Below are 57,671 nucleotides of genomic sequence, written 5' to 3' on the forward strand. Positions count from 1 at the left end.
AAGTGAAGGGCGAGCAAAGTGAGATCGATAAAGCACTGCAATTTCTCGTCGATCAGTCCTGTGGTGTGGAGGTGGTAAACCGTGATTAGTTCACTTACTGAATTGTTGCCAGATATGCTTAAGGCGTTCTATGAGACGTTATATATGGTTGGCTTATCCCTGCTTGCCGCCATCATTATCGGTATTCCAGCGGGTATATTACTGTTTGTGAGCGACCGCGGTTTATTTTATGAAAATCGTGTGCTGAACATGGTGCTCGGCGTCATTGCGAACATTATTCGCTCGATTCCGTTTCTCATTTTACTCGTGCTGCTCCTTCCATTCACGCAGGCTATTCTAGGAACAACGATTGGACCGACTGCTGCAGCAGTTCCTTTGTCGGTGGCGGCCATTCCGTTCTACGCTAGACTCGTAGAGTCATCCCTGCGGGAAGTCAACAAAGGCATGATTGAAGCAGCGGTGGCAACAGGCGCCAAACCGTGGCTCATCATTCGTGAGGTGCTTCTTCCTGAAGCAAAATCCGGTATTATATCTGGTCTTACCATTACAGCGATCAGCTTGCTAGGCTTCTCTGCTATGGCAGGTACAGTTGGCGGCGGCGGTATCGGCGACCTCGCTATTCGCTTCGGTTACTACCGCTATGACAATAAAGTGTTGTTTACAACGGTTATTTTGCTTGTCGTGCTCGTTCAGATCATTCAATTCTTGGGTGACTGGGCTGCTCGTAAAGTCGATAAACGTTGAGCAAATATACATATATTAAGGGGAGAGAAAACGATGAAGAAAAAAGGACTTGCCGCTCTACTGCTTACTTTGATTCTCGTGTTAGTAACCGCATGCGGCGCAAAAGGAACAACCGATTCAGCTGATAAAGGCAGCGCTCAGAATGATCAGAAAAAATCACTCAAAATCGGCGCAACTGCAGGACCATACAGCGACATGGTAACGAAAGCAATCAAACCGCTTATGGAGAAAAAAGGTTACTCTATTGAAGTTGTAGAATTCAACGACTATGTACAGCCGAACAAAGCGCTCGCCAATGGCTCGATCGATGCTAACCTGTTCCAGCACTCCGTTTATTTAGAGAAATTTGCAGCTGACAACAATCTGGATCTAAGCCCAGTGATCAGCGTTCCAAGTATCCCAATGGGCCTCTATTCACATAAGTTTAAATCCGTCTCTGAAATTGCGGACGGCAGTACATTAACCATTGCCAACGATCCAACCAACTTGGCACGTTCGCTTAAGCTCTTGGTAGATATGGGTCTTATCACTATTAAAGAAGGTGCCAACCCAGCAACGATGTCTGAAAAAGATATCGCAGATAACCCTAAACATCTCGTGATCAAACCGCTCGAAGCAGCTCAATTGCCGCGTACACTAGACAGTACAGACCTCGCTCTTGTACCAGGCAACTTCGCACTTGCTGCGAAAATGGACCTAACGAGTGCTTTACAGCTGGAAAACATGCAGGAAAAATACCGCAACGTTGTTGTTGTAAATACGAAAGACGCTGACAGCCAGTTTGCTAAAGATTTGAAAGAAGTCATTCAATCGAAAGATTTCGAGAAAGTGATTGACGAACAGTTCAAAGGCTTCTCCAAACCAGAGTGGATGACTAATAAATAAGCTTTGATATGGGAAGAACCTAGCGGGAATCCGCTGGGTTCTTTTGGTTATAACAATCGGCTCGACACTGTTGGAATACATATTAAGAACCTTCGGGTTATTAATCATAACGCTGATTTCGTTGAATAAACGGAAATAGACCGCCCTCACCAAAGGAAACGGTCTATTTCTGATCAGCTTTCCGAAAGAAGGGATTCTATATTCTTCTTATGTTACTTCAAAATAACCGTCGAATACGCTGGCAATGTAAGCTGACCATTATCAAGCTTAGCCGCATCATTCGTTGTTCGTTCGATGCTACTAAAAGAATTATCCGCACTTAAGCTCACTTGCTGCTCTTGACTGGACAAGTTATGCAGAACGAGCACTCGCTCATTAGCCGTCGCCCGAACATAAGCCATCACGCTTCTATTGTTGTTACTCAGCTGATATTGTAAGATTCCGCCGTCATGCAGTGCAGGAATCTCATTTCTCCACTGGATCAAAGTACGGTAATAACTTAGCAGTGAGTTCTTGTCCGCTGCTTCTGCTTCTACACTGACCTTGCTGCCATCTCTATTGTACCGGTTCGCTTCCCACTTGGTCTGCCCTGCTTCACCAGACTTGACGTTCCATACCATCGGTTCACGGATCGATTCATCGGGCTTCGCGCCTTGCATGCCGATCTCTTCCCCGTAATAAATGAACGGATTGCCTGGCAATGTCAGCAGAATGCTGGCAGCCATTTTCGCATGGTCAATGTTGCCGGAGAGCTGGCTCATCACACGGTTCTGGTCATGGTTCGTTAAGAAGACGGCATCTACAAATTTACCTTGGGACTTCTTCTCGTACAATTTATAAACTCGTTCTAAAGTAAAGCCGATATTGGCATCCTGCTCTCTTTGAACAGCGCTAACGATCGACTCAGCTAGACCGAAGTTAAATCCCGAATCGAATGCGTTATCTAAATATGCGGATACGGATACAGCGGAATTCTCCCATACTTCACCTACAATATAAGCATTAGGGTTAACTTCATTCATGCCGCTGCGGAACTCTTGCCACCACTTCACATTTTTCGCTGTTGTCGCTTCACCTTTATCGGATGCAAGATCTTCATAAATATGCTTCGCTGCATCAAGCCGGAAGCCGTCTACGCCAAGCTTGAGCCAGAACTTACCCGAATCGATCATTTCTTTACGTACATCAGAGTTATCGAAGTTGAGGTCCGGCATGCCTTCCCAGAACGTTCCTAAATAGTGGGCTCCGTTCTTCTCGTGCCATGGATTACCGCTACCTGCCGCACTAGAACCGATAGGCTCACGTTTCTGATCCTCCGCCCATACGTAATAATTGCGATACTTGCTGTCTTTGCCACCTGCCGCTTCTTTAAACCACGGATGTTCAGTACTCGTATGGTTCACGACAAAGTCCATAATCACTTTAATGCCGCGCTTGTGCGCTTCTTTGATCAGTTCCTTCATATCATCAAGCGTTCCGTAATCCCGATTAATATTTCGGTAATCGGTCACATCATACCCATGATAGCTTGGTGAAGGATTGATTGGCATCAGCCAGATCCCCCCTACTCCAAGATCGTCATGCGTGTTCGGATTCCCATCGTTCAAATAATCGAGCTTCTCTGTAACACCGCGCAAATCACCAATACCATCTCCGTTAGAATCATAGAACGAACGGACAAAAATTTCATAGAACACAGTAGAAGGCTGTTCATCAACAGGCGTATTTGTCTGCCCAACAGCTGTTTTTGGCGCTGCAGATTTCTGTTCCTGCTTCGTATTCGGACTTGACTGACCGGTACTGTCTTTCGAACAGCCTGCGAGCAGCGATGCGGATAACGATGCAACTGCTAATGTAAGCATTATGCCGCGAGACCATTTCAATGATTTGTTCCCTCTCACAATATCCACTCCTTGTATTTATAAAATTGCTCCAAAATGTGCGCAAACGTTTGAATCAAACGGCAAAAAATATTCTTTTTCATCCAATTTAATCCATATTTATAGCCGTTTTATCCCTGTTATAGGTTACGATATTAAGAAAAATGTGCTAAATAGTTTCGTAAGCGCTTTATTTAGTGTATAATCTAATCATAACCGAACATTAAACTTATTTAAATCGTTTGCACAACCGAAAAAAATCTATATTTTTCTGTATTTCAGACTAATAATGGAATTTTCTCGTTGTTTCTTGATATATCTCGATATTGAATAGTTTGATAGCGGTTACTTTTGCTTCCTTATATGCTCGTAAAGGGAGACACCTTTTCATATTTACAAGAAAAAAGGTTTGGATTAAGATATCTAATGTGAATTCTGAGTTCTTTCTTCATCTGGAGAGCAAACGGTTTCACAAGGAGGGTTTGAATGTCTGTAACAATAAAAGATGTAGCCAAAAAAGCGGGCGTATCCCCTTCCACTGTGTCCCGGGTGCTGTCTAACCATCCTAGAATTAGCCGCGAAACGTCCAAAAAAGTCAGAGACATTATGGAAGAGCTAGGGTATCATCCTAATATTATGGCGAAGAGCCTAGTGTCAAAAACGACGAATAGCATATGTGTCATTCTTCCGAAGCCTGCCGAAGAACTGTTCAACAACTTATTCTTTATGGAACTGATCCGAGGTATTGTAACTCAGGCCAATCGTTCTGGTTATGACGTCGTCCTGAGCTCTGGTGCGAATGAGAAGGAAGAAGTTGAAGCGGTCTCTCGTCTCCTGCATGGCAGACGTGTTGACGGTGCTATTTTGCTGTATTCGCGCCATAATGATCCGGTCGTTGAATTTTTGCAAACAAATCAATTTCCGTTCGTCTTAGTAGGCCGCAGTGACGAATATTCCGGCATTCTATCTGTAGATAACGATAATGTTCAGGCAGCATATGAAGCTACCAAACATCTAATTTCATTAGGACACCAAAGAATAGGATTCGTAAGCGGTCCTCAGAATTTGATCGTATCGCAAGATCGTTTGTTAGGATATCGTAAAGCGCTGCAAGATTCGAATCTTGAGATGCGCCCGGAATGGATTGTTGAAGGTGAGTTTCTGCAAGAAAGCGGCTATCGCGCCATGTCTTTCTTTATGAACTTGCCAGAACGACCAACAGCACTTGTCGTACTAGACGATGTCGTCTCATTCGGCGTGCTTCGCGGTCTGCATGAGCTTGGTTTTAAAGTACCTGAGGATTTAAGCGTCGTCAGCTTTAACAATATTACCTTAGCTGAGCTGTACACACCACCGCTCACTAGCGTGGATATTGGGATTTACCAATTGGGATACACCGCTTCTCAAGCGCTTATTCAGCTCATTCAAAGTGACGGCGACAAGCAATTTCTAAAAAGACACATTATTCCGCATCGCTTGATTATACGTGAGTCGTCCATGTTCTCGTTAAATAATACTCGTTAAAATAAGAATGTGGACAACGATGTAACGAATAAAATAATTGAAGCCTATCGCTTCAATTATTTTTTACCAGATGTTCAAACGTTTGCACACAGGAGGAATGGTAGTAAATGAGCCCGATTAAAGCTTGCTTATTTGACTTGGATGGTGTGTTAGTAGACACCGCGAAATACCACTATATTGCCTGGAAGCGTCTCGCTTCTGAACTTGGGTTTGATTTTAACGAGAAGGACAATGAAAGATTAAAAGGAGTCAGCCGCATGGCCTCGCTCGATATTCTTCTTGAAATCGGCAATTTATCCTTTGATGACAAAACGAAAGAGGCGCTCGCCGAGAAAAAGAACACTTGGTATGTAGAGTACATATCCAAAATGGACGCATCTGAAATTCTTCCAGGTAGCCTTCATTTCTTGAAAGAGCTCAAAGAAAGCGGCATTAAGGTCGCTCTTGGTTCTGCTAGTAAAAATGCAATGATTATATTAAACAATACAGGCCTTGTTCCTTATTTCGATGCCATCATCGATGGCACGAAAACGCAAAGCGCAAAGCCAGATCCTGAAGTGTTCCTGCTAGGCGCACAGGCACTTAACGCCCATCCTTCCGAATGCGTTGTATTTGAAGACGCGGAAGCCGGCATTGAAGCCGCGACTCGCGCGCATATGTACAGCATTGGCGTTGGGTCGCCAGAAACGTTAAGCAAAGCTAATTTCGTCGTCTCTTCCCTGCAAGAAATGTCTGTTGCACGTCTTACTGAGTTAACTCTTCCTGCTTAATAGGAGTTAGGTAATATTATCGATAACTTTTATCGTAAAGGGGCAAATCACAGTGAAACAATATTTGAAGCTGAATGAATGGTCAATTATTGAAGAAGGCTTTGATCCGCATTTGCATGAAAACTCCGAAAGTATTTTTAGTATCGGCAACGGTTATATGGGACAGCGCGCTAACTTTGAAGAACAATACAGCGGTTCTTCTCTGCAAGGCAGCTACATGGCTGGTGTCTATTACCCAGATAAAACACGCGTAGGTTGGTGGAAGAACGGTTATCCGGAATATTTCGCGAAAGTGCTGAACAGTACGAACTGGATCGGTATTGACATCGAAATCAACGGTACACCTCTCGATTTGGCTAAACTTACTGTGAAAGATTTCGTACGCGAGCTGAACATGAAGGAAGGTTACCTGTCCCGCAGCTTTACAGCCGTCCTTGAAGACGGTAAAGAAGTGAAGGTCGAAGCTGTGCGATTTGTAAGTATCATGCAGCATGAGATCGGTGCAATTCGTTACGCGGTAACACCTGTTAACTTTGACGCAGACCTTACGATTACTCCATACCTTGATGGCGACGTGAAGAACAAAGACTCTAACTATGACGAGAAGTTCTGGCTCGAAGTGTACAAGGAAGCTGGTAAAGGCACCGCTGCATTGACGGTCAAAACGAAGAAGCTCGACTTCCATGTGACTTCTGTGATGCAATATGACATTGTAAAAAATGGTCAAAAACTTACTCTCGATCCGCAAACGATAGAACAAGAGAAATATGTCGCAAACCAAGTGAAAGTTCAGGCTGGCAAAGGCGAACAAGTCGTTATTTTCAAATATGTAGCGAATGTCACTTCCCGTGATTACGGTTTAGGCGAACTGCTTGATGCTGGACGTGAAGCTCTTGCGAAAGCAGTTGCTAAAGGCTTCGACCAATTGAAAGCCGAACAAGCGCAAGGATGGGCTAATAAATGGAAAGAAAGCGACATTGTCATTGAAGGCGATGTGGCTGCGCAGCAAGCGATTCGTTTTAACATTTTCCAATTGAATCAAACATACAGCGGTGAAGACGACCGTCTTAACATCGGACCTAAAGGCTTCACAGGCGAGAAATACGGCGGCAGCACATACTGGGATACGGAAGCTTACTGCCTCCCATTCTATCTCAGCACGGCTGATTCCAGCATTGCCCGCAACCTGCTCATCTATCGTTACAAACATTTGGAGAAAGCGAAAGAAAACGCACGTAAACTTGGCTTTACGAAAGGCGCACTCTATCCAATGGTAACGATGAACGGTGAAGAGTGTCATAACGAATGGGAAATTACGTTCGAAGAAATTCACCGTAACGGTGCGATTGCTTACGCGATCTACAACTATGTAAATTACACTGGCGACAAATCCTATCTCGGACAATATGGACTTGAAGTGCTGGCGGAAATTTCTCGTTTCTGGGAAGAACGCGTACACTATGTTCCAGCTAAAGATCAGTACGTTATGCTCGGCGTAACTGGCCCTAACGAATATGAGAACAACGTGAACAACAACTGGTACACGAACCGTATCGCAGCTTGGACGATGGAATATACACTTGAAGTGCTTGACTACTTGAAACAAAACGAACCTGCTAGCTACAGCGAACTCGTAGATAAATTACAATTGCAAGAGACTGAAACAGCGAAATGGAAAGAAATCATCGCGAAAATGTACTATCCAGTGGACGAAGAGCGCGGTATCTTCTTGCAGCAGGACGGCTTCTTAGATAAAGAGCTCCTTCCAGTGAAAGATCTTGATCCGAAGCATCTGCCGCTGAACCAAAACTGGTCCTGGGACCGTATCCTTCGCTCCGTCTACATCAAACAAGCTGACGTTCTCCAAGGGTTATATTTCTTAGGCGATCGTTATGATTTGGATACGAAGAAACGCAACTTTGATTTCTATGAGCCATTTACGGTGCATGAGTCTTCCCTATCTCCTTGCGTTCATTCAATCCTTGCTTGTGAGCTTGGATACCAGGAGAAAGCGTACGAAATGTACTTGCGTACAGCCAGACTTGACCTCGACAACTATAACAATGACACAGAAGACGGTCTGCACATTACAAGTATGGCAGGAACGTGGATGTCTGTTGTTCAAGGATTCGGCGGCTTGAAAGTGAAAGACGGCGTTCTTCATCTGAATCCATTTAACCCGGGACACTGGAAATCGTTCTCCTTCAAAGTGATGTTCCGCGGTTCCCGCTTGAATGTCAATGTTACTGAGAAAGTTGTAACGATCACGAATGAAACGGAAACGCCAGCGGCTGTAAATGTATACGGCAATGCCTATACAGTGAACGGACTTAGCAATATTACCGTAAACATTTAATACGTCATGGATACAGAAACAACCCCGCAGCTTTCAAGGCTGCGGGGTTGTTTGCATATGTAATCATATATTTTAATTAAGTAAGTAAATGTTTTATGTATCAAAGTATTCATTTTATTTGGCAAAGACACCTTTGGGCGGTCTTGCTGACGGTTTACCGAACAAGTATCCTTGCGCTAATTGGATGCCGCTCTCCACGCAAAACTCAAACTCTTCCCTGCGCTCAATTCCTTCTGCAAGCACTTCACCTCCGAAGTCATTTGCAAGCTCGACAATTTTAGTGATTTCACGCTGTTTGATAGGATCTTTATCGCATTCACTAATTAATCCCCGGTCAATTTTGACATAATCAGGCCTTAGCAATACCATCTCTTCCAGCGTCGAATATCCGGCGCCTACGTCATCAAGAGCGACAGCTATCCCATTATCCCTGTACAGATCAAAAATATATTGCAGCTGCTGAATATCGATTTGCTCCGTCTCTACCACTTCAAACACAAAGTCACGAGGATCTAATTTGAGCCGCTCAATCGTGTGGAACGTATAGCTTAAGCAATATTCTGGGTTATATATAGATGATGGCAAAAAATTAACGAATCGTTTAATGCCTTGAGGTACCCAAAGACTGCTCGTCTCAATCGCCGAAATATGCGCCGCCCGATCGAGGAATGACTGCAATCCCGCTTCACGAGCCACTTCGAACAATTCATAAGGGTGAAAAGAAACCCCGTCCTGCGCAGGACGCAGCAGAAACTCAAAAGCAACAATCTGTTCTGAGCTATCTACAATAGGCTGCATATAGCTTGTAAACTGTTCTTCCTTAATAATATCCATAATATGATGGTCATTTAATCTGCGATTTAACTGTTTAAGAGGAATCCACTCAGGACCGTTAACTTCAGAGCGTTGTCCGACAATGTATATCTGAATAGATTGCTGCAGCTCTGCTGGCAAACTGTTAAGCTTCTGCAATAAGCACATCATTTCATTCGAATCGCTATAGTGAATGACACAATCATCTTGAATGATATAGGAGAGGCCATGTTCATTTAGTGCATCAATAAGTAAAGTGGAAACGGGCTGTAACTTTACTATGCCTTGGTCTTCGATCGGTTTGCAACCGCTGAAGTTCAATACACATCCTCCTCTATCTTGAGCTATGATGAGTTTCTTGGCCAGACATGACCCTCATACATAATTTTTGCCACTGGTAAATATTATAACACGAATACGGTTTATTCGACACCTCTCCCCTATTACCGGGGAAATAATTCTTCTTTTGAGTCGAATAAAATAAAAGGGAGCTGAATTTTCTCAGCTCCCTTTTAACGTTCTAGATTATTAAATTGTTAGATTGTATTATTGCGCCGCCGGAATAACAATCTTCTGTCCGATGGTTATGAAATCTGGATTCGAAAGATGGTTAACTTCGGCCAGCTTCCGCCATGACACTCTATATTTTAATCCAATATGAGATAAAGTGTCTCCCTTCTTCACGGTGTACACAATCTCCTTAGAAGCGTCAGCGCTTGGTGAAGTCGCCTTCGCAGGTGCAGTTGAAGTAGCAGGAGCTGGTTTTTCTATGTCTGTCGCTGGCTTTCCTTCATCCGCAGCATTACCTGAAGGAGCTGGAGTGACAGGTTGATCGCTAGGAATATCCTTGCTTGGTGCAAGTTCTGCGAAATTCAAGCTGTACTTCGCAAAGCCATTTTCCCCTGCTCCCACATAAGAAATCCCTTTGCTGTTTGCAGCTAAATCTTTCGCATCCGGTGAGGAGACGAACGTTACATTTACGCCCCCTTTAATCGGAGCTAATGACCAGTTGCCATCTGCAGTTGGGTTAATCGTTTTATTTTCGCGAATATAATCAATGACGACCTGTCTGTTCTCATCTGGAGCGGCCATAATGATCCGTTTGCCATCTGGGTTCGCAAGCTTCGATGAAGAAGCGCGATAGTTGTTCGTTGCTACGACAAATTTTTGTTTAGGATCGATGGGTTTTCCATCAAATTTCAAATCTTTAATCCGGCTCGCAGTCGGGTTTATAACGGTGCCTTTAGCGTCGTATTTTGCAGGCTGAGTGACATCAATTTCGTAAGATACACCGTCGATGACGTCAAAATTATACGTAGGGAAATCATTGTTGATCAGCTGCTGTTCACCAGTCTGATCCGTATGAATTTGATTGAACTGGCCTGCGGACCATTCGAGCCATTCCTTCACTTCAGCACCCGTTACCAACACGGCATGGACGGTATTTGGATATACATAGAGATCGGCAACATTTTTAATGGCAATCGTTCCAGCTGGAATGTTCGTATAATAGCTGGCGCCCGAACGTCCACCCGCTTTGAACGGAGCTCCTGCTGACAATACAGGCAGCTTCTCATATTCCGTTCCTTGCAATTGCTTCTTAACATACCATTTCTGTGCGTTCGTTACGATTTGAATGGATGGGTCATCTTGAACTAATGCGAAGAAGCTGTTGATCGGCGCTGTCGTCTTACCTACCGGTCCGCGAATGTAGTCAAGCGTATGCTCATGCTCTGTTTCGACAGCTTTAACAATTTCTTCGTCTGTTGCAACCAATGATTTTTTATTGACTGTATCATAGATGGGACGCGCTTCCGTCTTGGAGCCAGCAACTTTCCATTTACCATCTACTTGAGTTAGCTCTAAATCGATAACACCGAGATGGTCCCCCCAAAATCCAGGTTCTACGGCTGGAATTCCGTTGATCGTACCCGCTTCAAGGTCAACGCCTGTATTACCTTTGAACGCATCGCTAGGAAACACCTTGTGCGCATGGCCGAACAATACAGCGTCAATGCCTTCTACTTTGGTTAAGTAGAGAACGGAGTTTTCCATCATATCCGTCTGCGGAATATCTTCAAATCCCGAGTGAGGAACGGCAACAATGATGTCAGCCCCTTCCTTCTTCATTTGCGGAATGAATTTCTTCGCAGTCGCGACGATATCTTTAGCGATAACTTTACCTTCTAAATTCGCTTTATCCCACTGCAAAATTTGCGGAGGTACAAAGCCGATCACCCCCACTTTAAGTGTGTGCGTCTTACCGCTTTCATCGGTTACTGTTTTATCGAGAATAATGTATGGTTTAAATGCGTTTTTATCATTGTTTGGATCTTGGTCTTTGTCATCTATGTACACATTCGCATTGACGTAAGGGAAATTCGCGCCTTTGAGGGATTGCTTTAGAAAATCAAGACCATAGTTGAACTCATGATTGCCGATATTGCCCGCGTCATAATCTAGCAAATTCATCGCTTTATACACAGGGTGTATTTCCCCATCTTTAAGCGGATCTACCTTGGCCACATAGTCTCCGAGCGGATTCCCTTGAATCAGGTCACCGTTGTCAAAGAGAAGACTGTTCTTCGCTTCCTCTCTCGCCTTCTTAATCAAGGTGGCTGTCTTGGCTAATCCATACTGATCTGTTTCTTTGTCTGCATAGTAGTCATAGTTGACGATGTTCACGTGTAAGTCGGTCGTTTCCAAAATTCGCAGTTTCACCGTTGTCCCGCTGTCAGCCGCTGATGCAGGAATCGCTGTTACCACTACAAACGCTGCTGCAACGAAGGCGGATGTCAGTCTTTTGAACGTGATCTGGCTCAACTTTTTCAAAAATAACCCTCCCGTTAATAACATATTTTTGGCACAAAAATATGAGTATGACCTCTTAGATCATATTATTCTTCAATTATATCATATAAGAATTACATTTTTGTAAAAATTATGTAAAAATAAACAAGATCAAAATGTTATAGACATCATAAGAAAATAAAGACTATAATACATTTGATAAACCCACAGCTTCATATTCAGGGGTGCTGGAATTGGCCGGCTGAGATTGTATCCCTTAAGATACTGACCCTTTTAACCTGATCTGGGTAATGCCAGCGTAGGAACGAAATAAGCATGGGAATGATTTTCATCATTTCATTCTTGCGCTCTCTATGCGTCCCGATCTGGGGCGCTTTTTTTGTATTATAGGTCGGTTTATTACAAACTACATACGGACTGTGGGGATATTATCTTAGAAGGAGAGATTTATAAATGAGAAACGCGAAATGGTTCATCATGTTAATCGTCTGCATGCTCGTTATCGTTACTGGATGCAGCAGTACGCCAAAGGCAGACAACAACAGCTCATCAAGCCAGGCAACGGGTAGTAATAAACAGGCAGCTAAGACATTGAAGGATGTGAAAGTCGTGCTCGACTGGACACCAAACACAAACCATACAGGTCTATACGTGGCCAAAGATCAAGGATACTACAAAGAAGAAGGACTAAACGTAGAAATTGTGCAGCCTGGTTCAGGCGGGGCTGACGCGATGGTCGCATCTGGCGAAGCGCAGTTCGGTATCAGTTATCAAGAGAGCGTTACCCAAGGACGTACGCAAGGTGTACCGCTTGTCTCCATCGCTGCGATCATTCAGCATAATACTTCTGGGTTCGCTGCTCCAGCAGACCGCGGCATTAAATCCCCGAAAGATTTCGAGGGCAAAAAATACGGCGGCTGGGGTTCCCCCGTCGAAGAAGCAATGCTGAAGACGCTTGTGGAGGAAAATGGCGGTGACTACAGCAAAGTAAAATATATCAACATGGGTGACGCGGACTATTTTACAGCTGTAAAACGTGACATTGACTTTGCATGGATCTACTACGCTTGGACGGGAATTGAAGCAGAGCAGCGAAATCAGCCACTGAACATGCTGTATGTGAAAGATTACGATAAAGCGCTCGATTACTATACGCCTATTCTTGTTACAAGCGAGAAAGTGATTGCTCAAGACCCTGAATTGGTAAAAGCGTTCATGAGAGCGACATCCAAAGGGTATCAATATGCCATCCAGAACCCTGAGAAAGCCGCAGATATCCTAATTAAGGCCGTTCCAGACCTCAATGCAGAGCTCGTTAAAGCAAGCCAGAAATGGCTAAGCCCAAGGTACCAGGATGATGCTGCAAGATGGGGTGAACAGAAGAAGGAAGTATGGCAGAACTTCTCTGACTGGCTCTATAAACGCAAACTCCTAGATAAACCGCTCGACGTAGATAAAGCATTTACGAACGACTACCTCCCTGCTGGGAAATAAATTAGAATCTGGAGAGGATGAGCTCAATATGGCAAATACACTGCTTAGTATACAAATGATACCGAAAACCCCAAACGGCGAAGATCCGATTCCATACATCGACCGGGCTATTGAAGTGATTCAAGCATCGGGTCTTAAGCATCAGGTGAATCCGCTGGAGACGACTATAGAAGGGGAGCTTGACGAGCTTCTCGATCTGGTGAAAAAGATGAACGATGCGGTCATTCAAATGGGCAGTCCAAGCATTATTTCGCAAGTGAAAATTGCTCATAATCCAAATGGCATCAATATGGACCGGCTAACGGAGAAGTATCGGTAATGAGCAAGAACTCTTGGTGGAGAAACATATGGCCGCCCTTAACGGCGGTCCTGTTATTTTTACTATTGTGGCAGGTCGCTACTTCCTTCTTTCACATTGAAAAGTGGATTTTGCCAAGCCCATTAAATATTGGACACGAACTGTTAGCTGGTGCACCTAGCTTGCGGGATCATACGATGGCTACGCTCAAGCTAACTCTTATTGGATTTGGTATAGGCACAGCATTCGGCCTTCTGGTCGCCTGCTTGCTCCATGTCATTCCTGTGCTGAAATCAGCGCTTTATCCGCTCATGATCTTAAGCCAGAACATTCCGACCATCGCCTTAGCTCCGCTGCTTATGATCTGGTTCGGCTTCGGACTGCTGCCCAAAATCATCGTCATTACGCTTGTCTGCTTCTTCCCTGTGGCTGTAGCTGCCATGGATGGACTGCTGCGAACAGATCGAACGATGATGAACTATATGCAGATGATTGGCGCAAGCAGAGGTCAAATATTTTGGAAGCTGGAGCTTCCGCATGCTCTCCCGTCTATATTCTCTGGCCTGAAAATTGCTGCGACGTACAGCGTAATGGGCGCCGTTGTCGCCGAATGGATTGGAGCGGACAAAGGAATTGGTTACTACATGGTGCTGCAAAAATCGGCTTTCCGTACAGACCGGATGTTCGTCGCTATTCTCATTATTGTCGCGCTTAGTCTGCTGATGGTTTCCTGTATTGCTTTACTTGAAAAATGGCTCGTACGCTGGAAGCCGCAGCAAACCGGACATAGAAAGGGATGGTCCTTAAGATGACAATCTATGATCATATGACAACTCAAGATCACAGCGCTGTAGCTCCAGCCCTTTCATTTTCAGCGGATAGCGAGCCCGCATTAGCTCTAGAGGCTCATCATATTACGAAGTCGTTCGCTGGAAGCCGCAAACGATCTCTGCCTGTTCTAAATGATGTATCTCTCAGAGTGAAGCAAGGAGAGTTCGTCTCGATTATCGGCCCTTCCGGAAGCGGCAAGAGCACGCTGTTTCATATTATTGGCGGTCTCGAGAAGCCCGATCACGGCGAAATACGGATGAACGGTCAGCTGGTTACCGGCGAGAAAGGCCGCATCAGTTACATGCCGCAGCAACCAGCTCTTCTCCCCTGGCGCACCATAGAGCAGAATGTTGTCCTGGCGCTAGAGGTGGCTGGGGTACGGACTAAAGAGGCTAGGGAGGAAGCACGGCTCTGGCTGCCGAAGGTAGGTCTTGCAGGCTTCGAGCAAGCTTATCCTCATACGTTATCCGGCGGCATGCAGCAGCGCGCTTCTTTTCTAAGAGCGCTCCTTAGCCGTCAGGAGCTGATGTGTCTCGATGAACCCTTTAGTGCGCTCGACGCCCTTACACGCAGCGATATGCAGCGCTGGCTGCTCGATATTTGGGAAAGTACAAAGCGTTCGGTACTGTTTATTACTCATAATATAGAAGAAGCTTTGCTCTTGTCTGATTCCATTTATGTATTCTCCAGCAGGCCTGCCTCCGTACTGCACAAAATTGAAGTGCCTTTCGCTCGTCCGCGCCGTGAAGACATAACTACGGATGCTGCGTTTCTATCATTAAAGCTCGAATTATCTCAGTGGATGCGCGAAGAACAACGGAAAATGCAGAATCTATGAGGAAAGGGTGACAGCCATGCAATTATCACCGCTTATGGATGCGCATATTCATTTGGATTCCTATGAAGAGAAGCAGCGTCTTGCTATATTACACGAATTAGAATCATCTCGCGTTGAATCTGTGATTGCTGTGTCTATGAATTTAGCTTCCAGCAAAGTTAATCGTAAGCTGGCTCAGGCTTATCCCGCCTTGGTGAAGCCTGCCTTCGGATTTCATCCTGAGCAGCCTCTTCCAAGCAAACAAGAGATCGATGAGCTGTTTACATGGATGGAACGTTATGTGGGTGACATGATTGCCGTTGGGGAAGTCGGGCTGCCCTATTACAACAGAACCGAAGCAGAGCAGTCCGGTGAATCCTTCACTCTGGCTCCTTATATCGAGCTATTAGAGCGATTCGTTGCCTTTGCTAAACAGCATGATAAACCGATTGTACTTCATGCGGTATATGAAGATGCCGATATTGCCTGTGATTTGCTCGAGCAATATGGCGTAACCAAGGCTCACTTTCACTGGTTCAAAGGGGCAGAGCATACCGTACAGCGAATGGCTGAACGAGGATATTTCGTCTCATTTACACCGGATATTGTGTATGATCCTGAAATTCAGCAATTAGCGAAAGTGTACCCGATCTCGCAAGTGATGGCAGAGACGGATGGGCCTTGGCCATTCGAGGGACCGTTTCAGGGCAAGATGACACATCCTGCAATGACAGCTGAAGTGGTTCAGGCTTGGTGCGAGCTGCATGGTCTGCAGCTGCATGCAGGACGCAAGCAAATGTACAATAATACAATGAATTTTTACCTAAAATAAAACAAGCATCTCACTTTTACGTGAGATGCTTGTCCTTTTCATTTCAATTCAAAGCCTTGTTCCTTCAAATAGTCACGCATATGTATGCGCGCAGGCTGCGTCAATTTATCAGCCATCAGCTTCGACCAAGGCGTATCGTTCTTGCCACCAGTTCGTTCGCTTAAGTAACGACTCATTGTAACATCATAATTGCTCACTTCATTTACAGCATCCGTAGAATATTTGTTACGGTGCAGCACGGCTTTCTGCGGCAAGCGCGGACGAAGCATCGTCTGCTGATCGGGATGACCTACACACATTCCAAACACAGGGTACACATGCTTCGGAAGCTCGAGCAGACGAGTTACCTCTTCTATACGGTTGCGAATTCCCCCAATATAAACAATGCCAAGTCCGAGCGATTCCGCTGCGACGGCAGCATTCTGCGCGGCAAGCGCTGTATCAACGGTCGCGATAATGAAGCTTTCGGTTGTATCTACAAACGCTTTTTTGTCAGGATAATGCTCTTCTGTAATGGTTTTAAGACGATATAAATCAGCGCACCAGACAAGAAACGTTGGACATTCGGCTATATATGCCTGATTGCCGCACAATTCAGACAGCTCTTTTTTGAGCTTGTCATCTGTTACTGCAATAACGCTGTAAGCCTGAACGTGACTGGAGCTTGAAGCCATCTGACCCGCTGCAACAATCGTTTCTAATTGTTCCTCAGTGACCGGCTCATTTGTAAATTTACGAACAGACCGATGTTTCATGAGCAGTGATATCGTATCATTCATGTTCTTTACCTCCTAGTAGATCCATTTGAAGCCCATATATAATACTATACTCCAAATAATAATAGCTGAAACCTTATTGAGATGCGACATCGCTTTACCAGTGTGATCTAATCTTCTAATCATTGTTCCGCTGACAGCAAGCGTGAAGAACCAAATCCAAGACACCAATATCGTTGCCGCTGTAAAGGAGGCTTTCTCACTGCCGCTGTAATTCAGAGAGCTTGTCCCGATGACACCGATCGTATCGAGAATAGCGTGTGGATTAAGAAGCGATACAGACAAAGCGAATGTAACTTGTTTTCTAGTTGATATCCGTTCCTGCGAATCTGTATTTGCGAATGACGCTGGGCTGTCGCTTTTCCATATCACCCAGCCCATATAGATAAGAAACACCATTCCTGCCGCATAGAGTACCGTCTGGATCCAAGTAAACATCATCACGACGCCTGCTACACCAAGCACAGCGACGAGAATGAGGATCGTGTCGCAGAGCGCCGCTGCAATGACGACAGGAAGGGCTCTCCATAATGAAGGCTGGCTAATCCCCTGATTCAGCACAAATACATTTTGCACGCCAAGCGGCAATATTAATCCGAATGCTAAAATAAATCCATGTAAAAATGACTCAAGCATGCTTTACCTCCAACACTTTTCTTTCACCAGTCCTTATTGTAACGGAATCAGGGGATAACTGCTCCATCCATTTGGATGGTTTCAAAACCAACCAAATTGTATAATAGTCGGGACATACCGCTTGGTGGATTCTATATTTGGCTGCAGATTAATAAACCTATTTCCATCGGAAAATTGTTTGAGACTGCAGTAAGCAAAAGAACCTAACGATTCTCTATCGCTAGGTTCTTTTTGTTCAATCCAATTCATTAGGTCTCAAACATAACGAGCGATTTCTTGAGCGTATCCGACAGCTCTTGCAGCTTGTTCGAGAGTGAAACCAGCTTCTCGCTGACTAGATATTGTTCTGAAGACATGGAAGCTACTTCTTCAGTGGATGCGGTTGTTTGCTCTACAACAGCGCTCACGGAAGAGATCGTTTCTGTCAGAACTTGCTGAGACTCGATCAATTCATTAACAGAGGCTGTTGAGTTATTAATTTGTTCTAGGAAGTCTTCCATTTGGCCTCTAACATTTTCAAAAATGCCTGATGCCTCGTGCACAGACTCCATTTGTTCGGTAAATAAAGGAGCAGCTTGTCTTAACGCTACAGTCGTCGCTTCAATTCCTTTTTGAATTTCGTCGGTAATGCCTGACACCATCTCGATCGACTGTTTAGACTGATCTGCCAATTCACGAATTCGATCTGCAATAACCATAAAGCCTTTGCCTGCCACGCCGGCTCTCGCCGCTTCAATGGTCGCATTTACAGACAAAATATTAATTTGTTGCGTCATGTCGACCATGACTTGCAAAATTTTACGAATCGAAGAAGTACTTTGTTTTAATTGGTCAGAGTTTTCAACGACAACTTGGTTCATCTGAGCTGTCTTATTGGTCTTCTGCACGAGCTCGTGCATATACTCTTCACCTTGTTTACTTACTTGCTGAACGCGGTCTGCCGCAAGTTCCATCGATTTATTGGACTCCACGACCGTGTTCATTTTAACACCAATATTCTCTGTCAGCATGTTGCCCTTCTCGGCCTCTACAGCCATGCTAGCAGCTCCTTGTGCAATTTCTTGCGTAGCAGAAGCAACTTCTCCTGCTGTAATTGCTGTGCTCTTGGATACTTCCGACAGCTGCTGAGCTGTAGCCAATACTTCCTTGGCAGACACGTTCGTCTGATCAACAAGTTTAGCAATTTGCTGCATCATCCGATTGAAGCTAACACCTAAACGCCCAATTTCATCCTTGCCTTTAAAATGAGTACGGACTTTTAAGTTGCCCCGTTCCCCTTCTTCCATCAGCTTGGCGAGCTTCACTAGAGGACGGCCGACAATGCGTACAATGTAGTATCCGATTAGTACAGCAAGCAGTGCAGCGACGACTACAATGACTAAAGTTACATACAATAGTTTATTTGTCGCTTTCACAAAACTGCTGACAGGCGCGAAGCCTATCATATCCCAGCCAGTTGAAGGGAGCTGTTTATAAACAACAAGCTGATCCACACCCTGTTCATTTTTCATCGTCGTAAAGGTTGAATCTTTGCCACCCGCTATAATGAATGATGGTTTCTCAAGCAGGTCAGCATTATTTGAATATACAACGGTATTATCGTTATTCAAGATGCGAATATCGCCGCCCTCACCGATTTGGAGATTGGAAAGCAAGTCGCTTAATGACTTCTCTTTTATTTCATATAGCAATACGTATTCCGCATTTGGATTTTGCAAGTTTCTAAGCAGTCTGCCCATCGTCACCGTAGGTTCAGTCGCTGTACCGAAGAAACCTTTCTTTTCAGTTGGCAACCATACAATTTGACCTTTTGCATCAATAATTTTCTTTACTTTAGCTTGAGACTTCTCGTTCGATATGATGGAAGAGTTCCCTGTTGACACATATGATTTCGTGGCTACGATATCTTTGGACAATAGCCGAATCCCCATCAATCTTTTATCAGAACCAGCAATTGCGTCGAGCTTTCTACGCAATTCTTCTTCTGCTTTTGTCTTCTCTACAATGCCCACATCTGGCTTGTTAACTAATTCCAGATCCGCTTTAATCGATTGATCGACGGCAATTTGACGAGATGAGTTCTCATACTCTTTGAATAAGAAATCAAGTTTGTCCGCTGCTTGTACAATGCTTTGTGAAGCTGCTGTAGACACTTGGTCCATGATGATATTTTTCGAGTTGTTATACGAGATTAGACCTAGTAGAGATGATAGAAGTACCACTGTACAGAAGAAAATGATAAACAATTTCATTCCTACGGAATTGATTTGCATACCTTTTACTGAATTAAATCGCAGACCTCCTAATTTCTGTAAAAGCGGTTTCATTGAAATGCGGCGTAAAAGTTGACCGATCTTCCTAAACTGAAAACGAGGTGATTTCATAGTATCCTCCTACTATACTTAGAAATAGTATTGCATAGCATTATGTAAATATTATGTAAATATTATGTAAACAAGGCACAGCCCTAAAACTTATTGCGAGCTGCACCTTGTTGCAAAAAAAGATTATGTGCTTCAAGTATGTTATCAAATTATCCCTTGCTAGCCCCTGCAGTCATGCCGTCAACCAACATACGTTGCAAGAACATGAACAGAATGCCGATCGGTAATGCAATCAGTACTGCCGCTGCAGCAAACACTGTAAAGTTGCTGTTCTGATTCGAGCTGACCATGTCGTACAGACCAACGGCAACTGTCCAGTTCGGTTTAGTACGAAGAACGAGTTTCGCGAAAATAAAGTCAACCCACGGACCGACAAACTGTGTCAATGCGATATAAGTGAGCATCGGTCTCGACAGCGGCAAAATAATTCGAGAGAAGATCATCAAATTACTTGCCCCGTCAATTTTAGCCGCTTCATCCAAACTGCGTGGAATGGTATCCAAGTAGCCCTTCATAATAAATGTTCCGCCAAGCGGTGCACCTGCTGCATATACAATGATAAGTGCCAGATGCGTGTCGAGCAGATGCATTTCTTTAAGCAAAATGTATACTGCGATCATACTCATGAATCCAGGGAACATTCCTAGAACCAAAATGGTCGACAATGCCGTTTTCCGTCCTCTAAACCGGAATCTTGACACTGCATAGCTCGTTAATAAGACGAGAATGGTACCGATAATCGTGGACAAAACGGAAATTTTAAGTGTATTCATATACCATTGTCCGAACAAGATACTCTTCGAAGTAAATAATTCCCGGTAATGATCCAGTGTAAATACTTCTGGAATGAGTGTCTTACTGTACAGTGATTTGCCCGGTCTGAAGGAGGCAAGCACAACCCACAATGCCGGATACAGACAGCATATGGAAATAATAATTAGCAACAAATAACTGCCGGCAGCCCGGACGAAGTTTCCAAGTTTACGTGCGCTCATTGGATCATATCCTCCTCTTTAAATGACCGTGTTCTACGATAGTTATAAATGGAGAACGACGCGATGATCAAGAAGATGATGATACCAACAGCTGATGCCATATTATATCGGTTTTGATCAAGCGTAAGTTTATAGAGCCAAGTAACTAATAAGTCTGTAGCCCCTGCATATTGATAATCCCCAACGACTGGGTTGCCATTTGTAAGCAAGAAGATCGCATTAAAGTTATTAATGTTACCCGCAAATTGTGTAATCAAGATCGGTGCAGTCGAGAACAAAATCATAGGAAGCGTAATAATTCTAAATTTCTGATAGTTCGTCGCACCGTCGATATCAGCAGCTTCGTATAAGTCTTTAGAGATGGTTGTTAATACGCCCATAATAAGCAGCATGGATACAGGAATACCCACCCACATATTAACAACGATAACCGTAACCTTCGCCCAGAAAGGATCTGTCAGCCAAGGAAGCCCTCCAAGCCCGAAATAAGCTAAGTACTGGTTAATTGGACCAAATTGTCCGTTGAACATGTTGCGCATGACGAGCAAGGAAATAAGCTGCGGAATTGCATAAGGAATAATAAGAATTGTTCTCCACAGTCCTTTAAGCTTAACCACTTTCTGTTGAATGAGCAGCGCTACGAACATACCGCCAAAATAAGTCGTTACTGTAGACAACACGGCCCAAATGATCGTCCATACGAGTACACCCCAGAAGGTGTGACTCCATGATTTCAACGTGAGCAAATTTTTAAATGTGTCAAAGCCAACCCAGTCAACAAGCTTCGCTGGCGGCAAATGATCTGGGGCGGAGTAGTTCGTAAATGACAGCAGGATCATAAAGATAATCGGCATAATGGTAAAAAACAAAATACCGATTCCAGGTATGGTCAGAAATGCAACTGCAAACTTCTGTTCTAAAATATACTGAAGGGTGCCCTTGAAATTGTTCGCCGCAACTCCAAGCTCCCTTTGTTTTCCAATTTGATAAGCATCCTTAATGTTCATCACGTAATAAATCACAAAAATGATAAACAAAATAATCGTAATCAAGCCTTGAATCAGTAAATTAATCGAATGATCCCCTGGAACCAACCTAGCAATACCATTTACTTTCTCAAAATGGCTTCCCGATTCACCTAATGTAACTGTACCCCAAATGGCTGTGCCTAAATTGTTAATAAAATAGAAGAGTGCCAAAATCTCAACAGCAATAAATAAAATACCTTTAATAAACTGGCGATTATAAAGCTGACCTAGACCTGCAAAAATAGCTGATAACCATGCCGCTACAGTACGATGTTTCATCTCTAGTCCTTCCCCTCTCCTAAAAATCGAGGAATCACCCGCCATAGATGACGGGTGAGCCTGATTTTATGAGCATTTCAAATATTATTTCGCAGTAGCTCCGTTGTTCAAGTCTTGAATTTGTTTTACAGCGTTATCCAAAGCGGCTTTTGGATCTTTTCCGCTATCCCAAATTTCGGACAATGCAGCACCTACAGGCGCCCATACGTTACCCATTTCAGGAATGGATGGCATTGGTTGAGAGTTTTTGGATTGCTCAGCGAATGCAGATACATATGGATCATTAGCAACTTGTGGATCTTTTTGTGCTTCAAGGTTTGTTGGCACAGAACCAACTTTCTCATTCAGAACAAGTTGTCCATGTTTGTCAGTTGCAAAGTGTGCAAACAATTTAGCTGCGTTAGGATATGGTGTGTAAGCATTCACGTACCATGCTTTAATACCAGAGAAAGAAATTGCTGGTTTGCCGCCAATTGTAGGAATTGGAGCAATACCAAGTTTATCTCCAAGAGCTTGTTTATAGCCTGCAAGTTCCCAAGGACCGTTAATATCCATAGCTACATCGCCAGAAGTGAAGAGACCTCTCTTAATGTCTGGAGTGATGTCGCCAGTTTTAACAGGAAGGATTTCCCTTAGGCTTTGGTATACTTTCATACCTTCAAGAGCGCCAGCATTGTTCAAACCGATGTCAGATTTGTCAGTACCGTTTTTACCAAATACGTATCCGCCTGTGGAAGCGAAGAACGGATATGTGAAGTAGAAGTTACCAGCTTCCCACATCAAACCGTATTTGTTTTTGGATTTGTCAGTAAGTTTTTTACTGATTTCAATCACTTGTTCGAAAGAAGTTGGAGCTTCTTTTACAAGATCTTTATTATAGTAGAGAGCATAAGTCTCAGCGGAACGAGGATATCCATAAAGAGTTCCGCCATAGGAAGCACCAGTAATGGATGCTTCTGTGTTTTGCTCTTTCGTTTCTTTTTCGAAAATGTCATTTGGAAGGATAAGATTTGCGCTCACTGCTTTACCCAAGTTATCATGCGGGAAAATGACAACGTCTGCCGCCAATCCGGAAGGACCGTCTTGAGTCAGTTTACCTACTTGGTCAGTCGGAGAAACTTCTTCAACTGTTACAGGTACGCCGTATTTAGCTGTAAATTCTTGAGCGATTTGGTCTGTATATGCTCTTTCTTCTTTACTTTCCCATACCGTAAGTTTAGCGCCTTCCTCAGGCTTAATAGCATCATCTGTAGTTGTTGTTGCTGCATCAGTTGATTGAGCCGTTTTTGTTTCTGTTGCCGCTGGTGTTTCAGCTGTTTTTGAGGAACCGCATGCCGTGAGGGCAAAAACTAAAGAAAACACAGCAAGAAGAACCGCAATTTTATTGAATTTCATAAAGCTAACCCCTCTCTTGACTTTTTCACATGAAGCATTTCACAATATTTTGCGCAAACGTTTTCCCAAGAGCTTTTAGCCTATTTCAGAAAATGTTTTATGATGACTAATTCAAATAAAAAATCATCCTTAGTTGTAAACGCTTCAATGTTCAAGTTCATAATACACTACCCTTCTACCATTGTAAAAACGTTTGCACATGTTATTTTTGGCGAATAATGTCTATTTTTGTCCTAATTTCTGTTTATATCTTCTTATTTTGAACAATATCTCTATATTTCTATCATTTTGTATGGGCTATCAATTCCAATTTGTGATCTTTCTATGTAAGCTGGCGACTTCCGTACAAACGTTTGCACTGTATAGAAACAAAAAACTAGTGAGCCTCATAGACTCACTAGTTTCTCTTCTACTTATTGTAGAATGGTTGTGCTGTATGGTGCTAACTCGAGCTTGCCATTCTCCAATTTGGAATCTGTGCTCGTTGCATGCACGATATGTTCGAATACTCCGAATGTGTCACTTTGCAGTTCGATCGACTGACTCTTCACTGACAAATTATGAACGACCAGCATTCGCTTATCATTTAATATACGGACATATGCCATTACACTTGGATTCGTAACTTTGTAAGACAAAATTCCGCCATCTTGTAATACATCGTCTTGCTTGCGCCAGCTGATTAACTCCTTGTAGTGATTAAGCAAAGAGTTCGAATCGCTTAGCTGCTTATCAACTGGGATTACACCTTCACGATTCAGTGCCAGTTCCCAAGTCGTTTGCCCGACTGCCTTCGAATCATCAGACCATAGCATCGGTTCTCTTATTCTTTCGTCCGGTTTAGCACCCTTCATCCCGATCTCTTCTCCGTAATAGATGAATGGATTGCCAGGTAACGTAAGTAAAATCGATGCTGCCATTTTGGCATGGTCTACATTTCCTCTAAGCTCCGTCATGACACGGTTCTGATCGTGATTCGTCAGGAACGGCGCATCAACGAACTGTCCGCCAGACTGTTTGCTGTAAAAATCGTAAACACGTGACAGTGTAAATCCGAGATCTGTCCCCTGCTCCGTACGAGCAGCGGAAACGATTTTGCCAGCGATATCAAAATCAAATGCCGAATTAAACGCTTGATTCAAATAAGGACCGATCACAGCTGCAGAATCCCATACTTCCCCGACCATATATGCATTCTTATTCACTTGATCGAGACCTTTCCGGAATTCCTGCCACCACTCTTGGTTTTTCTTCGCGACTTCGGGATTACCGACAGAAGATTGAAAATCTTCATATACGTGCTTAGCTGCATCGAGCCTGAAACCATCGACGCCCATCTTCAGCCAATACTGTCCGATTTTCTTAAATTCTGCTCGCACTTCCGGATTATCAAAGTTCATATCAGGCATTCCTTCCCAGAAGATACCTAGATAATGATCTTTCCCGGATTTCTGCCAAGGCTGCTGACCCCAAGCACCTAGCGTAGAAGTACTCATTCCTTTATCTTCCGCCCATATGTACCAATCTCGCTTCGGATTATCTTTACTCTTAGCCGATTCTACGAACCATGGATGCTTGTTGCTGGAATGATTCACAACGAGGTCCATAATGACCTTAATCCCCCGTTTGTGGGCTTCATCCAGCAAGTGTGTGAAGTCGTCCATCGTTCCATAATCGGGGTTCACACCATAATAATCCGTGACATCATATCCATGATAGGAAGGCGAAGGATTGATTGGCATTAACCAAATTCCCTGAATACCAAGACCCGCTAGATAATCTAGCTTTTGCGTTATACCATTAAAATCCCCAATTCCGTTACCGTCTGAATCATAAAAAGACCGAACGAATATTTCATAAAAGACGCCGCTGCTCTTGCCCATCGGGGCAGTAGTTAAGTTCGCAGCGGGCTTTGCCACCCCTGCTTCGCCCACAGCTGTCGTCGTTGTGCTCTGCTCAGCAGTGGATTGCTTCGTGCTTTCAGCAGTCTTTCCTGCTTCAGTCTTCGCTTCACAACCGCTAAGCACGAATACCAACATACTAATAATAATAATCCATGATACGGTTGACGGAAACTTAGATGCAGTTCTGCTCATCCCTTCTCAGCTCCTGCAGTTAAGCCTTCAACTAGGAACCGCTGCATAAACATAAACAAGATCGTAATCGGCAAAGCAACGAGCACACAACCTGCGGCAAAGATCGTAAATTGCGTTGCGAATGCTGCATTTACCATATTATAAAGTCCAACTGCGAGCGTTTGTTTTTCCTGCGTTCTTAGTACCATTTGTGCAAAGATAAAATCGTTGAACGCTCCTGCGAAGGAAGTAACAGACAAGAACACGATGATTGGCCGCGAAAGCGGCAGGAAGATGGAAAAGAACACTCTGAAGTTTCCGGCTCCATCTAATCTCGCTGATTCTTCTAAGCTTTTTGGAATCGTATCGAAATAACCTTTGACTAGTAAATATCCCATAATCGCACCTGCCGAATAAACCATAATCAAGGCGGAATGCGTATTCAGCAAATTCATATTTAATAGCAAAATGTATACGGCAATCATACTCATAAAAGATGGAAACATGCCGATGACGAACAATCCCGTCATGATCCCTTTGCGTCCTCTAAAACGGAACCGAGAAAATGCATATCCTGACAATAGCACGAAGAGCGTACTAAACACCGTAGAGATGATCGCAATTTTTAATGTATTGATGTACCACTGCCCAAATGGGAATTTGGTAAATAGTTCTCTATAATGATCTAGCGTCCAAATTCTAGGCAGAATTGTTTCACTGTACAGCGAAGTTCCCGGACGGAATGAAGATAAAACAACCCATAATGCTGGATATAAAGCAAATATGGCAACTAGAATAAGAATAATGTGGCTAATTGTTAACCACAATAAACGTTTAGCTTTCCCACTGCTGCTCATTGATACGTCTCCTCCTCTCGGTAGAACCGGGTTCTGCGGAAGTTGTAAATCGAGAATGAGGCTAGAATAATGAAAATCATAATCCCGATGACAGAAGCGAAGTTATATTTACCGTTATTAATAGACAGGTTATATAACCATGTAATCAAAATATCTGTATGTCCCGCGAATTGATAATCGCTGTTCACCGGATTACCATTCGTCATCAAATAAATGACATTAAAGTTATTGAAATTGCCGGCAAATTGTCCAATAACAATAGGTGTTAAGGCAAACATAACCGCAGGAAACGTAATCATACGGAATTTTTGAAATCCTGACGCTCCATCGACCTCTGCTGCTTCATACAAATCTCTTGGAATCGTCGTTAAAATACCTGTAATCATTAACATCGAAATTGGGAAACCAAGCCAGAAATTGACTAGCAAAATCGTACCCTTTGCCCAAGTTGGATCAGATAACCAAGGCGGACCTTGAATTCCAAAAAAATTAAGGTACTGAGTAAGCGGACCAAACTGTGTATTGAAAAGGTTCCGCATGATAAGCAAGGATACAAATCCAGGAATAGCAAATGGAAGCATATAGACCGTTCTGAAAAACTTTTTGAATATAATTCCTTTTTGCTGCAGCAATACCGCGATCAGGAAACCGCCGAAAAAGCAGCTTAATGTAGATAAAACGGCCCATGCTACCGTCCAAGCAAACACACCGTAAAATGTATGTGCCCAAGTGCTTAGTGTAAACAGATCTTTAAAAGCACTAAATCCGATCCAATCAACCAGATTCGCTGGAGGAATATGCTTTGGTGAAGAATAGTCCGTAAAAGCGATTAATAGTGAAAATATGAGCGGAAGGATCGTAAAGAAAAATAAAAAAATGAGCTGCGGTGTAATAATGAGCAGCGGAAAATTTTTGGTACCAATTTTTTTTAACGTCTGTCCAAAATTGTTCGGTGTATTGCCCTGTTCAATTTCTACTGCCGTTCTGTATGCATCACGAATATTTAAAATATAAGCGACAACAAATAAAATAATTAAAAAAATAACGATTAACCCTTGAACCAATAAAAATATGGAATGATCACCGTGTACCATTTTGTTAATTCTGCCGACCTTCTCCAAATGTTGCGCCTTTTCCCCTAGGGTAATTACTCCCCATAATGCATGACCTAGGTTTGTCATCGAATAATAGAGACCTAAGATGTATAATAGCAACATTGAGAAACCTTTAAGGTACTGGCGGTTAATAAATTGACCGAGTCCCATGACGACTGCTGATAGAATTGGGGAGATTATTGTGCGCCGCATGTATTCATCACCTCAAGCTTTACAAATTTTAGTTAGGGCTGTCTCATCGAGTGAGACAGCCCTGTCTTTAAGTTTTTAATTCATTATTTACCCGCTTGCTCTTGAATGCTTGTTTTGATATCAGCTACTGCTTTATCTAGAGTCTTCTGAACATCTTCACCGTTCCAGATTGGCTCTAAGCTAGCTGTAGCAGGTCCCCATACAGAACGCATTTCCAAAATGGAAGGCATAGCTTGAGAGTTCTTGAATTGCTCAATAAATGCTTGCGCACGTGGATCTTTTTGAATTTCTGGGTCGTTCTCCATACCGTTACGAGCTGGGATAATTCCGCTGATCTTATATTCTTTAGACAATGCTTCTTGTGAAGTTACGAAATGTATGAATAGTTTTGCTGCATTTGGATATTGTGAGTAGGAACTTACAAAGTAAGCTTTAACGCCTGCGAATGTAATCGGGCTCTTACCGTTAGGCATTGGAGGCATTGGAACCGCGCCAACTTCAAAGCCTAATTTTTCTTTCGTGAAATTACCGAGTTGCCATACACCGTCTAAGTTAATTGGCAGTTTGCCAGTTTGGAACAATTCCGTTTTCACGTCGCCTGTTGCATCAGCCGCTTTGATTGGAAGCGCCTCACGAAGCGATTGGAAGAATTTCATCCCTTCAACTGCTCCTGGTGAATTGATACCGATATCTGTTGGATCCGTGCCGTTTTTACCAAATACATATCCGCCGCTGCCTGCAATAAATGCATAGTTGAAGTACCAGTTGTTAACTTCCCACATGAATCCGAATTTGTTTTTTGCAGGATCATTGTACGATTTTGCGAATTTAATGATGCTGTCCCATGACTTCAAATCTTCATCTTTAACTAGATTTTTATTGTAATAAAGCAAATACGTTTCCATGTTACGAGGATATCCATAAAGGACACCGTTCATCGTTACGGCATCAACCGCCGCTTTTGCGAAATTTGCTTTCGTATCTTCTTCGTAAAAGTCATTCGGCAATACAAGTCCAGCTGCAACCGCTTCACCAAGGTGGTCATGCGGCATGTTAAGAACATCTGCGCCTAATCCAGCTGGTCCGTCTGTTTTTAATTTAGCCATTTGGTCTGTTGGCTCAACTTCTTGGAACTCTACAGGAATGTTATATTTCGCTGTAAATTCTTTAGCCATTTCTTCATAAAACGGTTTTTCGATTTTACCTTCCCAAACAACCAGTTTCGCGCCTGGCTCTGGAGTGATATCAGCATCAGCTGCTGGTTCAGTAGTCGTTGTATCCGTAGATGGTGTCGTAGTGTCCGTAGTAGCTGGAGTAGTAGTCTCCGCTGGTTGACTCGTTTTAGATCCACAAGCAGAAATAACGATGGTAAGTGTAAGTACTAGAAGAATGCTTACCCATTTTTTCATTGGATTTGACCCCTTTCTTTCGCATCAATTGGAATTATTCATAAATCGACAACCTCAAGGTAAAAATCCCTATAAGCATTCCCCCTTCAGTACTAGAAATAGAAATCAGACAACCCCTGTGCAAACGTTTGTAAAAATTCCTAGATTCATACATGAAAGTGCTTTCACTTTGAATGAAACCATAAAAGCCCATTGTATGTAAAACCGCAAATTTGTATTAATAACGATAAAAAACCACGATTTCCCATCCAAATATCAGCATTAATCTAAATATTGCGCATTTACTCTATTTTCCTTTAAATTAAATAATTATCCAAGTAAGTGGTTTCTTAAACAAATTTTAAAAATATTAATTATTGATCGAGAGTTTATTAAAAAAGTGCTTTATAGACATCTAATTACATATTTTCGATAAAATTCTCTATAAATCTATCTATTTCAAATTGTTGCAATCATTTACCATCATATAGAAATTGTGTTAACCTATTAACACTTAATACAACGTTTGCACAAAAGGAGATGATACCGCTTACAGTAACATCGGATTTAGCCTGCGGCTCGGTAGGATCCACTCTTCAATTGATATGTTCTTCAGTAGCCTGGGTGCATCAGAACAAATTTGAAGATGGGTGATGAAAGATGATGAATCTAAGAAAAGTAAAAAAAGTTGTTGCCGTGTTGGCTTTATCCTTTAGTATTGCAATGCCCTCATTCACATTCAATCCCCAGCACTCTGAAGCGCTAACTGCCTCTGGAGCACTTGGTCCAGTTACACCGAAAGATACAATCTATCAAATTATTACCGATCGCTTCTATGACGGTGATACGACCAACAACATACCTGCTGGTACAAGTTCATCTCTGTTTAACGACGCGAATGGTGACGGCAAGGGAGACGGTACCGATTTAAACAAGTATCAAGGCGGCGACTGGAAAGGAATTCGAGCTAAAATTCCTTATCTGAAAGATATGGGAATAACCGCAGTTTGGATTTCTGTGCCTTATGAAAATAGAGAGGATTTAGTTTCTGGTGCATATACCGCGTACCATGGTTATCACGCAAGAAACTACTTCGCGACTAACCCCCATTTCGGCCAAATGCAAGATTTCATCGCACTGAAAGATGCCCTTCATGCTAACGGCATTAAATTGGTCATCGATTTCGTATCCAATCACTCTGGTCCTGAACCTGACGGCGACGGCGTATTGTACGAGCCAGACAAGGACGGTAGCGGAAATTATAAGTTCGATGCGAACGGTAACCCGGTAGACAATAACGGAGACGGCAAAAAAGAGAACTTGCTGGCTGACTTTAATAACGATACGAACGGATTTTTCCACCATGAAGGAAACCGTCCGGACAGTGACACTTCCAAGTTCGGTTACAGACATAAAGAGCTCGCTTCTCTCGCCGATTTCTCGCAAGAAAATGGCACTGTTGTAGCATATCTTGAAAAGGCCGCTAAGTTCTGGAAATCAAAAGGTGTTGACGGATTCCGTCATGATGCCACGCTCCACATGAACCCTGCCTTCGTTAAAGGCTTCAAGGATGCAATTGACTCGGATACAGGGGGACCTGTAACGCATTTCGGTGAATTTTTCATCAGCCGTCCTGATCCAAAATATGATGAATACAAAACTTTCCCTGATCGTACAGGTGTCAACGATTTGGATTTCGAGTATTACAATGCAAACAAACAAGCTTTCGGTGATTTCAGTCAAGACATGCAAAATTTCGGAAATATGCTCATCAGTACAAGCAACGATTACACATACGAGAATCAAGCCGTTACTTTTATCGACAATCACGACGTATCCAGATTCCGTAATATTCAGCCGAATGATAAACCATTCCATGCCTCACTTGCGACGTTGATGACTTCCCGCGGAACGCCAAACATCTATTACGGCACAGAACAATATTTAAATCCTGGAAACGGCGGCTCTGATGCAGGCCGGATGTTTATGCAAACGGCTGCCCCTGCATTCAGTGAATCGACAACTGCTTTCCAAATTATTAAGAAACTGTCCGCTCTTAGACAATCGAACGAAGCCCTTGCTTACGGCACAACGTCTATCTTGTACACTACTTCTGATGTGCTTGTATTTAAACGGGAATTCTTCGGCAAACAAGTCATCGTCGCTGTAAACCGCCAACCAGATGTAAGCGCGACGGTCCCTGCTCTCGATACAACGATGCCAGTTGGAACGTACACAGATTCTCTGGGCGGCTTGCTCTTCGGTGAAACCGCAAATGTTACGAATGTGTCCGGACAGAACAAAATCAGCAGCTTTACGCTTTCCGGCGGTGAAGTCAATGTATGGTCCTATAATCCTTCTCTTGGCACAACGATTCCAAGAATCGGAGATGTCGTGTCCACAATGGGCCGTCCTGGCAATACAGTGTATATTTACGGAACAGGGTTAAGCGGATCCGTAACCGTGAAATTCGGTACAACAACAGCAGCCGTCACTTCGGCAACAGATACGATGATTGAAGCGACAGTACCTAGCGTAGCGGCAGGTGTTCAGAACATTACTGTTACGAAAGGTTCAAATGTCAGCAACGCGTTTACTTACACCGTACTAGGCGGCGATCAGGTACAGGTCATATTCCATATCAATAAATCGACCGTATCTGGACAAAACGTTTACGTCTCAGGAAGTATTCCTGAACTCGGAAACTGGGATCCTGCCAGTTCCTCCGAATCGTTCATGAATCCGAACTATCCAGAATGGTTCCTGCCTGTCAGTGTCCCTGCCGGATCAACGTTCCAATTTAAGTTCATCATTAAGGACAGTGCAGGGAATGTCACTTGGGAAGGCGGTAGCAACCGTACATTTACCGCACCTTCCGCAGTGACGGGAACGGCTGACACGCCAGTATATACTTGGCAGTAATACAAACAACATCTATTAATTGCGAAAAGGGGATCTTATCGATGCTGCTAGAAGCTGTCTATCATCGCCCGAAGCAAAACTGGGCATATGCGTATGACCACGAAACGCTGCACATCCGACTGCGGACAAAGCGCGACGATGTGCAAAAGGTCGAAATTCTATTTGGCGATAAATTCATTCCGTTTGAGAACAATATGCAGACCAAACCGATGGAACGGTTTACGCAAGATGCAATGTTCGACTACTGGCAGGCCGAGGTGATCCCTCCTTTTCGCAGATTGTGCTATGGTTTTATACTAAATTCCGGTAAACAAAAAGTATGGATGACAGAGAAAGGATTTTTTGATCAGCCTCCTACAGAGCATCTGGGCTTATTCGAATTTCCGTTTCTGAATCCAATTGATGTGTTTACTCCCCCAAGCTGGGTAAAGGACGCTGTATTTTATCAAATTTTCCCTGAGCGCTTCGCTAACGGCGACCCTTCTAATGATCCAGCGAACGTACTGCCGTGGGGCGGAAAGCCAGAATACCATAACTTTTTTGGCGGTGATCTGCAAGGAGTCATTGATCATTTGGATTATCTGACCGATCTCGGAATTAATGCCATCTACTTTACGCCAATATTCGAAGCCACGACGAACCATAAATATGATACACGCGACTACCTAAAGGTCGATCCGCATTTTGGAACGAATGAAACGTTGAAGGAACTCGTTAATGCCTGTCACGAAAGAGGAATTCGCGTTCTCCTCGACGCCGTATTCAATCACAGCGGAGCAACATTCCCGCCGTTTGTGGATGTTCTTGAAAAAGGACACACTTCGAAGTACGCCGATTGGTTCCATGTCCGTGAATTTCCTTTGCGAACGGTGAACCATATTCCAACCTTTGATACCTTTGCTTTTACCGATCAGATGCCAAAGCTGAATACGGAAAATCCTGAGGTTAAGGAGTATCTATTAAAGGTGGCAAAATATTGGGTTGAAGAAGTCGGCATTGACGGCTGGAGATTGGATGTTGCCAACGAAGTGGATCACCATTTCTGGAGAGAGTTCCGAGAAGTTGTCAAAGCAGCTAATCCGGAAGCTTACATTCTTGGCGAAGTATTTCACGACTCCATCATGTGGCTCCAAGGAGATCAGTTTGATGCAGTCATGAATTATCCGTTTCAAGGAACGCTGCTCGATTTCTTCGCGAGAAATACAATGGACGGCGCGTCATTCGCCTCTTCTCTGAACAGTCAACTGGCTAGATATCCACAGCAAGCGAACGAAGTCGCTTTCAACTTACTTGACAGCCATGATACACAGCGGTTGTTGACGTTGTGTGAAGGTGATAAACGGAAGATGAAATTAGCGGTGTTGTTCCAGCTTACTTTCCCTGGTACGCCGTGCATCTATTATGGGGATGAAATCGGAATGGACGGAAGCTACGATCCGGACTGCCGCAAATGTATGGAATGGGATGAGAGCAAACAGGATCGCGAATTATTCCGCTTCTATCAACGGCTTATTTCACTCCGTAAAGAGAATAAGTTGCTCCGCTCAGGCGGCTTTAGATTCCTCCATGCCAAGAAGGATGACAACCGACTTGTGTATGAACGGTGGGATAACGATGAACGGATCATGATAGTCATTAACAACAACAAACGATCGAGTTCTATAAGTGTCTCCGTGCAAACAGGCTTGGCATCTTCTGAGCAATGGACAGACGTCCTAACAGGTGAAACTGTTCGATCCGTTAACGGAAAACTGAAGGTTAAGCTTCCTCCCTTCGGCTATCAAATATTGCGCAATCAATTGTCTATGGCAAAGATTTGATAAGGGTAATTCGCATCTTTGGTCTGCTTAATCCATAACACGCCGTTTCCTACAGATACTCCGCCGGTATTCACAAATGTGTCCTCTACTTTTTGATTAAGGAGCGCATTCGTTACCGAAGCATTGAAGATGGCCCCATAGTAACTGATGAAATCATTGCGAGAGTTGATCAATGTTGCTTTACCGTTAATTTTTACTTGAATCGGGTAAGCGATATATTTAGCTACTTCGTTAATGTCTTGATATAAGACTCTGTATTGAAGATCCTTGAATGCTTTTTCGAAAGCATCCGCGTTGTCGATACCTGCTGCAGCATATCGATTAGGCTGAGGTAACGGTACAGGGTTAATTACGATTGGATGCGGCGTATTATGTGAGCTTCGGTAACGGTTAATGGTGTCGTTTAATTTATAGTTATTTTTCCAAATTTCACTCATAAATTCAGTAATCAATCGTTTAAAATAGCTCGAATCACCATTATTAATAAAGTTCCAATATGCGTTCTTCGCATTTGAGTCCATTTCGTTATTATCATTCCTGAATAGAGGCGTGTTGTCTGTTCCGTAAAGCGCGAATGACTGATACTGCTGATAGAGCTGTGTAACCGATCTTACTCTGACCGAATTCGGGAATTTCTCAATAAACTTGCTTTGCTGATGGGCTCTATCTAACAATTCATCCCATGTAATAATGATAGCTGCATCTTTGACAGCTATTTTGCTGGCTTCTACTGTCATGATGGTAATATAAGCCTCAATATCGCTTGTCACATAAGGTTTGAACGATGAGTATACGCTGTAATCAATGATTGGATAATAGAATCCCTCTGATGATTCCACACGGTATCCGCTGTCTCTCGTCTTTTGCAAAAGCGTTCTGATTGCTGAATCTCTAATCTTATCGATATTGTTCATATCTATGGCATGACCAGAAAACAAGTTCATTAGTTTCCCTTGATAGCCGTTTGCATTGATTTTAGCTTGAAATGTTGTCAAATACTTCTGCTGCGCATCTTCAAGCATGGTAACATACTGTGACGCCTTATCTTTAGATATATACTTCATATTATTTTTCAAATAAGAGACGGCTTCTGATAACTTATCAGCGTTATTTAGCAGACTTTTAAACTGCTGGTCGATCGTTTGCACACTCGGCTTGTTTCCATTTCTATTGTGCCCTTTACGATCATCATTCCGATCATCATTCCGGTCATCATCTCGGTGTTCCTTCCCATCATGATGTAGCAGCTTTATCTGTGGCTTGGCGATGTGTCCACTAGCATCTGCTGGTGTAGCTAAGGCTAACCCCGACTGCAACAGGAGCCCAGTCATAACAATAACGCTAACTACTATTTTTGTTGTCCTCATTGACATCTAACCTCCTTTTATTTTCCAGTTTTTCCACCATCTATAACGATAGTCCCTGCTAAAAAGTTACAAATCATTCCCGGAATTTAAATAAAAAAAAAGCCGCACTTGTGTGCGACTCTAAGCATATAATATTCGTTTATTGAAGTTTCACTCTTTGTAAGCGAAGGGCGTTAAGTACCACAGATACTGAACTGAACGCCATTGCAGCTCCTGCGAGCCATGGGGCGAGAAAGCCTGCAGCTGCAATGGGGATGCCGATTACGTTATAACAGAATGCCCAGAACAGGTTCTGCTTGATGTTGCGCATTGTCTGGCGGCTCATCGCGATCGCGCTTGAAATGCCAGTTAAATCGCCTCGCATCAAGGTAATATCAGCAGTTTCCATAGCAACATCACTGCCAGTCCCCATCGCGATCCCAATATTAGCCGCGGCGAGCGCTGGTGCATCGTTAATCCCATCTCCGACCATAGCAACCTTGCGGCCGGAAGCTTGCAGCTCGCGAATTTTATCTGCTTTGCCTTCTGGCAGAACTTCTGCAAATACTTGGTCAATGCCAACTACTGAAGCGATCGTCTGCGCTGTTCGCGCATTATCACCAGTCATCATAATAACGTGTAAGCCTAATGCTTGCAGACGGGCAACGGCATCTATGGATGTCTCTTTAATCGGATCAGCCACAGCAATGATACCGGCAAGTTGCTCGTTCACAGCTCCAATCATGGCTGTTTTGCCTGCCTCTTCTAAGTCAATTAACTGTTTCTCGATGGTTTCCGTATCCAGTCCATATTGCATCATCAACTTACGATTGCCAACAATCCAATTCTCCCCGTTCACGATTGCACGGACACCGTATCCAGGAATAACTTCAAATTGTTCTGCTGCTCGAATAGAGATACCTCGGTCCTCAATTCCGCTTACAATCGCTTCCGCAAGCGGATGCTCGGAATGCTTCTCTACAGCGCCCACACCTTGGAGGAAGACCGTCTCATCCATTCCGCCGAGTACGACTACGTCTGTAAGCTTCGGTCGTCCCATCGTTATTGTACCTGTCTTATCGAGCACAACTGTATCGACAAGGTGCGCTCCCTCTAAGTGCTCTCCGCCTTTAAACAAAATGCCATACTCAGCTGCCCTACCAGAACCAGCCATAATCGAGGTTGGAGTCGCAAGACCAAGCGCGCAAGGACAAGCAATGACGAGCACAGCAATCGCTTTTTCAAGGCTACTAGCGAACATGCCAGGCTCAATGGCAAAATACCAAACTAGAAAAGTCACAATCGCGATCGCAACAACGATCGGTACGAATATTCCCGAAATGACATCGGCAATCCGTTGTATTGGCGCCTTGGAGCCTTGGGCCTCTTCGACGACTTTTATAATTTGCGCTAACGCTGAGTCTTTGCCGACTTTCGTCGCGCGAATACATAAAGACCCATGCTTGTTCATCGTTGCTCCGAAGACAAAGTCGCCTGCGTTCTTCTGAACGGGCAGACTTTCACCAGTAAGCATTGACTCATCTACAAATGAGCTTCCTTCCAGCACCTGCCCATCGACAGCAATTTTCTCGCCCGGCTTCACGACAACAATGTCGCCTGACACGACTTGCTCTACAGGAATCTGCACTTCCTTCCCGTCACGAAGGACGGTTGCCATCTTGGGCTGCAAATCCATGAGCGCCTTAATCGCTTCTGAGGAACGACCTTTGGCGCGTGTCTCGAACCATTTTCCAAGTAATATTAACGTGATCAGAATCGCGCTAGTCTCATAATATAGATCCGGTTTGTCATACATTGGACTATTTAGCGATTGAAAAGTCATGTACACACTATAGAAATAAGCTGCCGACGTCCCAAGCGCGACAAGCACATCCATATTCGCACTGCCATTGCGGAGCGCCTTATAAGCCCCCGTATAGAAAGATGCCCCAATGATCAGTTGCACGGGTGTTGCAAGCGCCAGCTGGAACCACGGATTCATAAACAGCTCTGGCACCCATAGGAACGAAGTAAAGGAGAAATGTCCGACCATCGCCCATAAGAGCGGCAAAGAAAGAATGGCTGAAGCAATCAGTTTCCACTTTTGTCTCTTCATTACTCTCTGACGGACTTGTGCTGTGTCAGCCCGTTCCTGCTTAAGGGCAGCACCGTAGCCAAGCTGTTCAATTTTACGAATCATGTCGGCCACTGATACCCCTGATGGGGTATACTCTACCCGAGCAGTCTCCAAGGCTAAATTGACCGTTGCTTGCTGCACCCCAGGGAGCTTATTCAGCCCTTTCTCGATTCGGTTCGCGCATGCCGCGCAGGTCATTCCTGTAATATCAAATGCTGCCTGTTCAAATTGTTCCTTCACGGTTTGTTGTTCCATACGAACACCACCTCCGCTCTTTCATATACCCCCACCCCGTATGTTCAATGTGGAAAATAATGCTGTGAGCTCACACAGCAATGATAAGTGTAGTTAAACGACGTCGTAACCTTGATCTTCAATCGCTTCTTTAATTTTTTCTAGAGACACTTTATTTTCATCAAACTCAATGGCAACGGATTTCGATGCGAGATCTACTTTGCCGGATGCCCCCGCATTTTTAATAGCACCTTCAACGGCATTTACGCAATGGTTGCAGGACATACCTTCTACTTTTAAAGTGATATTTGTCATGTGCATTCCTCCTAAATTTTATTATTTCAATAACTTGTGCACTGTAACGAGCAGTTCGTCAATAACTTCATATTCACCAGCTTCAATCCGCTCTACGACACAGCTCTTCATGTGGCCTTCGAGCAGCAGCTTCCCGACACTATTCAGCGCTGATTGGATCGCCGCAATCTGATTCAGAACATCGTCACAGTACGTATCCTTCTCAATGAGGCCCTTCACTCCGCGAATTTGACCTTCGATACGGTTCAAACGGGTAATAAGGTTACGCTTCATCTCATCGGAGTGGTGGCTGCGTCTTCCGTGCCCGCCTGCCGCGCAGTGATCGCCAGCCTCCATATGTGCAGAAGCTAGATTGTCTTTCTCTTTTTCCATTTAGACAACGCCTCCTTCTGTTGATAGCTTCACTATAGTATACCCCCTACCCCTATGTCAACAGACATAAAAAGTGCACTCCTACGATCGCAGGAGTGCACTTTTTTATATAATTGTTTACAGCAATTCTTTACGTAATTGTTCAGCTGATTTTGGAGATAGGTATCCGAAAGGAATATCAAATACAGTCTTCGCACCCACTTGTCCATCTTGAGCGAGCTTATAGATTGCCCGCGCATAAGCTACAAGAACACTTGCTGTAAATTCCGGGTTGCTGTCAAGCTTCAATCCGAATTCAATAAGCTGTGTGCTGTTCTTGCCCGTTTTGCCGCTGCGAAGCACCATACCGCCATGAGGCATTGTGGAGTGATTCTTCTTCAGCTCTTCTTCACTGATGAAGTGAACGGTTGTATCATAGTCGGAGAAGTAATTCGGCATGTTTTTGATTTCGTGCTCGATTGCAGCAAGGTCCGCCCCTTCTTCTGCTACAACAAAGCATTCTCGCAAATGCTTTTCGCGAGTCGTGAGCTCTGGATTTTCACCACGGCGCACTCGGTTTACAGCATCTTCGACCGGAATAGTATATTGCACGCCATTCTTCACACCTTTTACCCGGCGGATTGCATCGGAGTGCCCTTGACTGACGCCTTTACCCCAGAACGTGTAATCTTTGCCTTCAGGCAATACCGCTTCTGCCAGCAAACGGTTCAGCGAGAACAGACCTGGATCCCAGCCTGTCGAAATCAAGCTAACATTTCCGCCTTTACGCGCTGCTGCGTCTACATCTGCAAAATATTGCGGAATTTTCGCATGTGTATCAAAACTGTCTACCGTATGGAACAGCTCTGCTAACTCCGGACCTTGTTCCGGCAAATCCGTTGCAGAACCTCCGCACAGAATGAGTACATCGATTTCGTTCTTATACTGAAGCCTATCTGAGATATGAGCTATTTTCGTCCCCGCTGTTACCTCGCCTGGATCTCTGCGGGAGAAAATGACTGTCAGCTCCATATCCGGATTTTGTCTGATCGCCATTTCTACGCCGCGGCCTAAGTTGCCATAGCCTGCGATACCTACTCTAATTTTATGCGACATTCGTTACCCTCCCTAATGATTCCCTTCTCTACTACTCTATTGTAACAAAGAACGCCTATTGAAATGAACAATATTTTCCTCTAATATAAGGATATTACTAAAATTATTTTCATATAATTGACTATATTTATCAAAATTATTTTTACACTATGCACAATTATAGAAATGGGGCGAACGTGCTTGTCCAGTATTTTGCAGATCATTTGTGAGCAGTTAGAAACATTCCATCAGCAGGAACGCAAGCTTGCTGACTATATTTTGCAATTTCCAAGCAATGTCGTATCGATGGGGATTACCGAATTAGCAGAACAGTCTGGCACAAGCCCGGCAACCGTGACCCGTTTCTGCAAGTCGCTTATGTTTCGCGGGTACCCTGACTTTAAAACTAAACTGGCCGCAGACCTTGCACAGCAAAGTTCCCCGCTTACTTATCAAGATATTATTGCCGGCAATCCGCTTCATGAAATTGTATCTGCAATGGAAGCGAATCACTTACGTTCTATTTCGGATACAACAAGACTTCTAGATTTGGGTGAACTTGAGAAGGCGCTAAGCGCTCTTACTCAGGCCCGTCAAATCGATCTTTATGGCGTAGCAACGTCTGGTATTGTGGCGCTCGACTTCTATCAGAAGTTAGTCAGAATCGGCAAACGGGCAACCGCATTCTCCGATCCGCACATGCAGGTCACCTCTGCATCTACATTAACGAATCGAGATGCGGCATTTGCCATTTCGTACTCAGGCGAAACGATAGAGACCATCGATGCGCTGAAATGCGCGAAAGAAATGGGTGCGGTAACGATCTCTCTGACCAAATTTGGCGCAAATTCGCTGGCCTCTATCGCAGATATTAATCTATTTACCTCCTCCCTTGAAGCAGGTATGAGACGCGGGGATATGGCATCACGCATTGCACAGCTTCATGTCATTGATATTTTATTCTCAAGCATGGTTAGTGAACGATTTGATGAGATGATTCCGAAACTCGAAAATTCATATCAAATGGTGCGCAAATACCGTAAAGATAAAGGGAGGTAACCTGTGCATGAACATCAAAATTTTCGATACCAATGAAGAGCTTGATCAAGTTGGCGGCAATATTATTGCGAGCCTCGTGCAGACGAAACCGCATGCGGTGCTCGGGCTGGCTACGGGAAGCACTCCGATTGGAATTTATGAGCAGCTCATTTTTTTATTTAAAAAAGGGCTCCTAGACTTCAGCCAAGTTACCGCGTTCAACCTGGACGAATATGTCGGCTTGCCAGAGGGTCATCCGGAAACATACCGTACTTTTATGAATAAGCGGCTGTATAGCCACATCAATATCAACATGAATCGCACACACATTCCTAATGGCGACGCGCCTGATTTGGAGGCTGAATGCCGCAGATATGATAGTATGCTCGCAGGCGGAACACAGATTGATTTGCAGCTTCTAGGACTTGGACATAACGGTCATATTGGCTTCAATGAGCCTGATCATGCGCTCAGCAGCGGCACACATGTTGTTGATCTGAAGGAAGAGACGCGGAAGGCAAATGCACGTTTTTTCAGCTCCATCGATGAAGTTCCAAATCAAGCCATTACGATGGGTGTCGGATCGATTTTGAAAGCAAAAATGATTATGCTCGTCGTTCGAGGCGAGAGCAAAGCAGAAATTGCGCATCAAGCGCTCACGGGTCCGATTACGACCGAGCTTCCCGCTTCACTGCTCCAAACGCATCCGAACGTCGTAGTCCTTCTCGATAAAGGAGCTGGTAAATATTTTTATGAATAACTCACATTCATTTACCATAAGCAATGCCGCTGTGGTTACCCTGGATTCCGTTATTGAACACGGCATCGTTCGTGTGGAAGATGGAAACATTGTCTTTGTAGGAACTGAAGATGAGCTGCCGGCTGACAAGCGCAGCTTGTGGCTGGATGGAGTAATCGATGCGGGAGGCGGGTGGCTGCTTCCTGGATTTATCGATGTCCATGTTCATGGCGGGTATGGCGAAGACTTTATGAATGCGAACCGGCAGGCTTTCGATACCATTACGAAGTTCCATAGAGATCACGGGACAACTGCCATGCTGGCCACAACGATGACGCAGTCGCGTGATGCGCTTGATCGAGCGATTAGAGCCGTATACGTATACCGCCATGAAAGAATGCCTTATGCCCAGCTTGAAGGGGTACATTTAGAAGGCCCCTTTGTTAACCCGAAATATAAAGGCGCACAAAATGACGCATATATGATTGACCCCCAAATCGATTGGTTAGAAGATTGGAACTCGCGCTACCCCGGGCTTATTAAGCAAGTATCACTTGCTCCCGAGCGACATGGAGCACTGGAAGCGATTCGCTGGCTTCGGGCACATCATATTAATGCAGCAGCTGCGCATACAGATGCCACTTACGAACGAATCGAAGCCGCTGTGGAAGCTGGATTAAACCAAGCAGTCCATACGTTTAACGCAATGTCACCCCTGCACCATCGCAATCCCGGCACCGCAGGAGCCGTTCTAAGCGACGACCGGATTGTCGCCGAAGTTATTGCCGATGGAATCCACGTCCATCCTGCTGTCATTCGCATTCTAGCGAAGACGAAGAGAGATCATAATCTCATCCTCATTACCGATGCGATGTCAGCAGCCGGGTTAGGCGATGGCCAGTATGAGCTTGGAGGCCTCCCTGTTACCGTCACGAACGGTGTTGCCAAGCTGACTCAGGGTGATTCACTTGCTGGCAGTACACTCACGATGATTGACGCAGTCAAGTTTGTCGTTCATAACTTAGGTGTTACGATTCCAGAGGCTTCTGTGCTTGCCAGCTACAATGCTGCAAGGCAGCTTGGAATAGCTGACCGCACAGGAAGTATAGCTGCAGGTAAACAAGCCGATCTTGTATGGACGAACAGCGACCTTGATATTAAGGAAGTATGGGTTAAGGGTATATCAAATAGAAAAGGGCATTCCTGAAGTCAAGTGACTTCATGGAATGCCCTTCTCTCTTCATTATGTACTTTGTAATTAATTATATGTCACATTCATCGCTCTTACAATGACGGCTGCCCCTTCAGCCCTTGTTGCGTTTCCTCTCGGTTTGAAGGTGCCGTTCGGATATCCTCCAATCACTCCCGCTCCTGCGGCGGCATTCACTGCATCTTTCGCCCAAGATGAAATAGACGAACTGTCTTTAAAAGTGATATTCGATTGCGCAGAAGTCAGTTTACCCGTATTCACGATCATGACTGCCATTTGTTCGCGTGTAATCGGCTCATTTACACCGAACTTTGTGCTCGTTAGACCGTTTACGATTCCGTATGCATAGGCTGTAGCAATTGCATCTTTTGCCCAATGATTTTGTGTATCGGAGAATACTTTACCTGGCTGCTTCTTCAAATTAAAGGCTCTCACCAAAATCGAAACAAACTCCGCTCTGGTAATGGTGTTATTGGGTCTGAAAGTGCCGTCAGGATATCCGTTAATCGCGCCTGCCTCAACTAAATGTACGATAGGAACAAGAGCCCAGTGGGTTCCTATATCAGTGATGCCATACTCTAGCGCAATATTCGCTTCTGTTTCCGTAACTTCGACTCGATTGGAAGGTCTTCCTTCAACACCATTAATCGTTTGGGTTACGTAATAGAATTCGCCTTTTGGGACATTCGTAAATACATAGTTCCCCGAAATACCTACTTCACGCGTCATAATGAGCTGATTATTGTTGTTATATAGGTTCAGTATCGAACTTTTATTTACGCCTGTAACGGTAATTTCACCTTTACCACCAGTTATAGCTGGTGCTTTAGGAGCAACGATGACCTTTCTTCTTATTGGTCCCGCTTCTGAGCCGTCCTTTAAAGTAAGCGAGTAAGTCAGCAGATATTTGCCCGGAGTCGTATAATCAACGTTTCCAGAACCTTTAATGAGCGTTATTCCATATTCATCATTCTTGACGGTCGCCCCCTCATCCATATACTGACTGCCTTGGACCATTCGAATGGTAGCATTGCCTTTCAGTAATATGAGGGGACTGCCTGTCGGCTGCAAATACACCTTCAATGTACCCGTTACAGCGCCGTTGCTCACAGATGAGGCTACAACTCTAATTTTTCCCGGCACAGCATCACTAGTTACATTTAACTTACCCGTAACCTTATCAATAGTAACTCCAGCATAAGGTGATTTTAAGCTCCACGTTACTTTCTGCCCTGCCATTGGTGTCGTATATTCATCTCGAACGATTGCTTCGTAACTTGCCGCCGCAGAGCCTGCAGAAGGAATCGTTACTGTGCTTGGCCCATTTACATCGACACTTGTTATTTTACCTATCGTAAGCGCACGATAGGCATTTACCCTTCCGCCTGTAGTCACCTTGCCAGATAAACCGGGTATTTTATCAACACTGCTGAGAACTTTACTTTTTAGCGTATCATAGCCGAGATCAATGCCATACTCTAAATATTTCGCTTTAATCAAGCCAGCTATGCCGGCAACATACGGAGTGGCCATGGAGGTTCCGCCTTGGAATTGGTAGTTGCCCTGATTCACCCAAGTGCTTAGTATGTTCACGCCTGGAGCTGCTACATCGACTGTCCTAACCCCATAATCGGAAAAAGAGGCCAGTCTATCCGCTGAATCCGTTGCCGCGACAGCGATAATATTCGGTAAATCATAGCTCGCTGGATAGAGCGGATTACTATCGTTGTCTTTCCCTTCATTTCCTGCCGCGGTAACGACTAGCACGCCCTTCTCTCCAGCTTCCTTAATCGCATCTTCCAATAATCTAGATTTACCGTCGCCGGCGAACGACATATTAATAATATCTGCCCCATGATCGGTTGCATAAGTAATAGCGTCAATAATTTGCGACAACGAACCTTGGCCGTTCTGATCAAGCGCCCTGACAGCCATAATTCTCGCATTCCACATGACACCGGAAACACCATAGCTGTTATTGCCCACAGCTGCAATCGTTCCGGCAATATGCGTGCCGTGACCATTCAAGTCCATTGGAGAATCATCATTATCAACGAAATCATAACCATGGTTACCTTTCGGATCAGACCACATGTTGCCAGCTAAATCCGGGTGCGTGTAGTCCACTCCTGAGTCAATGACCGCAACGACGACATCTTTAGATCCTTTCGTAATGTCCCATGCATCTGGTGCGTCGATCTTAGGCAAGCCCCACAAATTACTGTACATGGAGTCATTTGGTGAAGTCGAAGTCACCCTGTAGACATAGTTCGGTTCGGCATATTCCACATTCGGATCATCTTGATACTGCTTAATCGCATCATTTACAGACACCTTCTTCTGCAGTTTCACCACTTGAAGAACGTCTTTGTTATCACTTGATTGAGCAGTATTCCCTACCGTTTCTTGGTGTGTGTAGGCCTGTGAGTATAACTTATGAGTTGCGCTTCGTTTATATTTTACAATCAATTCACCATCAACATATGGCTGGTCATTATGTATGTTCGTTTCTGTTTGTTTATGTAAGGTAGCAAATGCTCCTGATGGAAATGCCGCATATACACCAGATGGAAATAAAATTGCAAATGCCAGCAACAGTGACAAAACCGCATTTAAGGTTCTACATCTCACTCTCGTTTCCCCTTTGCCTCATCCTATCAGTCTATTAGTCTTATTTTCTCATAGATTCCAAATGCGAACAATGTTTAATAGGGAAACCGATCGTCAGTATATAATATTTTTACAAAAAATGTTTATTGTACATAAATATTGCTCACAATTAAACAGACAACCGTCAATAACCATTTATGACTTAGAAAAGAGGGAATGGCCTTTACGGAAATATTAGCTATCGTCGTATTTACCGAGAGGACGGTCGCCTCATATTTAGCGATGTCACAAAAATATCACTTCTGGGGGCGCTTTGATCCCTTATATAGCCCTATCTAGCCATAGGATACACTAAGCATCCTATATATAATGACGTTAATAGTTAAATATATGAATAACGAGATGATACGGATGAGCTATTGCATGAAAAGCGTAACTGCGTGGATTATGGCCTTCTGCTTGCTCATGGTGTTGCTTCCTTCATCGATATCGGCTCACGCCTATATTGTAAAGTCTGACCCATATGCAAACGAAGTGCTTAAGAAATCACCTTCAAAGGTAACGATCCAATTTAACGAAACGATCCAGCCGGTTTTTCATTCCCTTCAAGTGACGGACGAGCATGGAAATCGGGTTGATCGTAATGATGTCAGTATCGATGAGCACATCAAGAGCATGATTGAAGCTCATCTTCAGCCTAATCTTCCTAATGGCTTGTACACGATAAGCTGGAAAGTCATTTCTGGAGATGGTCATCCTGTTCAGGGGACGATTCCATTTCAAATTGGAACGGCTCAAGGACGGGGTGCGGGGACTGCTGTAACTCAGCCTGCCGATCATTTTCCAAAGCTAAGTTTGGTTATCATCCGCTGGGTTCAGTATATAGGACTTGCGTTTGTGCTTGGCATACATTGCTTCCACCTTTACATCTATCCGGGTAGAGGCTCAAAAGGTGAACATGGCGTAACTGCTTTGCCAAGAAGCAGGCTTATCCTGTGGATTAGTTATACGGCTACCGCGGTTGGCATCCTGCTCAGCCTGCCTGTACAGACAAGCGTAGATGCCGGTGTACCTTGGTCCCAAGCTTGGAATGCGAGTCTTCTAAAAAGTACGCTTGTAGAGACGTCCTTCGGCGGCGCTTGGTATGCAGAACTGATTTTCATTCTGTTCCTGGGTACTTCTATTTATTTAGCAGCCCAAAGCGATGCATCAATCTCCTCAAGGAGATTATGGGGAAACATTGCAATAGGCTTTGGTCTCGGTGTGCTGCTAGCTAAATCGTTCATCGGTCATGCTGCAGCTGAGAAGTCACGATTTATGGCGATCAGCGCCAATTTTGTGCACTTGTCCGCCGTTTCCATCTGGATAGGATGTCTGCTTGCGATTGCCATTCTACTGCCGCCTGCTGCTCAATCGACTGCTGATCAAGAGGAGCGCAAACGGCAATACTGGATTAGTATTCAGCGCTTTTCTTACTTAGGAACTGCACTCGCAGCGATCATTTTGCTTACAGGCATTTACAGCAGTCTGCAATATGTGCCAACAGTCTACGCGATGTACACGACTGTTTACGGGCAAGTGTTGCTTGCGAAAATGGCGCTGTTTCTCATCATGCTCTGCTTTGCAGCATATAACCTGATTCAAGGAAAACGGCGCAAGCGAAAGCTCGGAATATCGGTATGGGTCGAATTCGGAAGCGGAATTGCGGCACTGCTGCTCGCTGCCGTACTCACCAACCTTCCGTCTGCGTCTTCCGCTCCCGGTCCGTTCCACCAGACGCACACGGTCAAAGGAGGACAAGCCATCTCGCTTGATGTTACGCCTAATATCGTTGGACCGAACATGTTCCGTGTTCAGGTGAAGGATGAGAACGGGAAGCTGATTCAAGATATCGAGCAAATCAAGCTGGTGCTAACATCCAAGGAAATGAATATGGGCGAGTATACGATTAACATTCCGAATAACCATTCGGGCACTTTCCAAACTGAGGACATGATCACCATGGCTGAATTATGGAACATTCACGTTCATGTATTGATGAAGTCGCTCGATACACTCGATACCGATTTTACAGTACCAGTAGGCAGTGAATAACCCCATATTTACTAGAATAATTATTCTATTGTCAAACAAAGGAGACTAACTATGAAAAACATCATTTCCAAACTAACCACTCTTACAGCAACAGCTGCAGCTGGTTTTGTCCTGTTCGCAGGAATCGCCAGCGCCCACGTAACCGTTAAACCTGCGGTTTCCGCACCAAAAGCATGGGAGACCTACACGATCAAAATCCCAACGGAGAAGGACATTCCAACGACAAAAGTCACACTTAAAATCCCTGCTGATGTTGACTTTAAGAGTTATCAGCCCGTTCCAGGATGGAATGTGACAACGGAAAAAGACTCCTCTGGTAAAGTGACTTCCGTAACATGGTCGACTACCGGAAAAGGTATTGACGTTGGGCAATTTGAGCAATTTAACTTTGTCGCTCAAAACCCAAGCACCGAAGAACAAATTCCGTGGAACGCATTCCAATATTACAGCGATGGAAGCGTTGTGGAATGGACAGGTGAAGAAGGAGCCGATACGCCGCATTCTATAACACAAATCGTTACCCCTGCAGCTGAAGGTAACGCTCCAGCAGCAACCACAGGTCATGATCATGCCGCTGCGGATACGACTCAAACAGCTGACCAGAACAAAGCTGCAACAGGCAACCAGTCCACTTCGCTTGTTCTGTCCATCATCTCCATCGTATTGTCACTCATTGCCGTCCTGCTTGGTCTTCGTAGAAAGAAATAATTATATCTATTCCATTAAAAGAGAGGCTGCCTTTAAAGAAGGCAGTCTCTCTTTTGTCATTCCTTTTTACATAGACCCTTTTGTGAAGACCATATTCCTGATAAAATGAATCAAGTGAACCCACATGATACCGAACCAGCAAGGAGAGAACAATTTGGCACAACTATTCTTTAAATATGGAGCAATGAACAGCGGTAAATCGATTGAAATTTTGAAAGTTGCCCATAACTACGAAGAACAAAACAAAAATGTACTCATCTTTACATCCTCATTGGATAATCGTGATGAAATTGGTTATGTGTCTTCTCGAATTGGATTAAAAAGAAAAGCAATTCCGATCTATGGCGATACGGACATCTTCCAAATTGTAAAAGACTACATACCTCCTGTAAGCTGTGTTTTAGTGGATGAGGTGCAATTTGTATCGAAAGAACACGTTCTTCAAATGGCACGAATAGTGGATGAACTGAACATCCCAGTTATGGGATTTGGACTCAAAAACGACTTCAGTAATGAGCTGTTCGAAGGCAGTAAATATATGCTGTTATACGCAGACAAAATCGAGGAAATGAAAACAATTTGCTGGTTTTGTGAACGAAAAGCCACGATGGCGCTACGAATCGATGAGAATAAAAAACCAGTCTATACTGGAGAACAAATCGAAATTGGCGGCAACGATCGTTACTACCCTGTATGCAGAAAATGTCACGCAAACCCGCCGCTTTAATAATAACAAGCTGACCCATTTCTTAATGTAAAGGGTCAGCTTGTGTTTATTTAATGGATTATTTACGAGATGAACCTTCCGCTTCCAGCACTTCATGGAGACGATCTGGATAGTCGGTAATGATTCCAGCTACCCCCGCTTTTATTAGACGCTTCATCTCTTCGGGGTCATTAACGGTAAATGGATGATAAACGAGCCCATGCTTGGATGCATCAGCCGTAAATTCAGGAAGAACAGCGTGATGTTCGGCGTGCAGGGCATCGGCGCCAATCGTGCGGGCGTAGTTCCATGGCTCATATAAACCTTCCATATACAAAATGCCTGTTTTTATTTCGGGGGCAAGCTGTTTACATAATGCTAGAGAATAATGATTAAAACTTGAGATGATGGTTTGTGCTGTAAGATCAAAGCTGCGAACAGCCGCAATGACCTTCTCCTCTATTCCTGGATATAGGACGATGCTGTTTTTGAGCTCTAAATTAACGACGATGTTACATTCCTTCACGAACTGAAGAAGCTCTTCTAAAGTTGGAACCCGCTCACCGCGGAAATCGCTGTGGAACCCGCTCCCTGCATCAAGATTTCTAATCTCCTCTAATAAATAATCCTTTACCCAGCCTGAAGCCCCAGCTGTCCGATCAAATGTCTCATCATGAATAAGCACCAAATGACCATCCTTCGTTACTTGAACATCTGTCTCAATGCCTGTTGCTCCAAGCTCGATACTTTTCACAAAAGCAGCCATCGTGTTCTCAGGACAATATGCGGAAGCTCCTCGGTGCGCAAAGTTAATAATCTCTTGACCCATCTATCCTTCCTCCCTGCTTCTCCCAATTTATACCTTTATTATAACAGTCTATTGTTTTGTGAGTATCAATAAACGAATAATCAATGTTACAATGGAAACGGTTAAACGATGACGATTATGGAGGGATGACAATCATGGCAACACTGCCGCTGCAACGCCGTAATATTCCTGTTAGCCCGCTCGTACTTGGCTGCATGGGTCTAGGTGGGAGCTGGGATCAAAGTCCAATTACTGCAGATCATATTAAACAAGGTCACGAAGCTGTTGAAGCTGCTCTTTCAATAGGCATCAACATGTTCGACCACGCTGATATTTATACACGCGGAAAAGCGGAGCAAGTATTCGGACAAGTGCTGAAGGAAAAACCGAATTTGCGCGATCAAATTTTCATTCAATCCAAATGCGGTATTCGCTTCGCAGAAGAAGGCGGTATTCCTGGAAGATATGATTTCTCGGAAGAACATATTGTCCGCAGTGTCGATGGCATTTTAGAGCGATTAGGTGTGGAATACATAGACTTCCTGCTTCTTCACCGCCCTGATCCGCTCATGGATCCTGAAGAGGTCGCAAGAGCGATCAGCAATGTGAAAAAGGCAGGAAAAGTCCGTTATTTCGGCGTGTCCAATATGAGCGCTGGACAAATCAACTTACTGGAAACGTACAGCGAGGAGTCATTCATTATTAATCAATTAGAGATGAGCCTCGCCAAAATCGCTTTTCTCGAAACAGGTGTACACGTGAACCAAGCCGCAGCTAAGGAAGATATTTTTCCAGATGGGACACTAGAATACTGCCGTCTAGAGAACATTCAAATTCAAGCATGGGGACCGCTCGCGCAAGGGATATTCTCTGGTCGTTCCTTGGATGGAGAGCCCGAATCGGTCGTCAATACAGCGAATTTAGTGAAACAGCTCGCTGAGCAGAAGCAAACAACGCCTGAATCGATCGTACTCGCATGGCTCATGCGTCATCCTGCAGGCATTCAGCCTGTCATCGGAACGGTCAATCCAGATCGTATAAGAGCATGTGCAGACGCTCCTCACATTACGCTGTCTCGTGAAGAATGGTACTCCCTCTATGTAAGCTCGAGAGGCAGAGCGCTGCCTTAAGTTTACATACTTGATACAGCATATGAAGAAGAGAAGACACTTACCGCTTAGGTAAGTGTCTTCTTTGTAAACCCTCTTCCTGGTTCATTTGGATTAACAACAATAAGGCCGTTACAGCTGCCCTACCGAATCCCCTTTGACGAGCGTGACGTAAATCCGCTCATGGTCGACGTCGTCGCCGGCGATCAGCTTAATCAGCTGTTCAGAGGCCAGCATGCCCCATTTTCTTTTCGAATAATCGATCGTTGCCAGACGCGGCTTGGTATACCCGGACACCTCAATGTTATCGAACCCAATCAGGTGAATGTCACGTCCCACCCGGAAATCCGTCGTCGCCAAATAGTCGTACATCCCGATCGCCATCTCATCGTTTAGACAGAAGACGGCTACAGGACCTGAATATTCCTGAGCGATTCGCTTACCAGCAAGCTCTCCGGCCGATTTGTTAAAATCACCCTCGATCTCGATATACTCGATGTCCGGAATACGGCCTACCGTCTGTTTGACCGCCTGCAGCCGCTGCCTGGAATCGAACGAGTCCTTCGGCCCCGTTACGACATACAGCTTCCGATGCCCCATTTCGATTAAATACTCGGTTGCCAAAGTGGCTCCGGCCTTGTTGTCAAGCAGTACCTGATTCACATTCGGATGGTCCAGATCTCGGTCCATGACAACCAGTTTATGACCGAGATCGGCAAATTTGAGCAGCTCTTCGTTGGAGAAGGTGGCATCGAGGATAATGGCCCCGTCGATCATCCGCTGCGGAAGCAGTAGGTGCGACTGCTTACCACTGCAAACGATAAGGTCATATCCGCTGCGGTTAACGCCTTCCTTCATACCTTGCAACAGTTCGCCGTAAAAGGCCCCGCTGAAATCGGTCAGAAAAGCACCGATAATTTTTGTCTCACGCTTCTTTAAATTCCGTGCAGCCGCGTTGGGAACGTAGTTCAGCTCCTTGGCGATGGCCAGTATTTTAGCAGAAGTTTCATCGGTTACTTTCGGGCTTCCGTTAAGAGCATAAGAGACCGTCGAGATGGAAACGCCAGCTTTTCTAGCAATATCTTTGATACTGACCAAGGCATCCACTCCTACCTTTCCAATACAATTTATTTTGTTATTAATATACCATAATTGTCTAACAGTTTACGCAGCAGCCCGAGTCTGGCATCCTCCCATGCCGCTCCGTTACATGTATATATCAATGACGTTACTCATAGACTGGAGAGCCGCTTCGAGCAGCGCTCTGCTGATTCGCAAGCCGCCTTGTCGGTAGCGGTTCGGTACCGTTTGTGCCGGAACTTCTTCACCGTTCACCGTCACCCGGCTAATCGGTTTGCCGCTAAGATGGTAAACGAATTCGACTGGCCTTCCCATGAACCTGAACTCGAAATGCAGGCCGTCCAAATGGGCAGGGAGAACCGGGTCTACGATCAGGTCGCCAGCGTCCTGACGGATACCTAGACAATTAGAGATCAGCTGATTCATATAAATTCCTGGACCACTGGAGTAAATTCTCCAGCCTCCTTTGACCTGCACTTTTCCCTGCCGCAGATCTTCAAAATGCTCCTGCGCCTCGTAGCGGTTGTTGAACTTACCGTCAGAGCTGCTGAAATACGTATTGCTCTGGCGAAGCTCGGCATTCGGCACAACGTCCTGTAGCCCGATTGGATTGATCATCAGCAAGCCTTGCCATGCCTCATCCTGATACCCCAGCTTCGCCATCGCCTCAACGAAGCGGATATGAGCATGCACGTACTGGAGTCCGATCTCCCTTCCGAAGTTGGCAGCCTGTTCAGCACGCTTAAAGTGGGAACTGACGCCGCCCGCGTAGTTAGCAGGCCTGTTCATCAGCCGGACGCCGTCCGGATAATACAATCGCTCTTTAATCAGAGCGAAGTGGGCCTCCGCCTGCTCCTTGGTCAGCAGTTCGCTAATCATGCTGCGCGTCATCGGCAGCAAACGATAGCTGATGCCGGTCTTCGTGTCGTCCGGATGCAGCATCAGTTCTACCTGCTCCGGATCCTCCATATACAAAAATCCGGGAATGACATCCGTCTTCAGCATATATTTACGGAAATCTGCTTGGATGCCATACGCCAGCTCCTGCAGTTCATTAGCCATCACCGCATCATAACCCGACAGCGCCGAAGCCAGCTGCCTCATCGCCTGGTAAGTCAAGGCGACCGTCCAGCTGCTCACCATATACTGCTTCAGTTGGGCATTCGCTGGCTGGAGTGTATCGTCCCAATCACCGTCGCCGTAAGCGGATAGGTGCGTGCCGTGTAGAAAGTGGTCCTTGATATACTGGATTTCTTTATGGACATGCGCCAGGAGCGCAGGTTTATCTTCCGTGAATTCATACGTGTGCGATTCCATGTACGGCACCGGCTCCTGCAATATGCTGTAATCCTTCGTCGCATTCAAGTAATCGCTAAGCACTTTGAGCGGCCAGACGATAATGTCGCCATGGCTCTCTCCCGCTTGGATCTTATAATACCTGTCGAACATGAACCACTGTGGCCAGTTTCCAGTGTGCTCGTACTGGTGGGCATATACGGTCAGCAGGATGTCGCGTACGACGTCATACTTTTGGGTCGCCATGAAATACTCGACTGGTCCTTGACACACGTCGCGTGTACCCCAAGCCGCTCCGCCATACTGTTCAAGGCCGTGCGGCACAGAGAAATGAACAAGCATATTGTGGGTGTACCACCATGCCAGCGCATTCACTTTGTCCAGTCCGCTTCCATTCTCACCGTTATTCTTACTATTCAAAGAAACCCGGAACCCGTTCATGACCTTTTCAAAATACTGCCGGTACCGGTTGATTTCCGTTTCCGCGTCTCGTTCAGTGAAAGGCAGTTCCTGGCCGTGGAGCAGACCTTGAACGGTCAAACTCCACGACTTGCTCGAATCAAGCGCGATCACGGTCAGCGATGCGGCCCCCGGCTCTACGTTGTCCGCCAGCATCCGTTCGTCGCCGACCGTAAACTCTGCCCCGGACACCCGCATGCGGTAACGCAAATCCGGGTAGACTGAAGCGCTAAGCGCACGGTCGTCAGCCCGGAACGTAATTGTGTTTCCATCCTGTTCCATATGGAACGGCAATTCATACTCGTTATTATTCATCGTCACCTGATTCGTGACAAGATAACGGTATGATTTACCGCTCTCCGAGGTCACCTCAAGCGTTATTTCCGGTGTATCGACCATTGTGTAACTGGTAATCACCAGCGTATCCTCCGGCATTTTGTAGTACCATTTCGCATAATTGAAGCCCATTTCGAACATCGACGGCATCGTCAGCAGACGGTAGCTTCCATCCTTTTCGACATAAATCCGCTGCCCGGATGTTTTCATGACGTTCAGAGCATTGCGGGCATTGGTCAGCATTTTGTTGTTTGACGTGTTGCCGACGACGAGCTGGGCATTGAACATGCCGTACATATACGAGGTCGACGTCAGCACTTGCTCATTCATCCGGTCATTGCCCCCGGTCATGATGATATGCCCGTGCGGTCGTTCGACCCGAAGCTCTTTCTCCTTCAGCACGACATGCTCATGCGCCTTAGTAAAGAAAGAAAGCAGCGTATCGCCTTCCCGTTCCTCATGATGACGGAACGGGAAGCGCTTCTCGATGTCTTCCCGGGTCATATGCAGCGTCTGCAAAGGCTCACCGATCGCCGCCTTAAGTTCTGCCTTCGGGATGGAGCGGCTTGCCCGCGGCTGCTGCGCTTCTTCCTGCGTCCAAGCGTCCGCTACCTCTTCCTCATACTCCAGCGACGTTACGGCGGAAGGATGATTTTCTTTGAACAATCCGTAGAACACAATCCGTGCCGTGCCATCCAGCTGGATGCGTTCGGATTGTAGCGCAGCATAAGCAAATTCATATTGGTAGATTTCATTTGCCAACACTGCCTTTGTTAGCTGCTCCGGCTTGTCCGTTTCCTTATAGGAAAGACCAAAAAATTGAAAACCATCGGTTGAATATCCGACCGCTCCCGTCAGCGCTCCTTGCTGCAAATATGGAAACTTGCCCTGCTGCGGCTGGTTTTGACGAGAACAAATAACATAGCCTTTTTGTTCATCTTCAAACACGTTATGATCTATATATTGAGATAAATACGATTCATTTGAACGCACTGCACCCTTGTCGGCGAGCCCGAGATCCTGCCCGTAAATGACGTCCACTTCGACTGGCTGAGCCCCGGAACCGTCCAGCTTCACATCCCAGAACCATATCCCTCGCTCCGTAAGGCGGAAATCCACTTTATAAGAGATGCCCCACACCGCGCCCTCCCAGGTCAGCGTTTGCTCAGTACAGCTTACACGGCTTGCGGAACGAATGCCGAGTAGCGGCACCGCTTCGATTCCGTCCGATTGATGCAGCCGCAGGTACAAATTGTTTAACGAGCCGTCGATCGGATTCGTAAGAAGCTGATTAAGCAGCGTATCGCCATAAGTGGCCTCATACAGATCCCCGCTGTTCAGAAAAGTAAAACGTAAATTCCCTGCTGACAAATGAAGTCTTGTTTCGGCTTTCGTCGTCATGCTACTTCACTCATTTCTTTATTTTACTAACCGGAACGGTAGCTCCACTGTGTCCCGGCTGTTCGGCCCAATGTAGGCAATGAAATCCCCTGCGTCGCTTGCATAGGTATAGTCCGAATGGTAATAACGAAGCTGCGGCTCGGTAATCGTAAAAGCGACCTCCGTGCTCTCACCCGGCTGCGGCGATATTTTGCGGAACGCTTTCAGCTCTTTGATCGGACGGACGACATCGCCTGCCAGATCACGCACATAAAGCTGCACAACTTCCTCTCCGGGCAGATCCCCGGTGTTGCTCACTCGCACAGTAACCGTCAGCGTCTTATCTGCCGTCATCTCTGCCGCCGACAGCTGCGCGTCTTCGTAAGCGAACGTTGTATAGCTAAGTCCGAATCCGAACGGCAATAGCGGCTCATTCGGAATGTCCAAATACTGCGAAACATAGCGCTCCTGAGCATCGGGTGCGTCTTTCGGTCGACCTGTATTAAAGGCGTTATAATACACTGGCACCTGACCGACTGAATAAGGGAACGACATCGTTAGCCGGCCGGAAGGCATCTCAAACCCGAATAAAAGGTCAGCCACGGCCGCTCCGCCCTCGCTGCCTGGAAACCACGCTTCGAGCACGGCATCCGCCTGATCGATAACGCCATGCAAATCAAGCGGTCGTCCGTTAAACAACACGGCCGCCATCGGTTTGTGCAACGGTTTCAATCGCGCAATGAGTTCAAGCTGAGCCTGCGGCAGCCGGATATCGGCCCGGCTTCCTGCTTCGCCGCTCATATCGGAGTGCTCGCCGAGCGCCAGCACGATGACGTCCGCTTCACGCGCAGCTTCCAGCGCTTCGTTCCACTGCTCTTCCGTAGCGAATGCTTCGATTCCGCAACCTTCGGCGACAGTCAGCAGAGAAGGCTCTGTTCTCGTCGCCATTGCGTCATATAACTGTACCGCTTCTTCCTTCGAACCTTTCCAGGACCACGGTCCGAGAATATCTCCGTTCCTAGTGAACGGACCGATGAGGGCGATCTTTTGTCCCTGCTTAAGCGGCAGCACGTTGTCGTTCTTTAGCAAAACACAAGATTTTACCGCTAGTTCGCGGGACGTGTCCCGATGATCTGTACAGAACACTATTTCGCGTTCCCGCTCCGGATTCGCTCCTCGCAGAGGTTGTTCGAATAAGCCGAGTTTTTTCTTCAATTGTAAAATTCGCAGGACTGCTTCGTCGATAAGCGCTTCATCAACAGCTCCGGACTCCACAAGCGTCTGTAAGTGATGGACATAGGTTGGAGTCATCATTTCGATGTCGACACCGGCCTGTATCGCTTTATAGGCCGCTTCCGCTTCATCCGCCGCAACACCATGCGGAATCATCTCCTTCACAGCTCCCCAATCCGAGATTAGGACACCGTCAAAACCCCATTCCCCGCGCAACAACCCTCTCAGCAGCTGTTTATTACCGCTGACCGGAATGCCATTAACCGTGTTAAAAGCCGTCATCACCATTTCGCAGCCCTCATCGAGCGCCGCTTTATACGCTGGCAAATAGAACTCCCTCAGCTGCCATTCCGACAGATCCACCGTATTGTAGTCACGTCCGGCTTCCGCAGCGCCATAAGCGGCAAAATGTTTCACACAGGCGGCCACTCTGTCCGTCTCCTTCGTCAAATCGCCGCCCTGAAAGCCGCGGACGAACGCGCGGGCGAACAAGCTGTTCAAATACGGATCCTCGCCCGTCGATTCCATGACTCTTCCCCAACGGGGATCGCGCACGAGATCCACCATCGGCGCAAACGTAACGTGAACGCCGGACACCGCCGCTTCAGCGGCCGCGATTTGCGCGCTCTTTTCCGCCAGTTCCAAATCCCAGGAACAGCCAATCGCGAGCGGAACCGGGAAGATCGTTCTATATCCATGAACAATATCCGCCATGACAAGCAGTGGAATACCTAGACGATTGCGCTTTAAATAAGCTTGCTGAATGTCAATAACTTGCTTGGCGCCACTCAAACCGAGTATAGAGCCTGCATTTTGCACGTGCTGCTCTGAAATGCCCATGGATGCCATGGGACCGGTAATCTCTCCTTCGCTCTCCGTCCCTTCAAAGAAAGGCGCAGCCAGCTGCAGCAGCTGGGCGATTTTTTCTTCCATCGTCATCTGTTGAACCAAGGAAAACAGCTGATGATCCATGATTACACCCCTCATTTCTAACTGGAAATCTATTTCATTTTTAAATCTCTATTGCTAATCGAAACGTTTCTATTTGAGGTCAATTTGATTGTATTAAATAAAAATCATATCGTCAATCAAGGTAGATAATTTTATGTTAGCGCTTTCTAAACGTTTCTAATATACAAAATTTCAATAAAAAAAGGCGAATGCGATTACAAAAAAGAAGTTGAATGGCGATTACAATTTGTTTTATAATGACATCGAAACGTTTCGATGGTCCTACATATTCGCATAGCGGCTAACTTCTCGTCATCTTCGTCATTGGCGACGATGAGCGGCCACAGGAAGAGTTTTACCTCGTACTGGCCAACCATGATGATTCCAGGCCAGATTACGATGATTCCCGTGTACCTCATCCTGTATTACATGCATCTGACGAATACGATGATCGGAATCGTGCTGCTACATACTTGATCTAGCATATGAAGAAGAGAAGGCACTTACCTACTAGGTAAG

43 protein-coding genes, 1 pseudogene and 1 riboswitch (1 of these 45 only partly in view) are annotated in these 57,671 nt (G+C 45.0%); of the genes and pseudogenes, 21 read left to right on the forward strand and 23 right to left on the reverse strand.

All coding sequences use genetic code 11. The features are described from left to right. The 3 genes in view from J2Z20_RS08945 to J2Z20_RS08955 are tightly spaced (at most 33 nt apart) and all read left to right on the forward strand, a layout consistent with a single transcriptional unit that may run on beyond the window. Window positions 1–89, forward strand: partial view of a methionine ABC transporter ATP-binding protein gene (locus J2Z20_RS08945; RefSeq protein WP_209848430.1) — the end only. It extends 928 nt beyond the left edge of the window; 89 of the gene's 1,017 nt are visible here — the last part of the coding sequence; its start codon lies off the left edge, out of view; the stop codon is at window positions 87–89. A gap of 25 nt (window positions 90–114) precedes the next feature. Next, window positions 115–744, forward strand: a complete 630-nt coding sequence (locus tag J2Z20_RS08950) for a methionine ABC transporter permease (RefSeq protein WP_209848885.1) — start codon at window positions 115–117, stop codon at window positions 742–744. A gap of 33 nt (window positions 745–777) precedes the next feature. After that, window positions 778–1,629: a MetQ/NlpA family ABC transporter substrate-binding protein gene (locus J2Z20_RS08955; RefSeq protein WP_209848433.1), complete on the forward strand. Its 852-nt coding sequence runs from the start codon at window positions 778–780 to the stop codon at window positions 1,627–1,629. Between the two features lie 212 nt (window positions 1,630–1,841). On the opposite strand, the gene J2Z20_RS08960 is transcribed toward J2Z20_RS08955, so the two are convergent. After that, on the reverse strand, window positions 1,842–3,491 hold the full coding sequence (locus tag J2Z20_RS08960) for an alpha-amylase family glycosyl hydrolase (RefSeq protein WP_209848888.1): 1,650 nt from the start codon (window positions 3,489–3,491) through the stop codon (window positions 1,842–1,844). A gap of 504 nt (window positions 3,492–3,995) precedes the next feature. Here J2Z20_RS08960 and J2Z20_RS08965 point away from each other — a divergent pair. The 3 genes from J2Z20_RS08965 (at window position 3,996) to J2Z20_RS08975 (ending at window position 8,159) form a co-directional block, all read left to right on the forward strand. Continuing rightward, complete coding sequence (locus J2Z20_RS08965; RefSeq protein WP_209848437.1) at window positions 3,996–5,033, forward strand: LacI family DNA-binding transcriptional regulator; 1,038 nt, start codon at window positions 3,996–3,998, stop codon at window positions 5,031–5,033. 107 nt (window positions 5,034–5,140) lie between these two features. Further along, a complete protein-coding gene (gene pgmB, locus J2Z20_RS08970; protein WP_209848440.1) occupies window positions 5,141–5,803 on the forward strand; it encodes a beta-phosphoglucomutase in 663 nt (220 codons plus the stop codon). Between the two features lie 52 nt (window positions 5,804–5,855). Beyond that, the gene (locus J2Z20_RS08975) at window positions 5,856–8,159 is read left to right on the forward strand and encodes a glycoside hydrolase family 65 protein (RefSeq protein WP_209848443.1); all 2,304 of its coding nucleotides are present in this window, start codon (window positions 5,856–5,858) and stop codon (window positions 8,157–8,159) included. Between the two features lie 114 nt (window positions 8,160–8,273). On the opposite strand, the gene J2Z20_RS08980 is transcribed toward J2Z20_RS08975, so the two are convergent. Together J2Z20_RS08980 and J2Z20_RS08985 are read right to left on the reverse strand one after the other, a co-directional pair. Then, on the reverse strand, window positions 8,274–9,293 hold the full coding sequence (locus J2Z20_RS08980; RefSeq protein ID WP_245252162.1) for an EAL domain-containing protein: 1,020 nt from the start codon (window positions 9,291–9,293) through the stop codon (window positions 8,274–8,276). 225 nt (window positions 9,294–9,518) lie between these two features. Next, the gene (locus J2Z20_RS08985) at window positions 9,519–11,804 is read right to left on the reverse strand and encodes a bifunctional 2',3'-cyclic-nucleotide 2'-phosphodiesterase/3'-nucleotidase (protein WP_483414314.1); all 2,286 of its coding nucleotides are present in this window, start codon (window positions 11,802–11,804) and stop codon (window positions 9,519–9,521) included. Between the two features lie 189 nt (window positions 11,805–11,993). Further along, window positions 11,994–12,105: riboswitch (TPP riboswitch) on the forward strand. 131 nt (window positions 12,106–12,236) lie between these two features. On the opposite strand from J2Z20_RS08985, the gene J2Z20_RS08990 reads away from it, so the two are divergent. Genes J2Z20_RS08990 through J2Z20_RS09010 form a run of 5 tightly spaced genes read left to right on the forward strand, consistent with a single transcriptional unit; the run spans window position 12,237 to window position 16,055 of the window. Beyond that, on the forward strand, window positions 12,237–13,277 hold the full coding sequence (locus J2Z20_RS08990; protein WP_209848449.1) for an ABC transporter substrate-binding protein: 1,041 nt from the start codon (window positions 12,237–12,239) through the stop codon (window positions 13,275–13,277). A 28-nt stretch (window positions 13,278–13,305) separates the two neighbouring features. Beyond that, window positions 13,306–13,596, forward strand: coding sequence for a thiamine-binding protein (locus tag J2Z20_RS08995; protein ID WP_209848451.1), 291 nt, complete (start codon window positions 13,306–13,308; stop codon window positions 13,594–13,596). After that, window positions 13,596–14,387, forward strand: a complete 792-nt coding sequence (locus J2Z20_RS09000) for an ABC transporter permease (RefSeq protein ID WP_209848454.1) — start codon at window positions 13,596–13,598, stop codon at window positions 14,385–14,387. Before J2Z20_RS08995 ends, J2Z20_RS09000 begins: the two co-directional genes overlap by 1 nt. Next, window positions 14,384–15,244 (forward strand): ABC transporter ATP-binding protein, encoded by an 861-nt coding sequence (locus J2Z20_RS09005; RefSeq protein WP_245252164.1) that lies wholly within the window; start codon window positions 14,384–14,386, stop codon window positions 15,242–15,244. The genes J2Z20_RS09000 and J2Z20_RS09005 overlap by 4 nt, the downstream gene beginning before the upstream one ends. Before the next feature lie 16 nt (window positions 15,245–15,260). Next, window positions 15,261–16,055, forward strand: a complete 795-nt coding sequence (locus J2Z20_RS09010; protein WP_209848460.1) for a TatD family hydrolase — start codon at window positions 15,261–15,263, stop codon at window positions 16,053–16,055. Window positions 16,056–16,093: 38 nt separating this feature from the next. Here the strand turns inward: J2Z20_RS09010 and nfsA are convergent, their stop codons facing one another. The 10 genes from nfsA to J2Z20_RS09060 all read right to left on the reverse strand — a co-directional run bounded on the left by nfsA (window position 16,094) and on the right by J2Z20_RS09060 (window position 29,196). Then, window positions 16,094–16,834, reverse strand: a complete 741-nt coding sequence (nfsA, locus tag J2Z20_RS09015; protein ID WP_209848462.1) for an oxygen-insensitive NADPH nitroreductase — start codon at window positions 16,832–16,834, stop codon at window positions 16,094–16,096. 12 nt (window positions 16,835–16,846) lie between these two features. After that, complete coding sequence (locus J2Z20_RS09020) at window positions 16,847–17,467, reverse strand: LysE/ArgO family amino acid transporter (protein WP_209848465.1); 621 nt, start codon at window positions 17,465–17,467, stop codon at window positions 16,847–16,849. A 248-nt stretch (window positions 17,468–17,715) separates the two neighbouring features. Then, complete coding sequence (locus J2Z20_RS09025; protein WP_245252165.1) at window positions 17,716–19,851, reverse strand: methyl-accepting chemotaxis protein; 2,136 nt, start codon at window positions 19,849–19,851, stop codon at window positions 17,716–17,718. 149 nt (window positions 19,852–20,000) lie between these two features. Further along, window positions 20,001–20,846: a sugar ABC transporter permease gene (locus J2Z20_RS09030; protein ID WP_209848468.1), complete on the reverse strand. Its 846-nt coding sequence runs from the start codon at window positions 20,844–20,846 to the stop codon at window positions 20,001–20,003. Continuing rightward, window positions 20,843–22,153, reverse strand: a complete 1,311-nt coding sequence (locus tag J2Z20_RS09035) for a sugar ABC transporter permease (RefSeq protein WP_209848472.1) — start codon at window positions 22,151–22,153, stop codon at window positions 20,843–20,845. The genes J2Z20_RS09030 and J2Z20_RS09035 overlap by 4 nt, the downstream gene beginning before the upstream one ends. 84 nt (window positions 22,154–22,237) lie before the next feature. After that, window positions 22,238–23,548: a sugar ABC transporter substrate-binding protein gene (locus tag J2Z20_RS09040; RefSeq protein WP_209848474.1), complete on the reverse strand. Its 1,311-nt coding sequence runs from the start codon at window positions 23,546–23,548 to the stop codon at window positions 22,238–22,240. Window positions 23,549–23,961: 413 nt separating this feature from the next. After that, complete coding sequence (locus tag J2Z20_RS09045) at window positions 23,962–25,644, reverse strand: alpha-amylase family glycosyl hydrolase (protein ID WP_245252167.1); 1,683 nt, start codon at window positions 25,642–25,644, stop codon at window positions 23,962–23,964. Then, a complete protein-coding gene (locus tag J2Z20_RS09050) occupies window positions 25,641–26,480 on the reverse strand; it encodes a sugar ABC transporter permease (RefSeq protein ID WP_209848477.1) in 840 nt (279 codons plus the stop codon). Before J2Z20_RS09050 ends, J2Z20_RS09045 begins: the two co-directional genes overlap by 4 nt. Next, complete coding sequence (locus J2Z20_RS09055) at window positions 26,477–27,787, reverse strand: carbohydrate ABC transporter permease (RefSeq protein WP_209848479.1); 1,311 nt, start codon at window positions 27,785–27,787, stop codon at window positions 26,477–26,479. Before J2Z20_RS09055 ends, J2Z20_RS09050 begins: the two co-directional genes overlap by 4 nt. Window positions 27,788–27,870: 83 nt before the next feature. Then, entirely contained in the window at window positions 27,871–29,196 is a 1,326-nt protein-coding gene (locus tag J2Z20_RS09060; protein WP_209848494.1) for a sugar ABC transporter substrate-binding protein, read from the reverse strand. Between the two features lie 642 nt (window positions 29,197–29,838). Between J2Z20_RS09060 and J2Z20_RS09065 the strand changes: the two genes are divergently transcribed. Both J2Z20_RS09065 and J2Z20_RS09070 read left to right on the forward strand, forming a co-directional pair. Beyond that, the gene (locus tag J2Z20_RS09065; protein WP_245252169.1) at window positions 29,839–32,097 is read left to right on the forward strand and encodes an alpha-amylase family glycosyl hydrolase; all 2,259 of its coding nucleotides are present in this window, start codon (window positions 29,839–29,841) and stop codon (window positions 32,095–32,097) included. A gap of 41 nt (window positions 32,098–32,138) precedes the next feature. Beyond that, window positions 32,139–33,917, forward strand: coding sequence for an alpha-glycosidase (locus J2Z20_RS09070; protein ID WP_209848499.1), 1,779 nt, complete (start codon window positions 32,139–32,141; stop codon window positions 33,915–33,917). Here the strand turns inward: J2Z20_RS09070 and J2Z20_RS09075 are convergent. The 5 genes from J2Z20_RS09075 to J2Z20_RS09095 all read right to left on the reverse strand — a co-directional run bounded on the left by J2Z20_RS09075 (window position 33,893) and on the right by J2Z20_RS09095 (window position 39,416). After that, entirely contained in the window at window positions 33,893–35,284 is a 1,392-nt protein-coding gene (locus tag J2Z20_RS09075) for a hypothetical protein (RefSeq protein ID WP_209848501.1), read from the reverse strand. The genes J2Z20_RS09070 and J2Z20_RS09075 overlap by 25 nt on opposite strands. 139 nt (window positions 35,285–35,423) lie before the next feature. Beyond that, complete coding sequence (locus J2Z20_RS09080; RefSeq protein WP_209848503.1) at window positions 35,424–37,655, reverse strand: heavy metal translocating P-type ATPase; 2,232 nt, start codon at window positions 37,653–37,655, stop codon at window positions 35,424–35,426. A gap of 93 nt (window positions 37,656–37,748) precedes the next feature. Then, entirely contained in the window at window positions 37,749–37,949 is a 201-nt protein-coding gene (locus J2Z20_RS09085; protein WP_209848505.1) for a copper ion binding protein, read from the reverse strand. A 21-nt stretch (window positions 37,950–37,970) separates the two neighbouring features. Continuing rightward, entirely contained in the window at window positions 37,971–38,285 is a 315-nt protein-coding gene (locus tag J2Z20_RS09090; RefSeq protein WP_245252197.1) for a metal-sensitive transcriptional regulator, read from the reverse strand. Between the two features lie 153 nt (window positions 38,286–38,438). Continuing rightward, entirely contained in the window at window positions 38,439–39,416 is a 978-nt protein-coding gene (locus J2Z20_RS09095) for a diaminopimelate dehydrogenase (protein WP_209848509.1), read from the reverse strand. A gap of 180 nt (window positions 39,417–39,596) precedes the next feature. Here J2Z20_RS09095 and J2Z20_RS09100 point away from each other — a divergent pair, with 180 nt between their 5' ends. Genes J2Z20_RS09100 through nagA form a run of 3 tightly spaced genes read left to right on the forward strand, consistent with a single transcriptional unit; the run spans window position 39,597 to window position 42,379 of the window. Next, complete coding sequence (locus J2Z20_RS09100; protein ID WP_209848511.1) at window positions 39,597–40,454, forward strand: MurR/RpiR family transcriptional regulator; 858 nt, start codon at window positions 39,597–39,599, stop codon at window positions 40,452–40,454. A 7-nt stretch (window positions 40,455–40,461) separates the two neighbouring features. Further along, window positions 40,462–41,193: a glucosamine-6-phosphate deaminase gene (nagB, locus tag J2Z20_RS09105; protein ID WP_209848514.1), complete on the forward strand. Its 732-nt coding sequence runs from the start codon at window positions 40,462–40,464 to the stop codon at window positions 41,191–41,193. After that, complete coding sequence (gene nagA, locus J2Z20_RS09110) at window positions 41,186–42,379, forward strand: N-acetylglucosamine-6-phosphate deacetylase (RefSeq protein ID WP_209848516.1); 1,194 nt, start codon at window positions 41,186–41,188, stop codon at window positions 42,377–42,379. The genes nagB and nagA overlap by 8 nt, the downstream gene beginning before the upstream one ends. Window positions 42,380–42,430: 51 nt before the next feature. Here the strand turns inward: nagA and J2Z20_RS09115 are convergent, their stop codons facing one another. After that, window positions 42,431–45,013, reverse strand: coding sequence for a S8 family serine peptidase (locus J2Z20_RS09115; RefSeq protein ID WP_209848519.1), 2,583 nt, complete (start codon window positions 45,011–45,013; stop codon window positions 42,431–42,433). Between the two features lie 402 nt (window positions 45,014–45,415). Between J2Z20_RS09115 and J2Z20_RS09120 the strand changes: the two genes are divergently transcribed. The 3 genes from J2Z20_RS09120 (at window position 45,416) to J2Z20_RS09130 (ending at window position 48,521) form a co-directional block, all read left to right on the forward strand. After that, window positions 45,416–47,086, forward strand: a complete 1,671-nt coding sequence (locus J2Z20_RS09120; RefSeq protein ID WP_209848522.1) for a copper resistance CopC/CopD family protein — start codon at window positions 45,416–45,418, stop codon at window positions 47,084–47,086. A gap of 51 nt (window positions 47,087–47,137) precedes the next feature. Continuing rightward, window positions 47,138–47,794, forward strand: a complete 657-nt coding sequence (locus J2Z20_RS09125; RefSeq protein ID WP_209848525.1) for a DUF1775 domain-containing protein — start codon at window positions 47,138–47,140, stop codon at window positions 47,792–47,794. A gap of 154 nt (window positions 47,795–47,948) precedes the next feature. Further along, entirely contained in the window at window positions 47,949–48,521 is a 573-nt protein-coding gene (locus tag J2Z20_RS09130) for a thymidine kinase (protein WP_209848528.1), read from the forward strand. Window positions 48,522–48,579: 58 nt separating this feature from the next. On the opposite strand, the gene J2Z20_RS09135 is transcribed toward J2Z20_RS09130, so the two are convergent. Continuing rightward, window positions 48,580–49,329: a glycerophosphodiester phosphodiesterase gene (locus tag J2Z20_RS09135; RefSeq protein ID WP_209848531.1), complete on the reverse strand. Its 750-nt coding sequence runs from the start codon at window positions 49,327–49,329 to the stop codon at window positions 48,580–48,582. Window positions 49,330–49,463: 134 nt separating this feature from the next. On the opposite strand from J2Z20_RS09135, the gene J2Z20_RS09140 reads away from it, so the two are divergent. Then, the gene (locus J2Z20_RS09140) at window positions 49,464–50,438 is read left to right on the forward strand and encodes an aldo/keto reductase (RefSeq protein ID WP_209848533.1); all 975 of its coding nucleotides are present in this window, start codon (window positions 49,464–49,466) and stop codon (window positions 50,436–50,438) included. 111 nt (window positions 50,439–50,549) lie between these two features. On the opposite strand, the gene J2Z20_RS09145 is transcribed toward J2Z20_RS09140, so the two are convergent. The 3 genes from J2Z20_RS09145 to J2Z20_RS09155 form a co-directional block, all read right to left on the reverse strand. After that, a complete protein-coding gene (locus J2Z20_RS09145; protein WP_209848535.1) occupies window positions 50,550–51,515 on the reverse strand; it encodes a LacI family DNA-binding transcriptional regulator in 966 nt (321 codons plus the stop codon). Between the two features lie 108 nt (window positions 51,516–51,623). Beyond that, window positions 51,624–54,989, reverse strand: coding sequence for a GH36-type glycosyl hydrolase domain-containing protein (locus J2Z20_RS09150; RefSeq protein WP_209848538.1), 3,366 nt, complete (start codon window positions 54,987–54,989; stop codon window positions 51,624–51,626). Between the two features lie 18 nt (window positions 54,990–55,007). After that, on the reverse strand, window positions 55,008–57,173 hold the full coding sequence (locus tag J2Z20_RS09155; RefSeq protein ID WP_209848900.1) for a glycoside hydrolase family 3 N-terminal domain-containing protein: 2,166 nt from the start codon (window positions 57,171–57,173) through the stop codon (window positions 55,008–55,010). Window positions 57,174–57,505: 332 nt separating this feature from the next. Here J2Z20_RS09155 and J2Z20_RS17975 point away from each other — a divergent pair. Then, window positions 57,506–57,617 (forward strand): annotated as a pseudogene (locus J2Z20_RS17975) (carbohydrate ABC transporter permease); the annotation flags it as partial. Between the last annotated feature and the right edge of the window lie 54 nt (window positions 57,618–57,671).

The sequence above is a fragment of the Paenibacillus sediminis genome (assembly GCF_017873765.1).
GTDB lineage: Bacteria > Bacillota > Bacilli > Paenibacillales > Paenibacillaceae > Paenibacillus_AG > Paenibacillus_AG sediminis.

Bases quoted from the DNA above. Each gene is read 5' to 3' on its own strand.
- J2Z20_RS09045 (WP_245252167.1), bottom strand. From the start codon at position 25,644: ATGAGCAGAACTGCATCTAAGTTTCCGTCAACCGTATCATGGATTATT.
- J2Z20_RS08955 (WP_209848433.1), top strand. From the start codon at position 778: ATGAAGAAAAAAGGACTTGCCGCTCTACTGCTTACTTTGATTCTCGTG.
- J2Z20_RS09000 (WP_209848454.1), top strand. From the start codon at position 13,596: ATGAGCAAGAACTCTTGGTGGAGAAACATATGGCCGCCCTTAACGGCG.
- J2Z20_RS09010 (WP_209848460.1), top strand. From the start codon at position 15,261: ATGCAATTATCACCGCTTATGGATGCGCATATTCATTTGGATTCCTAT.
- J2Z20_RS09070 (WP_209848499.1), top strand. From the start codon at position 32,139: ATGCTGCTAGAAGCTGTCTATCATCGCCCGAAGCAAAACTGGGCATAT.
- pgmB (WP_209848440.1), top strand. From the start codon at position 5,141: ATGAGCCCGATTAAAGCTTGCTTATTTGACTTGGATGGTGTGTTAGTA.
- J2Z20_RS09065 (WP_245252169.1), top strand. From the start codon at position 29,839: ATGAATCTAAGAAAAGTAAAAAAAGTTGTTGCCGTGTTGGCTTTATCC.
- J2Z20_RS09050 (WP_209848477.1), bottom strand. From the start codon at position 26,480: ATGAGCAGCAGTGGGAAAGCTAAACGTTTATTGTGGTTAACAATTAGC.
- J2Z20_RS09085 (WP_209848505.1), bottom strand. From the start codon at position 37,949: ATGACAAATATCACTTTAAAAGTAGAAGGTATGTCCTGCAACCATTGC.
- J2Z20_RS09120 (WP_209848522.1), top strand. From the start codon at position 45,416: ATGAAAAGCGTAACTGCGTGGATTATGGCCTTCTGCTTGCTCATGGTG.
- J2Z20_RS09005 (WP_245252164.1), top strand. From the start codon at position 14,384: ATGACAATCTATGATCATATGACAACTCAAGATCACAGCGCTGTAGCT.
- J2Z20_RS09140 (WP_209848533.1), top strand. From the start codon at position 49,464: ATGGCAACACTGCCGCTGCAACGCCGTAATATTCCTGTTAGCCCGCTC.
- J2Z20_RS09125 (WP_209848525.1), top strand. From the start codon at position 47,138: ATGAAAAACATCATTTCCAAACTAACCACTCTTACAGCAACAGCTGCA.
- nagB (WP_209848514.1), top strand. From the start codon at position 40,462: ATGAACATCAAAATTTTCGATACCAATGAAGAGCTTGATCAAGTTGGC.
- J2Z20_RS09135 (WP_209848531.1), bottom strand. From the start codon at position 49,329: ATGGGTCAAGAGATTATTAACTTTGCGCACCGAGGAGCTTCCGCATAT.
- J2Z20_RS09080 (WP_209848503.1), bottom strand. From the start codon at position 37,655: ATGGAACAACAAACCGTGAAGGAACAATTTGAACAGGCAGCATTTGAT.
- J2Z20_RS09155 (WP_209848900.1), bottom strand. From the start codon at position 57,173: ATGGATCATCAGCTGTTTTCCTTGGTTCAACAGATGACGATGGAAGAA.
- J2Z20_RS09020 (WP_209848465.1), bottom strand. From the start codon at position 17,467: ATGCTTGAGTCATTTTTACATGGATTTATTTTAGCATTCGGATTAATA.
- J2Z20_RS09075 (WP_209848501.1), bottom strand. From the start codon at position 35,284: ATGAGGACAACAAAAATAGTAGTTAGCGTTATTGTTATGACTGGGCTC.
- J2Z20_RS09025 (WP_245252165.1), bottom strand. From the start codon at position 19,851: ATGAAATCACCTCGTTTTCAGTTTAGGAAGATCGGTCAACTTTTACGC.
- nagA (WP_209848516.1), top strand. From the start codon at position 41,186: ATGAATAACTCACATTCATTTACCATAAGCAATGCCGCTGTGGTTACC.
- J2Z20_RS08960 (WP_209848888.1), bottom strand. From the start codon at position 3,491: ATGCTTACATTAGCAGTTGCATCGTTATCCGCATCGCTGCTCGCAGGC.
- J2Z20_RS08990 (WP_209848449.1), top strand. From the start codon at position 12,237: ATGAGAAACGCGAAATGGTTCATCATGTTAATCGTCTGCATGCTCGTT.
- J2Z20_RS09040 (WP_209848474.1), bottom strand. From the start codon at position 23,548: ATGAAATTCAATAAAATTGCGGTTCTTCTTGCTGTGTTTTCTTTAGTT.
- J2Z20_RS09055 (WP_209848479.1), bottom strand. From the start codon at position 27,787: ATGCGGCGCACAATAATCTCCCCAATTCTATCAGCAGTCGTCATGGGA.
- J2Z20_RS09090 (WP_245252197.1), bottom strand. From the start codon at position 38,285: ATGGAGGCTGGCGATCACTGCGCGGCAGGCGGGCACGGAAGACGCAGC.
- J2Z20_RS08965 (WP_209848437.1), top strand. From the start codon at position 3,996: ATGTCTGTAACAATAAAAGATGTAGCCAAAAAAGCGGGCGTATCCCCT.
- J2Z20_RS09035 (WP_209848472.1), bottom strand. From the start codon at position 22,153: ATGAAACATCGTACTGTAGCGGCATGGTTATCAGCTATTTTTGCAGGT.
- J2Z20_RS09095 (WP_209848509.1), bottom strand. From the start codon at position 39,416: ATGTCGCATAAAATTAGAGTAGGTATCGCAGGCTATGGCAACTTAGGC.
- J2Z20_RS09150 (WP_209848538.1), bottom strand. From the start codon at position 54,989: ATGACGACGAAAGCCGAAACAAGACTTCATTTGTCAGCAGGGAATTTA.
- J2Z20_RS08995 (WP_209848451.1), top strand. From the start codon at position 13,306: ATGGCAAATACACTGCTTAGTATACAAATGATACCGAAAACCCCAAAC.
- J2Z20_RS08950 (WP_209848885.1), top strand. From the start codon at position 115: ATGCTTAAGGCGTTCTATGAGACGTTATATATGGTTGGCTTATCCCTG.
- J2Z20_RS09030 (WP_209848468.1), bottom strand. From the start codon at position 20,846: ATGAGCGCACGTAAACTTGGAAACTTCGTCCGGGCTGCCGGCAGTTAT.
- nfsA (WP_209848462.1), bottom strand. From the start codon at position 16,834: ATGAATGATACGATATCACTGCTCATGAAACATCGGTCTGTTCGTAAA.
- J2Z20_RS09060 (WP_209848494.1), bottom strand. From the start codon at position 29,196: ATGAAAAAATGGGTAAGCATTCTTCTAGTACTTACACTTACCATCGTT.